Annotated in this window: 56 protein-coding genes and 1 riboswitch (1 of these 57 only partly in view); of the genes, 38 read left to right on the top strand and 18 right to left on the bottom strand. The window is 70.2% G+C overall.

Translation table 11 applies throughout. The features are described 5' to 3' along the window. The 7 genes from UG56_RS21505 to UG56_RS21475 form a co-directional block, all read left to right on the top strand. On the top strand, window positions 1-631 hold the 3' portion of the coding sequence (locus UG56_RS21505; RefSeq protein ID WP_256206815.1) for an efflux RND transporter periplasmic adaptor subunit. Its footprint begins 638 nt before the window's first position; 631 of the gene's 1269 nt are visible here — the last part of the coding sequence; its start codon lies beyond the left edge, outside the window; its stop codon occupies window positions 629-631. Then, on the top strand, window positions 628-1338 hold the full coding sequence (locus UG56_RS21500) for an ABC transporter ATP-binding protein (protein WP_045548840.1): 711 nt from the start codon (window positions 628-630) through the stop codon (window positions 1336-1338). Before UG56_RS21505 ends, UG56_RS21500 begins: the two co-directional genes overlap by 4 nt. Window positions 1339-1417: 79 nt before the next feature. Then, window positions 1418-2647 carry an ABC transporter permease gene (locus UG56_RS21495; protein WP_045548839.1) on the top strand — a complete coding sequence of 410 codons (1230 nt, stop codon included), beginning with the start codon at window positions 1418-1420 and terminating at the stop codon, window positions 2645-2647. A gap of 31 nt (window positions 2648-2678) precedes the next feature. Continuing rightward, window positions 2679-3530, top strand: coding sequence for a hypothetical protein (locus UG56_RS21490; RefSeq protein WP_071327244.1), 852 nt, complete (start codon window positions 2679-2681; stop codon window positions 3528-3530). Next, entirely contained in the window at window positions 3527-5407 is a 1881-nt protein-coding gene (locus UG56_RS21485; RefSeq protein ID WP_071327240.1) for an efflux RND transporter periplasmic adaptor subunit, read from the top strand. The genes UG56_RS21490 and UG56_RS21485 overlap by 4 nt, the downstream gene beginning before the upstream one ends. 60 nt (window positions 5408-5467) lie before the next feature. Beyond that, a complete protein-coding gene (locus tag UG56_RS21480) occupies window positions 5468-6190 on the top strand; it encodes a response regulator transcription factor (RefSeq protein ID WP_045548836.1) in 723 nt (240 codons plus the stop codon). Beyond that, window positions 6187-7602 carry a sensor histidine kinase gene (locus UG56_RS21475; protein WP_045548835.1) on the top strand — a complete coding sequence of 472 codons (1416 nt, stop codon included), beginning with the start codon at window positions 6187-6189 and terminating at the stop codon, window positions 7600-7602. Before UG56_RS21480 ends, UG56_RS21475 begins: the two co-directional genes overlap by 4 nt. 125 nt (window positions 7603-7727) lie before the next feature. Here the strand turns inward: UG56_RS21475 and nadA are convergent, their stop codons facing one another. Continuing rightward, the gene (nadA, locus tag UG56_RS21470; RefSeq protein WP_045548834.1) at window positions 7728-8900 is read right to left on the bottom strand and encodes a quinolinate synthase NadA; all 1173 of its coding nucleotides are present in this window, start codon (window positions 8898-8900) and stop codon (window positions 7728-7730) included. Window positions 8901-8974: 74 nt separating this feature from the next. After that, window positions 8975-10024 (bottom strand): DUF695 domain-containing protein, encoded by a 1050-nt coding sequence (locus tag UG56_RS21465; RefSeq protein WP_071327239.1) that lies wholly within the window; start codon window positions 10022-10024, stop codon window positions 8975-8977. 94 nt (window positions 10025-10118) lie between these two features. Here UG56_RS21465 and UG56_RS21460 point away from each other — a divergent pair, with 94 nt between their 5' ends. Together UG56_RS21460 and erpA are read left to right on the top strand one after the other, a co-directional pair. Further along, the gene (locus UG56_RS21460; RefSeq protein ID WP_045548831.1) at window positions 10119-11204 is read left to right on the top strand and encodes a glycerate kinase family protein; all 1086 of its coding nucleotides are present in this window, start codon (window positions 10119-10121) and stop codon (window positions 11202-11204) included. 65 nt (window positions 11205-11269) lie between these two features. Next, window positions 11270-11623 (top strand): iron-sulfur cluster insertion protein ErpA, encoded by a 354-nt coding sequence (erpA, locus tag UG56_RS21455; protein WP_008363173.1) that lies wholly within the window; start codon window positions 11270-11272, stop codon window positions 11621-11623. A gap of 86 nt (window positions 11624-11709) precedes the next feature. On the opposite strand, the gene UG56_RS21450 is transcribed toward erpA, so the two are convergent. Continuing rightward, window positions 11710-13125, bottom strand: coding sequence for an MFS transporter (locus UG56_RS21450; RefSeq protein ID WP_045548830.1), 1416 nt, complete (start codon window positions 13123-13125; stop codon window positions 11710-11712). An 86-nt stretch (window positions 13126-13211) separates the two neighbouring features. On the opposite strand from UG56_RS21450, the gene UG56_RS21445 reads away from it, so the two are divergent. Next, window positions 13212-13826: a TetR/AcrR family transcriptional regulator gene (locus UG56_RS21445; protein ID WP_045548829.1), complete on the top strand. Its 615-nt coding sequence runs from the start codon at window positions 13212-13214 to the stop codon at window positions 13824-13826. A gap of 52 nt (window positions 13827-13878) precedes the next feature. On the opposite strand, the gene UG56_RS21440 is transcribed toward UG56_RS21445, so the two are convergent. Beyond that, window positions 13879-14094, bottom strand: a complete 216-nt coding sequence (locus UG56_RS21440; RefSeq protein WP_143055143.1) for a hypothetical protein — start codon at window positions 14092-14094, stop codon at window positions 13879-13881. A 119-nt stretch (window positions 14095-14213) separates the two neighbouring features. On the opposite strand from UG56_RS21440, the gene UG56_RS21435 reads away from it, so the two are divergent. Continuing rightward, complete coding sequence (locus UG56_RS21435) at window positions 14214-15197, top strand: carbohydrate kinase family protein (protein ID WP_045552114.1); 984 nt, start codon at window positions 14214-14216, stop codon at window positions 15195-15197. Window positions 15198-15282: 85 nt separating this feature from the next. Here UG56_RS21435 and UG56_RS21430 read toward each other — a convergent pair whose 3' ends face one another. Both UG56_RS21430 and UG56_RS21425 read right to left on the bottom strand, forming a co-directional pair. Next, the gene (locus tag UG56_RS21430; protein WP_045552113.1) at window positions 15283-15519 is read right to left on the bottom strand and encodes a sulfurtransferase TusA family protein; all 237 of its coding nucleotides are present in this window, start codon (window positions 15517-15519) and stop codon (window positions 15283-15285) included. A 79-nt stretch (window positions 15520-15598) separates the two neighbouring features. Then, on the bottom strand, window positions 15599-16708 hold the full coding sequence (locus tag UG56_RS21425) for a cysteine desulfurase family protein (protein WP_071327237.1): 1110 nt from the start codon (window positions 16706-16708) through the stop codon (window positions 15599-15601). A gap of 175 nt (window positions 16709-16883) precedes the next feature. On the opposite strand from UG56_RS21425, the gene ctaC reads away from it, so the two are divergent. The 10 genes from ctaC (at window position 16884) to UG56_RS21375 (ending at window position 26489) form a co-directional block, all read left to right on the top strand. Then, on the top strand, window positions 16884-17777 hold the full coding sequence (gene ctaC / locus UG56_RS21420) for an aa3-type cytochrome oxidase subunit II (RefSeq protein WP_052694165.1): 894 nt from the start codon (window positions 16884-16886) through the stop codon (window positions 17775-17777). Further along, entirely contained in the window at window positions 17774-19456 is a 1683-nt protein-coding gene (gene ctaD, locus UG56_RS21415; protein WP_045551527.1) for an aa3-type cytochrome oxidase subunit I, read from the top strand. The genes ctaC and ctaD overlap by 4 nt, the downstream gene beginning before the upstream one ends. 5 nt (window positions 19457-19461) lie before the next feature. Further along, complete coding sequence (locus tag UG56_RS21410; RefSeq protein ID WP_045551526.1) at window positions 19462-19878, top strand: cytochrome c oxidase subunit 4; 417 nt, start codon at window positions 19462-19464, stop codon at window positions 19876-19878. Between the two features lie 200 nt (window positions 19879-20078). Further along, window positions 20079-21236: a L,D-transpeptidase gene (locus UG56_RS21405; RefSeq protein WP_045551525.1), complete on the top strand. Its 1158-nt coding sequence runs from the start codon at window positions 20079-20081 to the stop codon at window positions 21234-21236. Between the two features lie 204 nt (window positions 21237-21440). Then, window positions 21441-22163, top strand: coding sequence for an HAD family hydrolase (locus UG56_RS21400; RefSeq protein ID WP_052694164.1), 723 nt, complete (start codon window positions 21441-21443; stop codon window positions 22161-22163). Further along, window positions 22157-23134, top strand: a complete 978-nt coding sequence (gene phnD, locus UG56_RS21395) for a phosphate/phosphite/phosphonate ABC transporter substrate-binding protein (protein ID WP_256206814.1) — start codon at window positions 22157-22159, stop codon at window positions 23132-23134. Before UG56_RS21400 ends, phnD begins: the two co-directional genes overlap by 7 nt. Beyond that, window positions 23131-23895, top strand: a complete 765-nt coding sequence (gene phnC, locus UG56_RS21390; RefSeq protein WP_045551523.1) for a phosphonate ABC transporter ATP-binding protein — start codon at window positions 23131-23133, stop codon at window positions 23893-23895. Before phnD ends, phnC begins: the two co-directional genes overlap by 4 nt. A 76-nt stretch (window positions 23896-23971) precedes the next feature. Beyond that, on the top strand, window positions 23972-24787 hold the full coding sequence (gene phnE, locus UG56_RS21385) for a phosphonate ABC transporter, permease protein PhnE (RefSeq protein WP_071327236.1): 816 nt from the start codon (window positions 23972-23974) through the stop codon (window positions 24785-24787). Beyond that, complete coding sequence (gene phnE / locus UG56_RS21380; RefSeq protein ID WP_045550562.1) at window positions 24784-25641, top strand: phosphonate ABC transporter, permease protein PhnE; 858 nt, start codon at window positions 24784-24786, stop codon at window positions 25639-25641. The genes phnE (UG56_RS21385) and phnE (UG56_RS21380) overlap by 4 nt, the downstream gene beginning before the upstream one ends. Continuing rightward, window positions 25638-26489 carry a MurR/RpiR family transcriptional regulator gene (locus UG56_RS21375; protein WP_045550563.1) on the top strand — a complete coding sequence of 284 codons (852 nt, stop codon included), beginning with the start codon at window positions 25638-25640 and terminating at the stop codon, window positions 26487-26489. Before phnE (UG56_RS21380) ends, UG56_RS21375 begins: the two co-directional genes overlap by 4 nt. A gap of 4 nt (window positions 26490-26493) precedes the next feature. On the opposite strand, the gene UG56_RS21370 is transcribed toward UG56_RS21375, so the two are convergent. From UG56_RS21370 to ctaE, 5 genes are all read right to left on the bottom strand, one after another. Next, window positions 26494-26844: a hypothetical protein gene (locus UG56_RS21370; protein ID WP_045550564.1), complete on the bottom strand. Its 351-nt coding sequence runs from the start codon at window positions 26842-26844 to the stop codon at window positions 26494-26496. 112 nt (window positions 26845-26956) lie between these two features. Next, window positions 26957-28684: a cytochrome bc1 complex cytochrome b subunit gene (qcrB, locus tag UG56_RS21365; RefSeq protein WP_045550565.1), complete on the bottom strand. Its 1728-nt coding sequence runs from the start codon at window positions 28682-28684 to the stop codon at window positions 26957-26959. Continuing rightward, window positions 28681-29844 carry a cytochrome bc1 complex Rieske iron-sulfur subunit gene (qcrA, locus tag UG56_RS21360; protein WP_052693942.1) on the bottom strand — a complete coding sequence of 388 codons (1164 nt, stop codon included), beginning with the start codon at window positions 29842-29844 and terminating at the stop codon, window positions 28681-28683. Before qcrA ends, qcrB begins: the two co-directional genes overlap by 4 nt. After that, window positions 29841-30722 carry a cytochrome bc1 complex diheme cytochrome c subunit gene (gene qcrC / locus UG56_RS21355; RefSeq protein ID WP_045550566.1) on the bottom strand — a complete coding sequence of 294 codons (882 nt, stop codon included), beginning with the start codon at window positions 30720-30722 and terminating at the stop codon, window positions 29841-29843. The genes qcrA and qcrC overlap by 4 nt, the downstream gene beginning before the upstream one ends. Before the next feature lie 13 nt (window positions 30723-30735). Continuing rightward, on the bottom strand, window positions 30736-31401 hold the full coding sequence (gene ctaE, locus UG56_RS21350) for an aa3-type cytochrome oxidase subunit III (protein ID WP_084101397.1): 666 nt from the start codon (window positions 31399-31401) through the stop codon (window positions 30736-30738). 150 nt (window positions 31402-31551) lie between these two features. Between ctaE and UG56_RS21345 the strand changes: the two genes are divergently transcribed. Further along, window positions 31552-31962, top strand: a complete 411-nt coding sequence (locus UG56_RS21345; protein ID WP_045550567.1) for an Rv3143 family two-component system response regulator — start codon at window positions 31552-31554, stop codon at window positions 31960-31962. Next, a complete protein-coding gene (trpD, locus tag UG56_RS21340; protein WP_045550568.1) occupies window positions 31959-32996 on the top strand; it encodes an anthranilate phosphoribosyltransferase in 1038 nt (345 codons plus the stop codon). Before UG56_RS21345 ends, trpD begins: the two co-directional genes overlap by 4 nt. Window positions 32997-33044: 48 nt before the next feature. Here trpD and UG56_RS21335 read toward each other — a convergent pair whose 3' ends face one another. Together UG56_RS21335 and UG56_RS21330 are read right to left on the bottom strand one after the other, a co-directional pair. Further along, window positions 33045-33323: an Lrp/AsnC family transcriptional regulator gene (locus UG56_RS21335; RefSeq protein WP_045550569.1), complete on the bottom strand. Its 279-nt coding sequence runs from the start codon at window positions 33321-33323 to the stop codon at window positions 33045-33047. Between the two features lie 23 nt (window positions 33324-33346). Further along, a complete protein-coding gene (locus tag UG56_RS21330) occupies window positions 33347-35065 on the bottom strand; it encodes a DEDD exonuclease domain-containing protein (protein ID WP_045550575.1) in 1719 nt (572 codons plus the stop codon). Window positions 35066-35150: 85 nt separating this feature from the next. Here UG56_RS21330 and UG56_RS21325 point away from each other — a divergent pair, with 85 nt between their 5' ends. Continuing rightward, entirely contained in the window at window positions 35151-37049 is a 1899-nt protein-coding gene (locus UG56_RS21325; protein WP_143055142.1) for a hypothetical protein, read from the top strand. Here the strand turns inward: UG56_RS21325 and UG56_RS21320 are convergent. Both UG56_RS21320 and UG56_RS21315 read right to left on the bottom strand, forming a co-directional pair. Further along, entirely contained in the window at window positions 37030-38940 is a 1911-nt protein-coding gene (locus tag UG56_RS21320) for an APC family permease (protein ID WP_143055141.1), read from the bottom strand. The genes UG56_RS21325 and UG56_RS21320 overlap by 20 nt on opposite strands. 82 nt (window positions 38941-39022) lie before the next feature. Next, entirely contained in the window at window positions 39023-40288 is a 1266-nt protein-coding gene (locus UG56_RS21315) for an NYN domain-containing protein (protein WP_071327235.1), read from the bottom strand. A gap of 123 nt (window positions 40289-40411) precedes the next feature. On the opposite strand from UG56_RS21315, the gene UG56_RS21310 reads away from it, so the two are divergent. The 4 genes from UG56_RS21310 (at window position 40412) to UG56_RS21295 (ending at window position 44353) form a co-directional block, all read left to right on the top strand. Beyond that, entirely contained in the window at window positions 40412-40594 is a 183-nt protein-coding gene (locus tag UG56_RS21310) for a hypothetical protein (RefSeq protein ID WP_084101403.1), read from the top strand. A 96-nt stretch (window positions 40595-40690) separates the two neighbouring features. Continuing rightward, window positions 40691-40869, top strand: a riboswitch (cyclic di-AMP (ydaO/yuaA leader). Window positions 40870-40884: 15 nt separating this feature from the next. After that, complete coding sequence (locus UG56_RS21305; RefSeq protein WP_045551109.1) at window positions 40885-41871, top strand: C40 family peptidase; 987 nt, start codon at window positions 40885-40887, stop codon at window positions 41869-41871. A 38-nt stretch (window positions 41872-41909) separates the two neighbouring features. Then, window positions 41910-43124, top strand: a complete 1215-nt coding sequence (locus tag UG56_RS21300; RefSeq protein ID WP_143055140.1) for a hypothetical protein — start codon at window positions 41910-41912, stop codon at window positions 43122-43124. Further along, on the top strand, window positions 43121-44353 hold the full coding sequence (locus UG56_RS21295; RefSeq protein WP_045551108.1) for a M48 family metalloprotease: 1233 nt from the start codon (window positions 43121-43123) through the stop codon (window positions 44351-44353). Before UG56_RS21300 ends, UG56_RS21295 begins: the two co-directional genes overlap by 4 nt. A gap of 119 nt (window positions 44354-44472) precedes the next feature. Here the strand turns inward: UG56_RS21295 and UG56_RS21290 are convergent, their stop codons facing one another. Continuing rightward, window positions 44473-46266 carry an AMP-dependent synthetase/ligase gene (locus UG56_RS21290; protein ID WP_045551107.1) on the bottom strand — a complete coding sequence of 598 codons (1794 nt, stop codon included), beginning with the start codon at window positions 46264-46266 and terminating at the stop codon, window positions 44473-44475. 132 nt (window positions 46267-46398) lie between these two features. Here UG56_RS21290 and UG56_RS21285 point away from each other — a divergent pair, with 132 nt between their 5' ends. Genes UG56_RS21285 through UG56_RS21265 form a run of 5 tightly spaced genes read left to right on the top strand, consistent with a single transcriptional unit; the run spans window position 46399 to window position 50422 of the window. Beyond that, on the top strand, window positions 46399-46833 hold the full coding sequence (locus UG56_RS21285) for an SRPBCC family protein (protein ID WP_045551106.1): 435 nt from the start codon (window positions 46399-46401) through the stop codon (window positions 46831-46833). Between the two features lie 11 nt (window positions 46834-46844). Beyond that, window positions 46845-48056, top strand: a complete 1212-nt coding sequence (locus tag UG56_RS21280) for an ArsA family ATPase (RefSeq protein ID WP_045551105.1) — start codon at window positions 46845-46847, stop codon at window positions 48054-48056. Between the two features lie 2 nt (window positions 48057-48058). Then, window positions 48059-48478, top strand: a complete 420-nt coding sequence (locus UG56_RS21275) for a hypothetical protein (RefSeq protein WP_143055139.1) — start codon at window positions 48059-48061, stop codon at window positions 48476-48478. 3 nt (window positions 48479-48481) lie between these two features. Beyond that, a complete protein-coding gene (locus UG56_RS21270) occupies window positions 48482-49435 on the top strand; it encodes an ROK family glucokinase (protein WP_045551103.1) in 954 nt (317 codons plus the stop codon). A 24-nt stretch (window positions 49436-49459) separates the two neighbouring features. Further along, window positions 49460-50422 carry an ROK family protein gene (locus UG56_RS21265; RefSeq protein WP_143055138.1) on the top strand — a complete coding sequence of 321 codons (963 nt, stop codon included), beginning with the start codon at window positions 49460-49462 and terminating at the stop codon, window positions 50420-50422. On the opposite strand, the gene UG56_RS21260 is transcribed toward UG56_RS21265, so the two are convergent. Then, window positions 50419-50907, bottom strand: coding sequence for a hypothetical protein (locus tag UG56_RS21260; RefSeq protein WP_052694055.1), 489 nt, complete (start codon window positions 50905-50907; stop codon window positions 50419-50421). The genes UG56_RS21265 and UG56_RS21260 overlap by 4 nt on opposite strands. Window positions 50908-51005: 98 nt before the next feature. Here UG56_RS21260 and UG56_RS21255 point away from each other — a divergent pair, with 98 nt between their 5' ends. The 4 genes from UG56_RS21255 to UG56_RS21240 are packed head-to-tail and all read left to right on the top strand — an operon-like array spanning window position 51006 to window position 53986. Further along, on the top strand, window positions 51006-51743 hold the full coding sequence (locus tag UG56_RS21255) for a lysophospholipid acyltransferase family protein (RefSeq protein ID WP_045551027.1): 738 nt from the start codon (window positions 51006-51008) through the stop codon (window positions 51741-51743). After that, window positions 51740-52225: a flavin reductase family protein gene (locus UG56_RS21250; protein ID WP_045551028.1), complete on the top strand. Its 486-nt coding sequence runs from the start codon at window positions 51740-51742 to the stop codon at window positions 52223-52225. Before UG56_RS21255 ends, UG56_RS21250 begins: the two co-directional genes overlap by 4 nt. Beyond that, entirely contained in the window at window positions 52222-53067 is an 846-nt protein-coding gene (locus tag UG56_RS21245) for an arylamine N-acetyltransferase family protein (protein WP_052694057.1), read from the top strand. Before UG56_RS21250 ends, UG56_RS21245 begins: the two co-directional genes overlap by 4 nt. Window positions 53068-53092: 25 nt before the next feature. Next, window positions 53093-53986, top strand: coding sequence for a hypothetical protein (locus tag UG56_RS21240; protein WP_256206808.1), 894 nt, complete (start codon window positions 53093-53095; stop codon window positions 53984-53986). On the opposite strand, the gene UG56_RS21235 is transcribed toward UG56_RS21240, so the two are convergent. Then, window positions 53983-54531: a GNAT family N-acetyltransferase gene (locus UG56_RS21235; RefSeq protein ID WP_177191526.1), complete on the bottom strand. Its 549-nt coding sequence runs from the start codon at window positions 54529-54531 to the stop codon at window positions 53983-53985. The two genes, UG56_RS21240 and UG56_RS21235, sit on opposite strands and share 4 nt — an antisense overlap. A gap of 195 nt (window positions 54532-54726) precedes the next feature. Here UG56_RS21235 and UG56_RS21230 point away from each other — a divergent pair, with 195 nt between their 5' ends. Continuing rightward, window positions 54727-56052, top strand: coding sequence for an endo-1,4-beta-xylanase (locus UG56_RS21230; RefSeq protein ID WP_045551038.1), 1326 nt, complete (start codon window positions 54727-54729; stop codon window positions 56050-56052). Window positions 56053-56196 lie beyond the last annotated feature (144 nt).

Here is a 56196-nt window from a genome sequence, read left to right as displayed (position 1 = left end):
GGGCACCGACACGGGCTCCTCCGACGCCGGCACGGTCTCGATCGTCTCGGCGGGCAGCTACGTTGTCGAGGCGACCGTCAGCGCCGACGACGCGGCCTCGCTGAAGAAGGGCCTGCAGGCCACCGTCACCGTCAACGGCGTCGACGAGAAGGTCTTCGGCACCGTCGCGACCGTCGGCAAGGTCGCCGAGACCAGCTCCTCGGGCGCAGCGGTCTTCCCGGTGAGCATCACCGTCACGGGCAAGCGCGACGATCTCTACCCGGGCACCTCGGCCACCGCCGAGATCACGGTGAAGCAGCGCGAGGACGTCCTCACCGTGGCCAGCGCCGCGATCACGACCGACGGCGACCAGGCGTACGTGCAGAAGGTCGTCGACGGCGAGACGGTCAAGACCGAGGTGACGATCGGCGAGGTCTACGGCGCAACGACCGAGATCACCGAGGGGCTCGACGAGGGCGACACCGTCGAGATCGAGGGTTTCACCCGTCCCAGCGGCTCGGGATCCGGGGGCCGGGAGGGCGGCCAGGAGGGCGGCTTCGAAGGCTTCGGCGACGGCGGAGAGATCAGGCAGATGCCCGGGGGCGGCCAGTTCCCCGGCGGGATGCCGGGTCAGACGGGTGGCGGTCAGTGAGCACGAGCGCCCCGGTCGTCTCCCTGAACGGCGTGCGGAAGACGTACCGCTCCGGATCGATCGAGTTCGAGGCCCTGCGCGGCGTCGACATGGAGATCGCCGCAGGGGAGTACGTCGCGGTGGTCGGCCCCTCCGGCTCCGGCAAGTCGACCCTGATGAACATCCTCGGCTGCCTCGACGTGCCGACCGAGGGCAGCTACCACCTCGGCGGCGAGGACGTCTCGACGATGTCGGAGGCATCCCTCGCCCACGTACGCAACCGGCGGATCGGCTTCGTCTTCCAGCAGTTCAACCTGCTGCCGAGCCTGCCCGCCTGGCGCAACGTCGAGCTCCCGCTGGTGTACGCCGGTGCGCCCCGGTCACAGCGCCGCGAGCGCGCCGCCCGGGCGCTGGAGCGGGTCGGGCTGGGCGATCGGCTCGAGAACCGCCCCGGTGAGCTCTCCGGCGGACAGCAGCAGCGGGTGGCGGTGGCCCGGGCGCTGGTCACCGAGCCGGACATCATCCTGGCGGACGAGCCGACCGGAAACCTCGACTCGGCCTCGTCCGAGGCGGTGCTCGCGCTGCTCGACGAGCTGCACGCGAGCGGGCGGACCATCGTGCTGATCACCCACGAGCACGAGGTCGCCGCCCGCGCCGGCCGCAACCTGACCATCCGCGACGGCCTGATCACGGCCGACGAACCGGTGCTTGCCGGAGGTGGGCGATGAGCGAGCGTGAGCGAGCGAACAATGGAATCTTCATCGGGCCGGGTCCGTATCCTGGCGCTTGCGCTACGGAGGCGGCCCGATGAGCTGGGCAGAGACCCTCGCGACGGCGTGGGACGCGGTGCGCTCGCACCGGCTGCGGTCGCTGCTGACCATGCTCGGCATCGTCATCGGCATCGCCTCGGTGATCCTCACCGTCGGCCTCGGCCAGGGTGCGCAGGACCAGGTCAAGAGCCAGATCAGCGCGCTGGGGAGCAACCTGCTGATCGTCTCGCCGGGCTCGTCGACGGACTCCTCGGGCGTACGCGGCGGCTTCGGGTCGGCCTCCACGCTGACGCTCTCCGACGCCGAGGCGCTCGGGGACGACGAGGCCGCTCCGGACGTGGAGGCGGTCGCCCCGGTGACCACCTCGAACGCCCAGCTCGACACCGCCTCGACCAACTGGACGACCTCGCTGGTCGGCGCCACGACCACGTGGCCCGACGTGCGCAAGCGCGAGATCGCGAGCGGCCGGTTCTTCACCTCCGAGGAGGTCGCCTCGGGAGCGAAGGTGGTCGTGCTCGGTGCCGACACCGCCGCCGAGCTCTTCACCGGTCCGGCCAGCCCGGTCGGCGAGACGGTCTCGGTCGGGGGCACCGCACTGACGGTGATCGGGGTGCTGGAGTCGACCGGGGCGAGCTCGTCGGGCTCCACCGAGGACGACACCGCGGTCACCCCGATGAGCACCGCCAAGGCGCTCACCGGCTCGACGAGCGGCTCGGTCTCGACGGTCTACGTCGAGGCGGTCTCCGACGAGGCACTCTCTGCCGCCTACCAGGAGATCAACGCGCTGCTGCTCAACCTGCACGGCGTGAAAGCGGACGAGGCCGACTTCTCGATCTCCTCGCAGGACTCGCTGGTCGAGACCGCCAACGCCACGAACAAGACCCTGACGGTGCTGCTCGGCGGCATCGCGGCCATCTCGCTGCTCGTGGGCGGCATCGGCGTCATGAACATCATGCTCGTCTCCGTCACCGAGCGGATCCGCGAGATCGGCCTGCGCAAGGCGCTCGGCGCCACTCCGTCGGTGATCCGTCGCCAGTTCCTGGCCGAGGCATCGCTGCTCGGTCTGGCCGGTGGCGTCGTCGGCATCGTCATCGCCGCCGTCGGTGCCTGGGGACTGCCCGGCCTGATCGACCAGCCCGTGTCCCTGTCCCTGGTGGCGACGCTCGCCGCGCTGGTGACCTCGCTGGCGCTCGGCGTCGGCTTCGGGGTCTACCCCGCGAGCCGGGCCGCTCGCCTGACCCCGATCGACGCGCTCCGCAGCGAGTGACATGACCATCTCGACGTACGAAGGAATCTCGATGACCAACACGTTCACGCTCCGCGCGCGGCGATCGCGCACGCTGCCGTTCGCTGTTCTGGCCGCGGCCGGCGCCATCGCCCTGACCGGTTGCGGTGCCGACAGCGACGCGGCCACCGGCCAGATGGGGCAGGGGTACGTCCAGGGGCAGGGTCCGGGGACGGGCGGCGGCATGCCCGGTGCCTCCGGCGAGATCGCCGCCGTCGACGGCAGCACCCTGCAGGTCCAGGGCAGCGACGCCCAGACGGCGGTCACCTACACGGACACGACCAGCATCAGCCAGGAGGTCGGCGCGGCGCTGGCGGACGTCACCGTCGGGAGCTGCGTCATGGTCACGGCCGCCGACGGCTCCGAGTCGAGCGAGACCGCCGTGGACGCGGGCACCGTCAGGATCAGCGAGAAGGCCGACGGCTCCTGCGCGGGCGGAGGCTTCGCTGGTGGGCAGCGGCCCGAGGGGGCACCCAGTGACATGCCGACGGACATGCCGACGGCCATGCCCTCGGACATGCCCTCGGGCGGCCCTGGTGGCATGGGCGGCACCTCGGGCGAGGTGACCGCGGTCAGCGACTCGGGATTCACCGTGGCGGCGACCTCGCGCGGCTCCGAGGAGACGACCTCGGTGAGCGTCACGGTCGGCTCGGACACCACCTACACGACCACCGAGACCGCGACGAAGAGTGCGCTGGTCGTCGGCAGGTGCGTGACCGCCACCGGCGAGGCCGACGAGGCCGGCGCGGTCACGGCCGACCGGCTCACCGTCTCCGACCCGGTCGACGGCGAGTGCACAGCCGGCTTCGGTCGCCGCGGCATGATGCCCGGCGGCGCACCGAGCCAGGACGGAGCCTCGTCATGAGGCGCGTCTCCCGCACCTGGGTCAAGGCGGCCTCCGGCGCCGCCGCACTCATCGTGGTCGCGGGCGGTGGCTACACCGCGTACGCCGCGACCGCCTCGCCCTCGGCCGGCTACCGTGCCGCCGCGGTCACCACCGGCGACGTGGAGCAGACCCTCTCGCTGACCGGCACCGTCGCGCCCAACGGCCGCGCCGACCTCGCCTTCGCCACCGACGGGACGGTCGAGACCGTCGTCGCCGAGGGCGAGACCGTGAAGAAGGGCCAGGTGGTGGCCCGGCTGGACCGTACGTCGCTCGAGAAGTCCCTCACCTCCGCCAAGGCGGCTCTGACCGCTGCCCGTGCGCAGCTGCAGAGCGACAAGGAGGCCCAGGTCTCCGGTGTCGCCTCGACGTCGGCGGGTACGTCCTCGGAGACCGGCGCCTCGCCGAGCTCGGCAGGGTCCTCCGGTGAGGACGTCGCCGCGGTCTGGACCGGGTCGACGCCGTCGTCGTCCGCGCTCACCGCCTCGGCGGACACGACCGCGGAGCTCGTCGCCCAGATCAAGAAGCTGCAGAACGCGGTCGTCTCGGCACAGAAGGCGCTCGACGCCGCCGAGGCCGAGCTCGGCAGCGCGCAGACGGATCTCACCTCGGCGCTGGAGAAGCTGACCGTCCTGGTCGCCGCCGGCGGCATGCTGGACGAGAGCGGTGAGCTCGCCGGCGCGCTGAAGGCGGCTCAGGAGTCCTGCGCCGACGACACCTCGACCTCCTGCGACGAGGATCTCGAGACCGCGCTCGGCGCCCAGGACTCGGCCGGTGCCACCGTCACCGAGGCCACCGCATTGCTCGGCTCGGCCGAGTCGGCCGTCGCCGACGCCAAGGCCGCTGTGAAGACGGCGAAGGCCGATCTGAAGGACTACAGCGAGCAGCTCGACCGGGCCCTCGCGCGCGCGGGGTCCTCCGGCGGTCAGGACCAGCCCGGAGGAAACGACGGGCCGCAAGGCTCCGGCCAGCCCTCCGGCGGCGCCGACGGGTCCACGGGTGGCTCCGGCCAGCTGCCGGGCACCGGCACCTCCCCGGGCGAGCAGAGCGGCGGCGTCCCGAGCGACGACGGGCAGAGCGGAACGGGTGGGTCCGGTGGATCCGGCGGTGCCGGTGCGTCCGGTGGCGAGAGCGTGACCGCCGCGACCCTCGCCGACGACCAGGCCGAGATCGACCAGGCGAAGGCCGACGTCGCCGAGGCGAAGGCGGCGCTGCAGGGTGCGGTCCTGAAGGCGCCGGCGGCCGGCACGGTCGCGTCGGTGGACGTGAAGAACGGCGACCGGATCTCCGCCGGAACCGAGGCGGTGACCCTCATCGCCAAGGGCCTGACCAGCGTCGAGCTCACCGTCAGCGCCACCCAGGTCGAGCAGCTCGAGGTGGGCCAGATCGCCGAGGTCACCCCGGCCGGCGCCGAAAAGGCACTTCCGGGCAAGGTCACCCTCGTCGGCCAGGTGCCGGACACCTCCTCGGGGAGCAGCACCTTCCCCGTCACGGTCACGCTCGACGAGACCGGCCTGGACCTCCTGGCCGGGACCACGGCCACGGTCGAGGTCGTCGTCGGCTCGGCCGAGGACGTCGTGACGATCCCGGCCTCGGCCCTCGACAGCGGCTCGGTGACGGTCGTCGACGGCGACACGACCGAGCGCAGGCAGGTCACCACCGGTCTGGTCGGTGCGACCCGGATCGAGATCACCGACGGCCTCGAGGAGGGTGACCAGGTCGTCCTGGCCGACCTGTCACAGGAGCTGCCCAGCGGTGACACGTCCGGGCAGGAGGGCCCTGGCCCGGGCAACGATGTGCAGCGGTTCGTCGGTCCCGGGGGCCAGATGCCCGGTATGCCGGTCGGTGGTCAGGGATGACATCGACACGCCACAGCGAGCTCACAGGTGCCTCACAGCAAGCGACCGCATGATGGAGCCATGAGTGGAGCACAGGACCTCACCCGCGCCGACGGGTCGCCGCTGCGGGTGCTCGTCGTCGACGACGAGGTGAACATCGCCGAGCTGATCGCGATGGCCCTGCGGTTCGAGGGCTGGGAGATCACCATGGCCCACTCCGGTTCCAAGGCCGTGGCCGCCGCGAAGGAGACCGCTCCCGACGCGATCGTGCTCGACTGGATGCTGCCCGACTTCGACGGGCTCGAGGTCCTGCGCCGCGTACGGTCCACCAACCCGGCCGTACCCGTCCTCTTCCTCACCGCCAAGGATGCGGTCGAGGACCGGGTGGCCGGGCTGACCGCGGGCGGTGACGACTACGTGACCAAGCCGTTCTCGCTGGAGGAGCTCGTGGCCCGGCTGCGCGGGCTGATGCGACGGGCCGGCGCGACCCGGGTCGAGGAGCACTCGGTGATCCGCGTCGGGGACCTGACGATGGACGAGGACTCGCGGGAAGTGCACCGTGCGGGGGAGGAGGTCGCCCTCACCGCGACCGAGTTCGAGCTGCTCCGCTTCCTGATGCGCAACCCGCGCCGGGTGCTGTCCAAGGCCCAGATCCTCGACCGGGTCTGGTCCTACGACTTCGGCGGCCAGGCCAACGTCGTCGAGCTCTACATCTCCTACCTGCGCAAGAAGATCGACGCCGGCCGCGAGCCGATGATCCACACCATGCGCGGCGCGGGCTATGTGCTGAAGGCTGCTGAGTGAGCAAGCTGAAACGGCTGGTCGCGCCGCTGATCTCACGCCTGGTCATCACCGCGGTCGCCCTGGTGCTGGTGGTCTCGTTGCTGATCGCCACAGTCGCCACGATCGCGCTGCGGCAGACGTTGATGGACCGACTCGACCGGGACGTACGCGACATGGCGCGCGGCGTCGCCGGCCCGGGCCCAGGCGTCCGGTTGAACATGGCCCCGGACTCGATCATCGCCGAGTTCCCCGAGAACGGTCAGCCTCGGGGCAACATCGGCGACTTCGATCCCGACGAGATGCAGGAGCTCAGCGCCGCCGACCTGGATGTGCTGCACCAGGTGACTGTCGACGCCCGCGCCCACGACGTCGAGCTGACCGACCGGGGCACCTACCGGGTGATCGCCCAAGCCCTGGTGAACCCGAACACCGGCCAGTCGGTGGTCGTCGTCACCGGACACTCGACCGGGCAGGTCGACAACACGATCGACAGTCTGGTCTTCTGGGAGACCCTGCTGATCCTGCTGGGCGTCGTGGGCGCCGGGGGCGCCGGCTACCTCGTCGTACGCCGCCAGCTCAGCCCCCTGCGCGAGGTCGCCGCCACCGCCCACACGGTGGCCGCGCTGCCGCTGTCCTCCGGCGAGGTCTCGGTGACCGAGCGGGTTCCCGAGCGGCTCACCGACGAGGACACCGAGGTCGGTCAGGTCGGCGCGGCGCTCAACTCGCTGCTCGACCACGTCGAGACCTCGCTGGCCGAGCGTCACCGCAGCGAGCAGCAGGTACGCCAGTTCGTCGCCGACGCCTCCCACGAGCTGCGCACCCCGCTGACCACGATCCGCGGCTACACGGAGCTGGCCCAGCAGCGTCCCGAAGCGGTCCCGACGGCGCTCGGCAAGGTCGAGGAGGAGTCGCTGCGGATGACCGCGCTGGTCGAGGACCTGCTCCTGCTCGCGCGCCTCGACCAGGGCCGTCCGCTCGCCCGCGACTCCGTCGACCTGACCCGGCTGCTCCTGGAGGCCGTCGACGACGCCCGCGTCATCGACCCCTCACACACCTGGCGGCTCGAGCTTCCGGCCGACGCCGACTCCGGTGACGCCGAGGTGATCGTCACCGGCGACGCTCAGCGCCTCCACCAGGTGATCAGCAACCTGCTCACCAACGAGCGCCGGCACACGCCCGCCGGCACCACGGTCACGGTCCGCGTACGTCCTGACGGGTTCGACGTCCACGACGACGGCCCCGGCTTTCCCGCTGCCCTCGTCCCGCGCGCGTTCGAGCGCTTCACCCGTGCCGACGAGGCCCGTCAGCGCGACGGCGGTGCCGGCCTCGGCCTCGCCCTGGTCCACGCCATCGTCACCTCGCACGGCGGCACGGTGAGGCTCACCAGCAAGCCCGGAGACACCACGATCGCCGTACGTCTCCCGACCGGCTGACGACAGCCGAGGCGTCAGCCCGGTCGGGCGAGGCGTCGGCCCGGTCGGGCGAGGCGTCACGCACGTCGGCCGAGCGGGCACGCATATGCCCACTCGGCCGACGTAGCCGACGCCTCGGCCAGAAGTCAGTCGTCCTGGGTCTTGCCCGGCAGGTCGAGCATGCGCTGGAGGGCGAGCTTGGCGTAGTGCTCGGTGTCGGCGTCGACCTCGATGCGGTTGACGACCTGTCCCTCGACCAGGGACTCGAGGGCCCAGACGAAGTGGGGGAGGTCGATCCGGTTCATCGTGGAGCAGTAGCAGACGGTGCGGTCGAGGAAGACGATCCGCTTGTCCGGGTGGGCCGCGGCGAGGCGCTTGACCAGGTTGAGCTCGGTGCCGACCGCCCAGGCCGACCCGGGAGGAGCGGCCTCGATGGTCGAGATGATGAACTCGGTCGAGCCGACCAGGTCAGCCTTGAGGACGACCTCGTGCTGGCACTCGGGGTGGACGAGGATCTGTACGCCCGGGATCTCGGCGCGCAGGTCGTCGATGGTGTCGGGGGAGAAGCGGCCGTGGACCGAGCAGTGGCCCTTCCACAGGATCATCTTCGCCGCCCGCAGCTCCTCGGGGGTTACGCCGCCGCCCGGCTTGAGCGGGTCCCAGACCACGCAGTCGTCGAGCGACATGCCGAGCTTGAGGACCGCGGTGTTGCGGCCGAGGTGCTGGTCGGGGAAGAAGAGCACCTTGGCGTCGGACTTCTGCTCGAAGGCCCACTCCAGCACCGCCTGAGCGTTGGACGAGGTGCACACGACGCCGTCGTGGCGACCGCAGAACGCCTTGATGTCGGCCGAGGAGTTCATGTAGGTGACCGGCACGACCTGCTCGGCCACACCCGCCTCTGAGAGCGCCTCCCAGGCCTTCTCGACCTGGCCCAGGCGCGCCATGTCGGCCATCGAGCAGCCGGCGGCGAGGTCGGGGAGGATGACCGCCTGCGACGGAGAGGTCAGGATGTCGGCCGACTCGGCCATGAAGTGGACGCCGCAGAAGACGATGTACTCCGCGTCGGGCCGGGCGGCCGCGTCGCGCGCGAGCTTGAAGGAGTCACCGGTCACGTCGGCGAACTGGATGACCTCGTCGCGCTGGTAGTGGTGTCCGAGGACGAACACCTTGTCGCCGAGCTTCTCCTTGGCGGCGAGCGCGCGCTTGACCAGGTCGGGGTCGGAGGCGGCCGGCAGGTCGCCGGGGCACTCGACGCCACGCTCGGAGTTCAGGTCGGTGCCACGCCCCAGGGGGAGCAGCGGGAGGTCGACAGTCGTCATGATGACGATAATACATGTCGGGGGTTCGACAACCCGGTGGCGTAGGTCACATGGTGGTACTCGCCGCTGTGGGCTCAGGCGCGCAGCGGCCGGACGGCGTCCCAGGCCGGGTCGGTGTCGACGCGGGTGACGACGTCGCCGTGGGCCCAGCCGCCGACCGTCTCCTCGAGCCGCTGCGGCGCCGAGGTGGTCGGATCGACGTAGGCGTGGAGGAGGCGTACGCCGTTGGCGGTCTCGTGGGCCACGACCCGGCCGTCGGGGCCGAGGGTGGAGGAGAGCCGGTCCTCGAGCTGGCCGAGCTCGCGCAGCGCGTCGGCCGAGGGGAGACCGCGTTCGGCGAAGCCGATGTAGGGCACCATCACCCCGACGTGGTGGGTCAGGTTGGGCGCGGTGACCGGGTGCAGCGGCACGACCGCGCTCGCGATCACCGGACCCTGCGGGCTCTCCCCGTGGAGCAGCACCCAGGCCGGGTTGCCGTCGGGGTCGACGTACTCCTTGCGGAGGTTCCTCACCGCGGCGCGCAGGCCGTCGAGGCCGAAGCCGTCGCGGGGACGGGTGAGGGTGGTCTCGACCTCGCCGATCCACAGCTCCGTGCCGGACTCGCCCAGCGTGGTGTCGAGGGCATGGAAGGCGATCTGCAGCCGGGCGTCCTCGGCGAGGTCGGGGAACGCCGGATGGAAGAGTGTGAGGTCGAAGTGGGCACCGTTCTGCCGGGCGCCGACCAGCATGTCGGCCAGCCGGATGGCGGCACCGCCGGGGGTGGTGAGCACCGCCTCGACCGGGTCGTCGACCGGTGGGCGCTGGTCGCTGAACTCCCAGGGCGAGACGCCGTCCGGCTCGGGGGCGGCCAGCAGCCACCGGCGGGCCAGCGCGCGATGGTCCGGGTTGCCGCCCGCCGAGACGACCAGCAGCCGTCCGCCCAAGGGTCCCGGGCCGACCTCCCAGCTCAGGCCCGCCTCCATCGCGTCCACCCGCCGCGCCAGCAGGGCGACCAGCGCGTCCTGGTCGTCGGCGTCGAGCGCGGCACCGCAGGCCAGCGCGCCCTTCTGGGCCCACCAGGTCCAGAAGGCGCTGATCCGCCTGGTCTCTGAGTCACTGGCCCGGCGTCGCCCGAAGATCCGCACGAAACGACCTTAACGCGACGCATGCGTGATGGTTACGACTCGAAACGACCGTGCGGGACGCCCGCCGGCTTCGGTGCGCGGGTAGGTTTCGGCCATGCGAGTGCTGATCGCCCCCGACAAGTACGCAGGCACGCTCACCGCCTCCCAGGCGGCGGCCGCGATCGCGGAGGGCTGGCGGCGTACGGCACCTGGCGACGAGCTCTCGCTGGCGCCGATGGCCGACGGCGGCCCGGGCTTCCTCGAGCTCCTCCACGAGGTCCTCGGCGGCGACCTGCGCGAGGTCGAGGTCAGGGGTCCGCACGGCGAGCCCGTGACCGCTCAGGTCCTGGTCGAGGGCGCCACCGCCTATGTCGAGTCGGCGCAGGCCGCGGGACTGCACCTGACCGGCGGGAAGGGAGCCGAGCAGGCGACCTCGTACGGCGTGGGGCAGCTGCTCCTCGCGGCCCGTGACGCCGGCGCGACCGAGGTCGTCGTCGGTCTCGGCGGCTCGGGCACCAGCGACGGGGGAGCGGGCCTGCTCGCTGCGCTGGGGGCGACCGCCGACAGGCCGCTCGACGCCGGTGTGGCCGGGCTCGAGGGCATCTCCGAGGTCACGCTCCCCGAGCCGCTCGGCCTCGAGATCGTGATCGCCAGCGATGTGGACAACCCGCTGACCGGGCTCTTCGGTGCGATCAAGGTCTACGGCGCGCAGAAGGGGCTGGCCGAGGAGACCATGCCCCGCTGGGACGGCGCGCTCCAGGACCTGGCAGCCGCGACCTCCCGCAAGATTGCGACCGAGAAGGGCGCCGGCGCGGCCGGTGGGATGGGGTTCGCGCTGCTGCTCCTCGGGGCCACGCGCCGGTCCGGGTTCGACGTCGTCGCCGACCTGCTCGGGCTCCCGGAGCTGGCCGCCCGGGCCGACCTGGTGATCACCGGTGAAGGCTCCTTCGACCCGCAGAGCGCTGCCGGGAAGGTGCCCGCCGGGGTGGCGAGACTGGCCGAGCAGGCGCTGCGGCCCTGCATCGTGCTCGCCGGGAAGGTCAGCATGAGCGGTCGCGAGATGCGCACCCTCGGCATCGACGCCGCCTACTCGCTCGTCGACAGCGTCGGCGAGGAGCAGGCACTGGGCCAGGCGTACGACTCCCTGGTCCAGGTCGCCGCCAGGGTGGCCAGGACGTGGTCCGCGGACCACCGGGAATAACCGAGGATGTGCGACGATTGAGCCTTAAGACACAACCCGCACCCACGCACAGGGAGCCCAGCTACATGACCGAGCAGACGACCGAACGCCGCGCCGACTCCATCAACCTGAGCGACGTTGCCGCCGCGAAGGTGAAGAGCCTCCTGGAGCAGGAAGGCCGCGACGACCTGAGCCTGCGCATCTCCGTGCAGCCCGGTGGCTGCTCCGGCCTGCGCTACCAGCTCTTCTTCGACGAGCGCACCCTCGATGGTGACGTCGTCACCGACTTCGACGGCGTCTCCGTCGTCGTCGACCGGATGAGCGTTCCTTACCTCAACGGCGCGATGATCGACTTCGTGGACAGCATCGAGAAGCAGGGGTTCACCATCGACAACCCCAACGCCACCGGCTCCTGCGCCTGTGGTGACTCGTTCCACTGAGTCCGCATCACCACTGAGCATCGACGCGAGCGCCCCGTCCGGTTCGGACGGGGCGCTCGTGCGTTCGACGACGTTCAGGACGACGTTCAGGTGGTGACCGGCGCCGGCCGGCGGCCCGCGAACGCCGGCGTCGTCAGCGCCAGCAGCAGGAGCACGAGCCCGAAGGCCGTGGAGGCGAGCATCGCGGCTTCCATCGCCGGCTCGGTGCCGGCCGCGGCGCGACTGGTGAACACGGCGGTGAGCGTCGCGACGCCGATCGCGCCGCCGAGCTGCTGCATCGACTGGAACAGCCCCGCGGCGGCACCCGAGTCCTCGCCGCCTGCTGCCGCCATGATCGCGGCGCTGGCCGGGGTGAAGAAGAACGGCGCGGTGAAGCCGAAGACGAAGCACGGCACCAGGACGCCGACCCACAGCGGTGCATCGGCGGCCAGCAGTGCGAACGCGACCAGCCCGGCCAGCCCGAGGACGATGCCGAGGGTGATCGTCCCGCGGTCCCCGATGTGGGCCACCAGCGCCGGTACGAGGCGGGCGCCGAGGATCACCGACGCTCCCCACGGCAGGTAGGCCAGCCCTGCCTCGAGCGCGTCGAAGTGACGTACGTCCTGCAGGAAGAGCACCGAGAAGGTGAAGAACCCGATCATCATCGCCGGGACCAAGAGCATGCCCGCATACGGGACGGCGCGGCGGGTGCCGGCGAGCAGGCGCAGCGGCACGACCGGGTGGGTTGCGCGCGACTCCACGGCCACCAGTGCGATGAGCGCGAGCAGAGCGACCGCCAGAGAGCCGAGCACGACCGGGTCGCCCCAGCCCTCCTGGCCCGCTCGGGTGAGCCCATGCACCAGGGAGACCATCGTGACCGCAGAGGTGATCGCGCCGGGGATGTCCAGACGTCCGGGCATCCGGTCGGCCTCCCGGACGAAGGCGACGGTCCCCGCGATGACGGCGACCCCGACGGGCACGTTGATCAGCATCACCCAGCGCCAGTCCAGAAGCACGGTCAGTACGCCGCCGGCGACCAGGCCCAGACAGCTGCCGAGGCTGGAGCCGATGATGAACCACGACATCCCGCGCAGTCGCTGCGGGCCTTCCTGGGTGTTCGCCACCAGCAGCACCATGATCGCCGGCCCGGCCAGCGCCGCCCCTATGCCCTGCACGGCCCGTGCCGTGATCAGCAGCTCGCCGGAGGGGGCGAGCCCGCCGGCCGCCGAGGCGACCACGAAGATCGCCGTACCGACCAGCAGCACGCGGCGGGGGCCGAACATCATCCCGAGCCGCCCGCTGACCAGCAGGAAGCCCGCGAAGGCCAGGGCGTAGGCGGAGACGACCCAGGAGAGGCCGACCGCGCCAAGCCCGAACTCGTCGCGGATGTAGGGCAGTGCGACGGTGACGATCACGCCGTCGACCATCAGCATCAGCTGGCAGGTCACCACCGCGGCCACCGCCCAACCTCCGCCGCGGGCACCGGCCCCGCTGTCGATCCGTGCCTCGTGGAGCTCTGTCATGTCTGCGTACCTCGCTATCATCGGAACCAGGGAGACTCCCCGGTTCAAATGTGGGGACAGTCCCCGGTTATTGTCAAGGGGTAGAGATGACTGCGACCGAGATCACCGACACCGAGATCACCGACTGGGAGAGCAGGCGGCCGAAGCGGGCCGACGCGCGCCGCAACTACGACGCCGTCGTGGAGGCGGCGCGTGCGGCCTTCGCGCGCGACGGCGTCGACACCTCGATCGACGAGATCGCGCGTTCCGCGGGCGTCGGGAACGCGACGCTCTACCGGCACTTCCCGACCCGGGACGAGCTCATCGCGGTGGCGCTCGCGGAGAACATGGCGGCCGTGCACAAGCGGGGCGCCGAGCTGGCCGAGACCGAGGAGCCCCTGGTCGCTCTACGGGAGTGGCTGCTGGCGACGATCGCGCAGATCGGCACCTACGGCGGGCTCCCGGACAGCGTGCTCGACGCGGCCGGCCGGGAGGGGTCGCTGCTCGGCGTGACCTGTACCCATATGCAGGAGACGACCCAGGCACTGCTCGCCCGGGCACAGGAGGCCGGCGAGATCAGGGCGGACGTACGCATGGACGAGCTCTTCGACCTCGCCGCCGGGATCGCTTGGGTGATCAGCCGGGACAGCGCCGCCGACACCACCCGCGCCGGCCGGCTCCTCGACCTTGCGCTGGTCGGGCTGATCGCGCGGCAGACATGACGAGAGCCCCTGTGCGTGACAGGGGCTCTCATTCTTCAGGGGCGGAACCCCGTCAGGTCAGGGCGAGGTCGTCGGCGACGTGGCCGCAGGTCTCGAGCAGGGCGGCGTCGCGCGGCTCGCGGGACTGCATCCGCACGGCCGGGGCCGGGCGGGCGTCCTTGTGGTCGCGCGGCGCGGGCAGGTGCAGCGCGCTGTCGGCGGCGGCACAGTCGGCGCGGAGCTGCGCGGGGCTGTCGAGGTCGTCGTACGGAACGCGCATATCTGTCATGCAAATGACGGTAAGCACTACCAACCGGTAGTTGAAGGCCGACTCAGCGGTAACATTTCATCTTCTGGCAACGGTCGAGCCTTAACGTCGCCCGAGGTCTCGCCGGTAGGGTTCCGCGCATGTCCGGTTCACTCCTGATCGCAGGCTCCATCGCCACCGACCACCTGATGAGCTTCGGTGGCAAGTTCGCCGACTCGCTGGTCGCCGACCAGCTCGACAAGCTCTCGGTGAGCTTCCTGGTCAACGACCTCGAGATCCGTCGCGGTGGCGTCGGCGCCAACATCTCCTTCGGCCTGGCCAACCTCGGCCTCGCGCCGGTGCTCGTGGGCGCGGTCGGTGAGGACTTCGCCGACTACCGCTCCTGGCTCGAGCGCCACGGCGTCAACTGCGACCACCTGCGCGTCTCCGAGACGCTGCACACCGCGCGGTTCGTCTGCACCACCGACACCGCGATGGCCCAGTTCGCCAGCTTCTACCCCGGGGCGATGGCCGAGGCCCGCGAGATCGAGCTCGGCCCGATCGCGGAGAAGGTCGGTGAGCCGTCGTTCGTGCTGATCGCGCCCGACGACCCCGACGCGATGAGGCGCCACACCGAGGAGGCCCGCCAGCGCGGCTACACCTTCATCTCCGACCCGAGCCAGCAGCTCGCCTTCGGCGACGGTGAGCTGATCCGCGACCTCGTCGACGGCGCCGCCTACCTGTTCACCAACGAGTACGAGTCCCACGTCCTCGAGCAGAAGACCGGTTGGTCGGCCGAGGAGGTCCTGGCCCGCGTCGGCACCCAGGTCACCACCCTCGGCAAGGACGGCGTACGCATCCAGCGCAAGGGCGAGGACCCGATCGTGCTGCCCGCCGCGAAGAACGTCGACGCCGTCGAGCCCACCGGCGTCGGCGACGCGTTCCGTGCCGGCTTCCTGGCCGCGCTGGCCTGGGACTGCGAGCTGGAGCAGGCCGCCGAGGTCGGCTGCGTCCTGGCCGCCTACTGCGTCGAGACCGTCGGCCCGCAGGAGTACTCCTTCACCGCCGAGGAGTTCGTCTCCCGCGTCCGCGAGTCCTACGGCGACACCGCGGCCGACCAGATCGCCTCGCACATCAAGGCCTGAACTTCTCTGGCAATTCCTGCACTTCTCTGGCATTGCACTGCCTGAGAAGTGCAGGGATACCCGGTTAACCGGGTATCCCTACTGCTCAGCTCAGACGGCGTATCCGATAGACGGGTACGCCGTCTTCTGCTTCCACCTCGCCGACGAACTCCTGCCCGCGCATGCGGGCCCAGGCGGGTACGTCGTGGTGGGCGGCGACGTCGTCGGCCGCGACGGCGATGACCTCGCCGACCTCGACGTCGCCGAGGTGGCGGCCGAGCTCGATGATCGGCCGCGGGCAGGCCTGGCCGCGGCAGTCGAGGGTGACGACGGGGCCGGTCACACGACCACGCCCGTAGCGCAAGCGCCAGAATACGGGCGCGGTCGTGTGATGCTTCGATGATTCGCTCGCCTGCGCTCGTTCATAGCCCAGCCTCGGCGCGCAGGTCCTTGACGATCCCAGGCAGTGCGTCGAGCACGCGCTCCACATCCTCTCGCGTCGTGTCGCGGGTCAGCGATAGCCGAACGTTACCGTGTGTCAGCGCTCCCATGGCAGCAAGTACCCGAGACGGTTCGCGGGTGTCCGAGGTGCAGGCCGAGCCGCTGGCCACACCGGCGCCGAGACGGTCCAGCGCGGTCACCAGCGCCTCGCCGTCGACGTACAGCGCCGAGAACGTCACCAGGTGGGGGAGCCGGTCCTCGGCGGGCCCCGCGACGTCCACGTCGGGGATCTCCGCGCGGACCCGTTCCCGCACCAGCGAGATCAGCTCGTGCTGGCGGGCGTTGACCTCCTCGCGCTCGGCGACCACGGCCTGGAGCGCCGCCGCGGCGGCCAGTGCGCCGGGGATGTTCGTGAACCCCTGATCCGTACGCGACCACTCCTCGCCCGGGAACGGCCACCGCCAGCGGGCCGACCTGCGCACGACCAGCACGCCCACCCCGCCGGGGCCACCCCACTTGCGGGCCGAGCCGGCAATCGCGTCCCCGGCGGCGGGCAGGGGCAGCCGTCCCATCGAGGCGCCGGCGTCGACGAAGAGGGTGGCCGGGCCGACGGCAGAGGCGACCTCGTCGAGGGGCTGCAGCGTGCCCACCTCGTGGTTGGCCTGCTGCACCGCGACCACGTCGACGTCCCCGGCGGCGACGGCGGTGCGGACGGCGTCGACCTCGACCCGGGCCTCCGCATCGACGGCCAGCTCGGTGACGGGAGAGCGCTGCGACCAGCGCGCGGCGTCGAGGACCGCCTGGTGCTCGACCGCACTGTGAGCTATGCCACGGGATCCGAGCCCGAGGAGGCCCGTGTGCACGGCGGAGGTGCCCGAGGATGTGAAAAGGACCTCATCGCGACGGACGCCCAGCGCCTCGGCCACGACCTCGCGGGCGTTCTCGAGCAGCAACCCCGCGTTACGGGCCGGCCGATGGAGGCGGCGCGGGTCGGCGTACCCCTGATCGGCCGCGGCCAGAAGCACGTCCCGCGCGGCGGGATGGAGCGGTTCGGCCGAGGCGGCGTCGAGGTAGATGAAGCTGTCGGTCACAGGACCCAACGGTAGCCATACGCGACATGAGGAACCCCTGAAGATGAATCCCGAGCTGCTCGCGGTAGTCTGCCGACATCTGAGTGTTCGCATGAGAGAGAGGCTCGTAGTGGGTCTGCACTTGCCAGGGGCCGGATCGACTCCGTCCCACGCCCGCGCCCGACGTGGTGCGCTGGTGGCGACGCTGACGGCCGGCGCCCTCCTGCTGAGTGGCTGTTCGGACGAGGCGGCGCGTTTCGGCTTCCCCGAGCCACGTTCTGAGCAGGGGGAGCACAACCTCGCCCTGTGGCAGGGCGCATGGATCGCCGCGCTGATCACCGGTGTCCTGACGTGGGGGCTCATCTTCTGGGCGATCTGGCGCTACCGGCGCCGCAGCGACGCCGACGTCCCGGTCCAGACGCGTTACAACCTGCCGTTGGAGATCTTCTACACGATCGCCCCGGTGCTGATGGTGATCGTCTTCTTCGACCACACCGTCAAGGTCCAGAACGAGATGCTCGACAACGGCAGCCCGACCAACGTGATCGAGGTGACCGGCCAGCAGTGGCAGTGGACCTTCAACCACGGCATCGGTGAGCCCGACCTGAGCGCCGACGACAACCTGGTCGACGACAAGTTCGCCTACGACAGCTACGGCTACGTCGTCGGCACCGGCTCGCACATCCCGACGCTGGTCCTCCCGGAGAAGACCACGACGCGGTTCAACCTGCACTCGGCCGACGTCATCCACAACTTCGGTGTCCCGGAGTTCGGCATGAAGATGGACGTCGTCCCGGGCCGGGTGAACCACTACTCGATCACCACGAAGGAGGCCACGGCCACCTTCGACCCGAACGCGCAGGACCTCATCGAGGGCAAGACCTTCCGTGGCGCCTGCTACGAGCTCTGCGGCGTCTACCACGCCCGGATGATCTTCAAGGTCGCGATCCTCTCCGAGAGCGACTACAAGTCCTACGTCGACACGCTGGCGCAGAAGGGCTTCGAGGCCGAGCGCCCGCTTCTCGGCGGCGGTAAGTCCACCCGCCCCGCCGACGACATCGCCAGCCACAACGAGGAGGAGGGCGAGTGACTGCCACCGCTGCACCCCCGGTCGCCGGCGGCCGCAAGCCGCTCGGCAAGCAGCTCTACCAGCTGCTGACCACCACCGATCACAAGCTGATCGGCAAGATGTACCTGGTCACGTCGTTCTTCTGGTTCCTGATCGGCGGCCTGATGGCGCTGCTGATGCGCTCGGAGCTGGCGTTCCCGGGACAGCAGGTCGTCAACGACGAGCTGTTCAACCAGCTGTTCACGATGCACGGCACGATCATGCTGCTGCTCTTCGCGACGCCGCTGTTCTTCGGCTTCGGCAACGTGATCATGCCGCTGCAGATCGGCGCCCCTGACGTCGCCTTCCCGCGACTCAACATGTTCAGCTACTGGCTCTACCTCTTCGGTGGCCTGATCGCGGCCAGCGGTTTCTTCACCCCGGCGGGTGCGGCCGACTTCGGCTGGTTCGCCTACACGCCGCTGTCCAGTGCGCAGTACTCACCGGGCGTCGGTGGCGACCTGTGGATCATGGGCCTCTACATGAGCGGTCTGGGCACCATCCTCGGCGCGGTCAACTTCATCACCACGATCATCTGCATGCGTGCGCCGGGCATGACCATGTTCCGGATGTCGATCTTCACGTGGAACACCCTGATCACCTCGCTGCTCGTGCTGATCGCGTTCCCGATCCTCGCCGCCGCGCTGCTGATGCTGGAGGCCGACCGTCAGTTCGGCTCCCACGTCTTCGACGCCGCCCACGGCGGCCCGATCCTGTGGCAGCACCTGTTCTGGTTCTTCGGTCACCCCGAGGTCTACATCATCGCGCTGCCGTTCTTCGGCATCATCTCCGAGATCCTCCCGGTCTTCAGCCGCAAGCCGATCTTCGGCTACATCGGTCTGGTCGCCGCGACCCTCGGCATCGCGATCCTCTCGGTGGCGGTGTGGGCGCACCACATGTTCGTCACCGGCGCGGTCAACCTGCCGTTCTTCTCCGGCATGACCTTCCTGATCGCGGTGCCGACAGGCGTGAAGTTCTTCAACTGGATCGGCACGATGTGGGGCGGGTCGGTCAGCTTCGACACCCCGATGCTGTGGTCGATCGGCTTCCTGACGACCTTCCTCTTCGGCGGTCTGACCGGCATCATCCTGGCGAGCCCGCCGCTCGACTTCCAGGTCTCCGACTCCTACTTCGTGGTCGCCCACTTCCACTACGTGGTCTTCGGGACCGTCGTGTTCGCGATGTTCGCCGGCTTCTACTTCTGGTGGCCGAAGATGACCGGCCGGATGCTCGACGAGCGCCTCGGCAAGGTCCACTTCTGGCTGCTGTTCGTCGGCTTCCACGCGACCTTCCTGGTCCAGCACTGGCTCGGTGTCGAGGGCATGCAGCGACGCATCTCCGACTACCTGCCCAGCGACGGGTTCACCTTCCTCAACCAGTTCTCGACGGTGGGTGCGTTCCTGCTGAGCCTGTCGATGCTGCCGTTCTTCTACAACCTCTACGTCTCCCGCAACGCCCCCAAGGTCGAGGTGGATGACCCCTGGGGTTGGGGCCGCTCGCTGGAGTGGGCCACGGGCTGCCCGGCGCCGCGCCACAACTTCCTCTCCATCCCGAAGATCCGCTCGGAGTCCCCGGCCTTCGACCTCCACCATCCGGAGATCGCCGCGCTGGAGCACGATGAGGACGATCTCGTCTCCACCAGCTCCAACAAGGAAGGCTGAGCACGTTGAAGTCTGAAGCCTGGATCTTCGTGGTCTGCACCGCCTTCATGGTGCTGGTCACCCCGGCCTACTGGTTCGTCACCGCGGCCTCCGAGGAGGGTGGCGACTGGACCGGCACCTCCGCGCTGGTCATGTGCACCCTGCTGTTCGCGATGATCACCGTCTACCTCGGCTTCCACGCCATGCGGATGGACCCACGTCCCGAGGACCGCGAGGACGGCGACATCGCCGAGGGCGCGGGGGAGTACGGCTTCTTCCCGCCGTTCTCCTGGTGGCCGCTGTGGGCCGCGCTCACCTTCGGTCTGGTGGTCCTGGCGGTCGCGATGGCCGCGTGGTGGCTGTTCATCATCGCCGCCGTGCTGGGTCTGCTGGCTCTCGCCGGCTGGAACTTCGAGTACTACCGAGGCGAGTTCAAGCACTGAGCGAACCACGTATGCGGGGCCCGATCCGATCCGGATCGGGCCCCCGTTCCGTTCTTGCACGCCTCTTGGTGATGCCCGGTAGGGTTATCGCGCCCGTGTCCCGGTTCCGGGCGTCTGGGGTCCATGATCAGGTCTGGAGCAGTCTCACCGTGTCAACGCAGTCACCGTTTCACCGCCCGTCCGTCTTTGCCCGCCGCCGGGTGCTGTTGACCACCGCGGCCGCGGCCCTCGCGCCGGTGCTCGCCGCGTGCGGCGCGGACTCGGCCTCGAAGGAGCCCAAGAAGCCCGCCGAGCCGACGGTGCAGATCACGCCCAACATCGAGAACAACGCCACCGGCGTCGCGGTCGACAAGGTGGTCAAGGTCGAGGTGGCCAAGGGTCGTCTGGACGAGGTCATGCTGACCGGGGCGAAGGGCACCAAGGTGCGGGGCACGATCACCGAGGACGGGCTCCGCTGGAGCGCGGGCGAGGTGCTCGAGCCGACCGCCTCCTACACGCTCACGGTCACCGCCACCGGTGACGACGGTCTGCAGCAGAAGAGCGAGACCACGTTCTCCACCGAGGACCTCGGCCTGGACCGCCAGACCTTCCCGTCGATCGCACCGCTCGACGGCGAGACGGTCGGTGTCGGGATGCCGATCATCGTGACGTACGACCTGCCGGTGAAGAACAAGGCCGCCTTCGAGAAGAAGATGCTGGTCGAGTCGACCCCGAAGCAGGAGGGGTCGTGGTACTGGGTGAGCGACAAAGAGGCCCACTACCGTCCGCGGACCTACTGGCAGGCCAACTCCACGATCAACGTGAAGCTCAAGATCAACTCGGTCCCGGCCGGTGGCGGCATCTTCGGCCAGAAGGACCGCGAGATCACCTTCAAGACCGGTGACGCCCACATCTACCGGGCCAACGCCCAGACCCACCAGATGGACGTCTTCAAGAACGGGCAGAAGATCAAGACCATCCCGATCACGACCGGCAAGGAAGGGTTCGTCACCCGCAGCGGCGTGAAGGTGATCATCGAGAAGTTCAAGCGCAAGACCATGAACTCCGAGACCATCGGGATCAACGAGGGCGACCGGGAGTACTACAACATGGAGGGCGTGAAGTGGGCCATGCGGCTCACGTTCTCCGGTGAGTTCATCCACGGTGCGCCCTGGTCGGTCGCGCAGCAGGGCCACGCCAACGTCTCCCACGGCTGCACCGGCATGAGCGACGAGAACGCGAAGTTCCTCTACGACATGACCCGCCGCGGTGACGTGGTCGAGACCGTGGGTACCAACCGCCAGATGACCTTCAGCAACGGCTGGGGCGACTGGAACACCTCCTACGACGAATACCGGGCGGGGTCTGCCCTCGCCTGACCCGCGGCGCGCCGAAGCCGGCTTGGGCCTGTGAGACGGCCCGAGTCGATATCGTGCATTGCAGTAAATAGCGTGTGACATCAAGCGTTTGCTGCTTGCGTCCTGAAGCGTCTTTACCTACGTTCCAGTTATCACGTAATCGCGTTGCGCAGGGCTGACCCCGACGGCCCGCGCCCCTGGAAGGTGGATGCGTTGCCTCGGCCGGTGCTGGTACTGGACCTGGACGGCACGGTGTGTCTCGGAGACACCCCGGTGCTTCTCTACGCCGAGAGGGTGGCGGCCCTCACCGCCGTCCCTGAGGCCCTTCTGGAGACCGCTGAGGCCTTCCTGGGGCAGCGGCTGCCCGAGAGTGCCCCGAAGACCCTGACAGGCGCTCAGGACGGCTATGAGGCCGTCAAGATCCTGGGTCTGGCCGCCGGGGTGAGCGAGGAGCAGCTGAGCGCTGCGTACGTCCTGAGCAGGGCGGAGATGAGCGAGCGCCCAGGTGACATCCGCACACCCGAGGGGCTGGTCGACCTGCTCGCCGGGATCGACGCGCACCGGGTGATCCTGACCAACTCGCCCGGCAGCGGGCTGGACGCGATCCTGGAGCACCTCGGCCTGCGCGACGTGATCGACGAGGTGCGCACCGACGCGCTCAAGCCGACCCGGATGAAGGGCCACCTGGATGCCTTCCTCGACGCCGCCGGCGCCACCGACGCGCCCGAGTGGTTGATGTCGGTGGGCGACATCTGGCGCAATGACCTCGGTCCCGCCGTCGAGCGTGGTTGTGTTGCTGCGTACGTTGATGCCTTCGACCGCCGGCAAGGACCAGCTCATGTTCGTGCAGGATCACTCGTGGACCTGTACCCCGCAGTCTCGGACTGGTCGAGTGACCCGTCATCCTTCATCGCAGCTCACCCCCTCAAGGAGTCTGTCCAATGTTGAGAACCCCCAGGAACCGGGTGCTGGCGGTCGGTGCCGCCGCAACGCTGGCCCTCGCGCTCGCCGCCTGCGGCAGCGGTGAGGACAGTGCCGCGCCTGCCGAGGATCCCGACGAGATCGTGCTGTCGCTGGTGCCCTCCGGCGACGTCGACTCGATCACCGAGAGCGCGAAGGGCCTGGAGTCGTTCCTCAGCGACAAGATCGGGATCCCCGTACGCGCCGAGGTGACCGAGAGCTACGCCGCTGCGATCGTGGCGATGAAGTCCGACCAGGCCCAGGTCGCGATGCTCGGCCCGATCGGCATGGTCCAGGCCGAGGACCAGGCCGGTGCGGTGCCGGTCCTGCAGTCGGTGCGCTACGGCTCGGGGACCTATCACACCCAGTGGTTCACCAACGACCCCGACACCTACTGCACCGACGAGGTCAAGGTGGTCGAGGGCTTCAAGTACTGCAACGGCACCGATGCCGCCAAGACCGGCCCCGCCGGTGAGGAGGCGATCGCCAAGATCAAGCCCGGCACCTCGATCGCCTTCGTCGACCAGGGCTCCGCCTCGGGCTACTACTACCCGGCCACCCAGTGGAGCCAGGTCACCGGCGGCGACGCGCTGGTCGACCTCGACGCGCAGTTCGCCGGCGACCACGACGCCGCGATCCTGGCGGTGGCGCGCGGCGACTACCCGATCGGGGTGAGCTACGACGACGCCCGCGAGGAGGTCGCGGCCGACGAGCCGAAGGTCGCCTCCGACGTGGTCGTGTTCGCCTACTCCACCGAGATCCCCAACGACGGCATCGTCGTCGCGGGCAACCTCTCCAAGGAGCTGCGTACGAAGGTGACCGACGCGTTCACCGCGATGGCGAAGGACCCCAAGGGGCTCAAGACGCTGGAGGCGGTCTACGAGATCGAGGGCCTCGAGAAGGTCGACACGGCTGCGTTGAAGAAGGCGAAGTCCGTGGAGGAGAACTTCGGCGAATGAGCATCGTCTTCGACGACGTCTCGGTGGTCTACCCGAACGGCACCCGCGGCCTGGACAAGGTCTCGCTGACCATCCCGGCCGGGGAGTTCGTCGTGGTCGTCGGACTCTCGGGGGCGGGGAAGTCGACGCTCATCCGCACGATCAACGGCCTGGTGCCGGTCACCGCGGGGACGCTGTCGGTGGGCGGGACCGACGTCGCCTCGGCGCGCGGGCGCCGGCTGCGGCGGCTGCGCGCCGAGATCGGGATGATCTTCCAGGGTTTCAACCTGGTCTCCCGTCGCTCGGTGATGGGCAACGTCCTGACCGGCCGGCTGCACGCCCAGTCGTGGCTGCAGTCGGCGCTCGGGCTGCACCCGAAGGCCGACAAGGAGATCGCCTTCGAGGCGCTCGAGCGGGTCGGGATCGTCGAGAAGGCCTGGGTACGCGCCTCCGAGCTCTCCGGCGGCCAGCAGCAGCGGGTCGCGATCGCCCGGGCGCTGGCGCAGCAGCCGTCGGTCATCCTCGCCGACGAGCCGGTCGCCTCCCTCGACCCGCCCACGGCCAACCTGGTCATGCGTGACCTGCAACGAATCAACCGCGATCTCGGTATCACCACCGTGGTCAACCTGCACTTCCTCGATCTGGCTCGGCGCTACGCCGACCGGATCATCGGCATGCGCGCGGGCCAGATCGTCTTCGACGGCCCCGCGGCCGAGGCCGACGACGCCGTCTTCGAGAAGATCTACGGTCGCTCGCTGACCGCCGAGGACGTCTCCGCATGAGCGAGCGCAAGCGAGCGACCATAGGCCTCAGGCCGCCGCTTCCGTATCCTGGCGCTTGCGCTACGGAGGCGGCGGCATGACGCAGGCGACCCTCGAGCGCCGGGATGGGCCGGCGCGGCCGGCCCAGCCGCCGCCGAGCCCGCTGCTCGTCGGCGGCGTCCTCGGCGCGGTCGCCGTCACCATCGTTGCGGGCTGGGCGATCGACTTCTCGCTCGCGCCGGTCGTCGAGCAGTGGCCCCAGCTGGTGATGATCCTCGAGGAGGTGGTGCACCCCGAGTGGGCGGAGATCACCGACCCGTCCTCGCGGCTGTGGACCGCGCTGAAGGAGACCGCGGCCATCGCGGTCATCGCGACCTTCGTCGGATCTCTGATCGCCCTCGGTGTGGCCCTGCTGGGCTCCAAGGTCAGCGCGCCTCCGGCGGTCTACCGGGTCACCAAGCCGGTGATGGCGGTGATCCGGTCGCTGCCCGACATGGCCTACGCGCTGGTCTTCGTCGCCGTGGTCACCGGCCCGCTCCCCGGGATCCTGGCGCTGACCATCTTCAACATCGGCATCGTCGCCAAGCTGACCGCGGAGAGCATCGACGCCGTCGATCCCGGCCCCCTGGAGGCGCTCGACGCCGCCGGGGCCACGCGCTGGCAGCGAGCCCGCGTCGCGATCGTTCCTGCCGTGCTGCCCCACTACGCCTCGTACGTCCTCTATGTCTTCGAGCTCAACATCCGCGCCTCGGTGGTGCTGGGCGCGGTCGGGGCCGGCGGCATCGGGCAGCTGATCATGCTCTACTTCAACCGTGCGGACTATCCGCGGCTGGCGGCGGTCGTGATCGTCATCTTCGTGGTCGTCATCGCCATCGACCTGCTCTCCCAGGTGCTGCGCCGGAGGCTGGTATGAGACCGAAGCCGCCGCCGAAGTGGCCCTACACCGTGGCCGGCCTGGTGCTGATCGGCATCGTGCTGATCGCCGGCTGGTCGCTGGACGACGCCAGGTGGGAGCGGCTGCCCCAGTTCCCCGGGGAGATCCTGCAGTACGCCGGCCAGATGCTCGACGGGGTCTTCACCTGGCCGGGGGCACATCCCGAGGGCCAGGCCGACCCGGAGCTCACCTACGGCGACTGGTGGCTGCAGTCGCTGAGGCTGATGGGGGAGTCGGTGGCGCTCGCCTGGATCGGCACCTGCGTCGGGGCGCTGTTCTCGTTCCCGCTGGCCTTCCTGGCCGCCTCCAACACCTCGCCGCTGGCCGTGCGGGTCCCGGTGCGGCTCTTCTTCAACGCCATCCGCGCCGTCCCGGAGATCCTGCTCGCGGTGATCGTGATGCTGCCGCTGTTCGGGCTCAACCCGATGGCGGGGGCGATGGCGATCGGCATCCACTCGATCGGCTCGCTCGGCAAGCTGACGCTGGAGAACATCGAGGCGGTCGACCCGCGCCCCGTCGAGGCGGTCACCGCGGCGGGCGCGTCCTGGTGGCAGCGGATCCGCGCAGCGGTCATCCCGCAGATGCTTCCGGAGACCGTGGCGTTCTGGCTCTACCGTTTCGAGGTGAACATCAGGGCAAGCGCGATCCTCGGCGTGGTGAGCGCCGGTGGAATTGGTGCGTTACTAAACCGTGTCCTTCGGGGCCGGGAGTGGGAGTGGGGTGGAATCATGCTAGTTGTGATCATCATCGTGACGATCCTGGTGGACCAGCTCTCAGCTGCGCTGCGTCACCGGATCCTGCACGGCGCCGAAGCCACCGCGGTGGCGGCATGACGAGTGCGCCGGTTCTTCCCGCCATCAGGGCCGCGATGCCGCGGCTCAACCCTTCCGAGCGCGCGGTCGCCGAGGTCGTGCTGACCCGCTCGGAGTGGGCCATCGAGGCGACCACCGCCGAGATCGCCGCCGAGGCCTCCGTCTCGACCGCGACCGTGGTCAGAGCCGCGCAGAGACTCGGGTTCCGCGGCTTCCCGCACCTCAAGGTGCTCCTGGCGCGCGACCTGGGCACGGCCAAGACCGAGACGACCGAGGGAGGCAGCCCGCTGACGGTGGTGCGCTCCTTCTTCGCCGACATCGCCGACTCCGCCTCCGACATGGTCGGGCTCCTCTCCGAGGAGCAGGTCACCCGGGCGGTGGAGCTGCTCGCCGAGGCCCGTTCGATCCTCGTCGCCGGCACCGGGGTCTCCTCGCCGGTCGCCCAGGACATCGCGATGAGACTGGGCTCCCAGGGCCTGAGCACCGTCGCGCCCAGCGATCACCTCGACCAGCTCATCCGGGCCCGTCTGCTCCAGCCGGGCGACGTCTGTGTGGTCGTCAGCGGCACCGGCGCCACCGCGCCCACCATCCAGGTCGCCCAGGCCGCCGTCGCCGGGGGAGCGGCCGTGATCGCGCTGACCTCCTTCACCGGCACCCAGCTGACCAAGCTCGCCGAGGTCGAGCTGGTCACCCCGCAGGGCGGTCGCGCCGGGTTCCGCCAGGAGCTCGACTCGATCATCCGGATCCCGCAGCTCATCCTCGGCAACGCGCTGGTCGCCGCGGTCGCGTCCCGGGACCCCGAGGCCGCGGCCAACGTACGCGCCCGGGTGCTCGAGGTCGTCGGCGGCGAGCTCGACCCGCAGGGCTGATCCTCTAGAGGTACGTCGCGAGCAGCTCCGCCTCGGCGCGGAGCTGCTCCGCTTTTTCGGCCGCGCCGTGGGCGTCCAGGTCGGTCGCAGCGGCCAGGCGCTCGGTCTGCTCGCCGGTGATGATGTCGCGGACGTCGTCGTCGCTCAGGTCGCGCCGTGCGGCCTCGGTGGCCCCGACGCCGACCGCGGCTCCGGCGATCGGTCCCTCGGCGCTCAGAGCCGCCTCTGTCACCGGTAGCGCCTCGGCGTTGGCGATGGCCGCCAGCGTCGAGCGGAGCACGGCCGTGGCCGTGGTGTCGCGGGCCTTGCGGGCGGTGAGGAGGTCTGCTCGGAGGCGAGCCTGGAGGCCGGTCATGTGCGGGACCCTAGGGTCTCCGTCCGGCCGCGGGCAACGGGGTTTCGGGCCCCACAACGCACGTGGCGCCGTCCCCCGGAGGGAACGGCGCCACGTGGCGTACCAGCCGTGATCAGTGGCTGAGGGGCTCCTCGATCGCCGAGTGGCGGTGATCGTCGAAGTCGTGACCGTCGACCTGGTGACCCTCGTGGGCGGCCAGCGCGTGGGCCTCGTGCTCGGCGTGGTGGTGTGCCTCGCTGAGCTCCTCGGGGGTCGGCTTGTCCACGTCGTGGTCGTAGTAGAAGGCACGGAGCTTCGCGCGGAGCGACAGCTTGCCGTTCTTCTTCAGCTCCGGCTCCTCGCCGGCCCGGCCGCGGTCGCGGACGGTCATGGCGAAGGCCTCGTCCTCGGGAAGCGGAAGGTGCTTCTCGTGGTAGGCGCCCTCCGGCGTACGGATGACCGTGCCGGTCTCGTAGCCGTGCAGCAGCTTCTCGTTGTCGTGACGCTGCAGCGAGATGCACCAACGACGCGTGATGATGAACGCCACGATCGGACCCAGGAACACGAACGCCCGCAGGAAGTAGGTGATCTGGTTGATCGAGAGGTGGAACTTGATCGCGATGATGTCGTTGCCGCCGGCGGCCCAGAAGCCCGCGTAGAACGTCATCAGAGCGACGAACGTGGCGGTGCGGGTCGGAGCGTTGCGCGGGCGCTGGAGCAGGTGGTGCTCGCGCTTGTCGCCGGTGATCCAGGACTCGATGAACGGGAGCATCAGCACGACCATCCAGGCCGCCATCGGCAGCACGATGACCGGGAAGAAGATGTTCCACGACCAGGTCGAGCCCCAGAAGTGCGACTCCCAGCCCGGCATGATGCGCAGCGCGCCGTCGGGCCAGCCCATGTACCAGTCAGGCTGCGAGCCCGCGGTGACCTTGGTCGGGTCGTACGGACCGAACTTCCACACCGGGTTGAGCGAGAAGAAGGCGCCGAGCAGGGCGGTCACACCGAAGGTGATGAAGAAGAAGCCGGTCATCTTGGAGATGTAGTTCGGCACCATCGGGTAGCCGACGACGTTCTTCTCGGTGCGGCCGGGTCCAGGCCACTGGGTGTGCTTGTGGTAGATCAGCAGGATCAGGTGGGCACCGATCAGCGCCAGCAGCAGCGCCGGGATCAACAGCACGTGGATCGTGAACAGGCGCGGGATGATGTCGTCGCCCGGGAACTCGCCTCCGAAGAGGAAGAACGAGATGTAGGTCCCCACGATCGGGATCGCCATCATGAACCCGTCCGCGGCCCGGATGCCGGTGCCGGAGAGCAGGTCGTCGGGGAGCGAGTAGCCGGTGAAGCCCTCGAGCGTGCCGAGCAGCAGCAGCGTCGCGCCGATGACCCAGTTGATCTCACGCGGCTTGCGGTGCGCGCCGGTGAAGAAGACGCGCATCATGTGGATCATCATCGAGGCGATGAACAGCATCGCGGCCCAGTGGTGGACCTGACGCAGCAGCAGACCGCCGCGTACGTCGAAGGAGATGTCCAGCGTCGAGGCCATCGCCTCGGACATGTCGATGCCGCGCAGCGGGGCGTAGGAGCCCTGGTAGGTGATCTCGGCCATCGAGGGCTTGAACCACAGGGTCAGGAAGACACCCGTGACCAGCAGGACCACGAAGCTCCACAGCGCGATCTCACCCAGCATGAACGACCAGTGGTCGGGGAAGATCTTGCGGGAGAGGAACTTGCTCAGACCGCCGAGGCCGAGGCGCTCGTCCGCCCAGTTGGCGGCTGCGCCGGCCTTGGTCGGCTTGCTCGCCGGGGCAGCGGCGTTGGTGCCGTTGCTGGCGGCAACCTTGGACGTGTCGGTGCTCACTGTCCGCCCTCCTTGTAGCCGTACTGCTCAGCATCGGCGGCGTGGTCCTTGGACCAGTCGTCGAAGATCTCGTCGATGTCGTAGGTGTTGCGCTCCCAGAAGCTGACGCCCACAGGCTCAGGGTAGTCCGAGAGGGCAACGAGGAAGCCGTCCGAGTCGACGCCCAGGGGCAGCTGCGGCAGGTGACGACCGGCCGGACCGAAGATGACCTTGCCGTGGTCGGCGAGGTCGAAGGTCGACTGGTGGCACGGGCACAGCAGGTGGTGCGTGGTGCGCTCGTTCAGCGAGATCGGGCAACCGACGTGGGTGCAGATCTTGGAGTAGGCCACGATGCCGTTGACCGACCAGTTGCGGGTCACGTCGTTGACGATGTCGTTGGGGTCCATCCGCAGCAGGATCGTGGCCGCCTTCGACTTGGCGATCTGCAGCGGCGCGCCGTGGAGGCTGCCGTCGAAGATCGTCGAGGGCTCGGCGTTGACCAGGTCACCGATCTCCAGGTCGCCCGGGCGGATCGGGGTGCCGACCACGTCGCGGACGACGCGGACGCCGGCGTCCCAGACGGTGTGCTCGAGGCCGGCGCCGGCGTAGGGCTGCTCCTCGGTGATCTGGGCGTTGGTCTTGCCCAGGTCCTTGAGCATGACGATCGCGGGCAGGCCGAGCAGGGCGGCCGAGCCGATCATCGCGTTGCGGATGAATGGGCGGCGGGCCATGCCGGACTCCTGGAGCGCGGCCTTGAGCTCGGCGACGGCGACCTCGCGGGTGGCGGGGGAGGAGGCTGCCGGGTGCCGGTCCTCGGAGTGCTCGATGTCGACGACCAGCTTGCGAGCCCACTGGATGACGCCGATGCCGAGGAAGAGGAGGGCGAAGCCGAGGCTCGCTCCCAGCGCCAGGTTGGAGGCGCCGTAGCCGGCCCAGACGTCGCCGTCGTAGCCCGGCTTGATGGTGAAGTAGGCGACGACGAACAGCACCGAGCAGAGCGCGGAGAGACCGAAGAAGATGCTCACCTGGCGCTCGGCGCGCTTCTCCGCCTTCGGGTCGACGTCAGTAGGACGCCAGTGATGCTCGTGCATACCCGGGTCGGGCAGCAGCGCGTCGGTGTGCGCGTTGAGCTCGGGGTGCGAGTCGTCGTGCTTCTCGATCTCGCTGAGGTCGCTGCTCACTTGGCAGATCCCTTCTTGGTCTGGTTGGTGCGCGTGGTGTGCGCGGCGATCCAAAAGGCGAAGGCCACCAGAACGCCGAGTCCGACGATCCAGGCGACGAGGCCCTCGGTCACGGGGCCGAGCGCACCGTTGTTGAAGCCGCCGTAGTCAGGCTGCTCCTTCATCGACTCGACGTAGGAGATGACCGCCTTCTTCTCCTCCGGGCTGATGTTGCCGTCGGAGAAGGTGTCCATGGACTGCGGGCCGGTCAACATCGCCTCGTAGATGTGCTTCGGGTCGGTGTTGAGGATGCTCGGAGCCTTGCCGCCGCGCGGCATCGCGCCGCCGGCACCGGTGAAGTTGTGGCAGGCGGTGCAGTTGGTCAGGAAGATCTGGCCACCGAGGGTGACCGCCTCCTCCTTCTCCTTCTCGGAGCCGTAGGTCTCCGGGTCGTACTGCTCCTTGTCCGGGATCGACGGACCCGGGCCGAGGCTGGCGACGTACGCGGCCATCGCGTCGATCTCGTCCTGGCTGAAGCTGGGGTCCTTGACCTCGACCTGGGCGCCGGGCTGGGCCATCGGCATCCGGCCGGTGCCGACCTGGAAGTCGACGGAGGCGGCACCGACACCGATCAGGGAGGGGCCGTAGAGCTTCCCGTTCTGGGTGGTGATGCCCTCACCGTTGGAGCCGTGGCAGGTCGAGCAGTTGATCATGAAGAGCTCTTTGCCCTCGGCGACGAGAGCAGCGTTGTCCTTCTCCTGCTCGGCCTGGGAGGCCGGGGCAAGGGCGGCGTAGGCGCCGCCGGTGCTCAACAGGGCGACCAGGAGCACGGCGGCACCGGCCAACGGGCGGCGGCGGTGCCGCGACAGTCGACCGACGGAGCGGTTCAGTAGACGCACATTCAGTCCTTGGTCACTTGAGGAGGTAGATGGTCGCGAACAGGCCGATCCACACCACGTCGACGAAGTGCCAGTAGTAGGACACGACGATCGCGGAGACGGCCTGCTCGTGGGTGAAGCGCTTGGCGACGTACGTCCGGCCGAGCACGAACAGGAAGGCGATCAGGCCACCGGTGACGTGCAGACCGTGGAAGCCCGTCGTCAGGTAGAAGACCGAGCCGTAGGGGTCGTCGGGACCGGTGAAGCCGCGGTTGAGCGCGATGCCCTCCTGCACCAGGGCCGCGTACTCGGTCGCCTGGCCCGCGATGAAGACCGCGCCCATGAGGTAGGTGAGGATGAACCACTCACGCAGACCCCACAGACGGACCGCGAGCAGCGAGCCCTTACGCCCGACCTGACCTCGCTCGGCGGCGAAGACGCCGAACTGGCAGGTGAACGACGACAGCACGAGGATCGTGGTGTTGACCGCCGCGAACGGGATGTTGAGCGCCTCGGTGTTGGCATGCCACGTCTCGGGGCTGACCGAGCGGATCGTGAAGTAGGCCGCGAACAGCGCCGCGAAGAACATCAGCTCGCTTGCGAGCCAGATGATCGTCCCCACGCTGACCATGCTCGGACGGTCGTGATGCCCGTGCAGGCGGGCTGTTGGAAGAGTCGATACTGTCGCCACGCCCGCCATTATGTCCTGCCCCTTTCCCAGAGTCTTCTTGGGACCCTGTGTGTCGTGTTTCGGGCCGGTACCGCACCGGTCCCACACCCTTGAGACACCGCTCAGGTTCGGGGTGTGACATCTCGCCGCAGGCAGTGGTGTTGGCGCTAGCATCGGGGTGTGACCGACACCACCTCGAATTCTCTGAAGATCCTCGTCTACAGCGACGACGTCGACGTACGCAAGCAGGTGATCCTCGCTCTCGGACGCCGTCCGCACCCCTCCCTCCCGGAGGTGGAGTACGTCGAGGTGGCCACCGAGCCGGCGGTGCGCGCCCAGCTCGACGCCGGTGGCCTGGCGCTGGCCGTGCTCGACGGCGAGGCCGCTCCGGCCGGCGGGCTCGGGATCGCCAAGGCGGTCAAGGACGAGGTGCCGGACGCTCCGCCGATCGTGGTCCTCATCGGTCGTCCCCAGGACGCATGGCTCGCCACCTGGTCGCGTGCGGAAGCGACCGTTGCGCACCCGCTCGACCCGTTCGAGCTGGCCCGGACGGTCGTGGGACTGCTGCGGCCCGTTAACGTTGGCGCATGACGTCCGCCCCCCATTCCTGGCCTGAGGTCCTCACCACGCTGGTCGCGGGACAGTCCCTGTCCGCGCACCAGGCGGCGTGGGCGATGGGGGAGATCCTCTCCGGAGAGGCGACGACCGCCCAGATCGCCGCCTTCGCGGTGGCGCTGCGTGCCAAGGGCGAGACCGTCGACGAGCTCGCCGGCGTCGCCGACGGGATGCTGGCCAAGGCCAACCCGATCTTCGTACCCGGCCGGGTGCTCGACATCGTCGGCACCGGTGGGGACCGGTCCTTCTCGGTCAACATCTCCACGATGTCCGCGATCGTCGCGGCCGGCGCCGGAGCCAAGATCGTCAAGCACGGCAACCGGTCCGCCTCCTCCAAGTCGGGGTCGGCCGACGTGCTCGAGGCGCTCGGCATCCGGCTCGACCTCGACGTCTCGCGGGTCGGCGAGGTGGCCGAGGAGGCCGGCATCACCTTCCTGTTCGCCGCGGCCTTCCACCCCGCGATGCGCTACGCCGCCGCCGCGCGGCGCGAGATCGGCATCGCCACCGTCTTCAACCTGCTCGGCCCGCTGACCAACCCGGCGCGCCCCGCCTCCTCCGCGATCGGCTGCGCCGACGCTGCCGCCGCGCCGGTCATGGCCGGTGTCTTCGCCCGCCGTGGCACCGACGCCTGGGTCTTCCGCGGCGACGACGGCCTCGACGAGCTCACCACCACCACGACCTCACACATCTGGATGGTCTCGCAGGGCGTGGTGACCGAGGCGACCGTCGAGCCCCTCGACCACGGCATCGCCCGGGCCACCGCCGAGGACCTGCGCGGCGACGACGCCACCTACAACGCATCCGTGGTCCGTCGCCTGCTCGCCGGCGAGAAGGGCGCCGTACGCGACGCCGTGCTGCTCAACGCCGGTGCTGCTCTCGCGGTCCATGACGCCGGGTCCGGCTCCGTCGACGAGCGGCTTTCGGGTGGCATCGCCCGGGCTGCTGACGCGATCGACTCCGGGGCTGCTCAGGCTGTGCTCGACCGGTGGGTCGAAGCCACCTCGCGCTGAGGTAGATGATTACGCGCCGACTCGGCTACACGGGACGGGCTGCGCCCGTTAGTCCAGCCCGATGGAGAACGCAGCTTCCAGGTCGACCTGAGAATAGGTGCGGAAGGCGATGTGGGTCTCGGTCTCGAGCACGCCGGGGACCTTGTTGACCTTGTCGGCGACGACCGCGGCCACCTCCTCGTGGGCGTGGACGCGGACCAGGGCGATCAGGTCGATCTGGCCGGTGACGGAGTAGACCTCGCTGACGCCGTCGATGGCGGCGACGGCCTCGGCCACCTCGGGGATCTGGGAGACCTCGGCATTGATGAAGACGATCGCTGTGATCACGCAGGTCACGTTAGCCGATCGCCCTAGAGCATGGCTGCCCGCCGGCCCGCACCGCCGATCGGGCAGGTCCATTCGCCCTCGATGTGGGCGAGGCGCACGCCCGGGGACTCCAGCCAGCGCAGCACCAGCTCGGTCTCCTCGGCGCTCGCGGCCGGGACTGGGCCGGGCGCGTCCAGGACGGTCTCGGCGCTGAGCTGGAGGTCGGCGACGTAGGCGTGCGCGTTGGCCTCGCGGGGGATCACGCCGGCGCCGGCGAGGCGTCCGTGACGGACCACGTGGACCGCCCAGCGGCCGTCGTCCTCACGCCGGATCGCGGTGAGGTCGGGCAGCCGGGTCAGGCCGCTGAGCCGCTGCGTGCGCGCGGCGGCGCGCAGGTAGGACGTGAGCCGGTCGCGATGCACGGCCGCCTCCTCGAACCGTTCCTGCTCGGCCAGGCCGGTGAGCCGCTCGGTGACCGCCTCGACCACCTCGTCGGGCCGGTGGAGCAGGGACTCGCGGACGCGGGCGACCAGGGTCGCGTACGTCTCGGAGGCGACGCTCTGGTCGCACGGGCTCAGGCAGCGGTGGAGCTCGGCGAGGACGCACGGGGTCCTGGCCGGCAGGATCGGGAGCCGGTCGGCGCACTGCCGGATCGGGAAGGTGTCGTGCAGCGCCTGGAGGGCCTTCTCGGCGACCTTCCTGGAGCCGAACGGGCCGAGGTAGTCCGCGCCGTCGTCGAGCACCTGCTTGACCAGCGAGAGCCTGGGCCAGGGCTCCTGGGTGAGCTTGACGAAGTGCATCTTCTCGGGGCGACGCGAGCGGCGGTTGTAGGGCGGCTTGTGCTCGGCGATGAGCCGCAGCTCGCGCACGCCCGCCTCCAGGGCCGTCGCGCACTCGATGCCCTGGACGGTCGTGGCCAGCCCGACCATCTCGCCCATCCGGGAGCGGGTCTCGGAGGCGGTGAAGTAGGTGCGGACCCGGGTGCGGAGGTCCTTGGAGGTGCCGATGTAGAGCACCCGGCCCTTGTCGTCCTTGAACAGGTAGACGCCGGGGGCGTGCGGCAGGTCCTCGGCCAGATGGCGCTTCTTGCGCTGGGCGGTGGTGACCTTGGCCGAGAAGACGGCCAGGTCCTCGAGCGTCTGCACCCCGACGTTGCCGAGGCGCTCCATCATCCCGTGGAGCACGTCGACGGTGGCGCGGGCGTCCTGGAGCGCGCGGTGGTTGGGCGTGGTGGGGGAGCCGAAGACCCGGGCGAGCGAGCCGAGCTTGTGGTTGGGCGCCTCGTCGCGGGTGACCACCCGGCGGGCGATCTTCACCGTGTCGAGCACCTCGAACCGCGGCCACGGCCGCTCCTGCTTCGCTGCGAAGTGCTTGAGGAAACCCACGTCGAAGGGGGCGTTGTGGGCGACCAGCACGCAGCCCTCGGCGAACTCGAGGAACGCCGGCAGCACCGACTCGATGGTGGGCGAGGAGGCGACCATCGAGTTGGTGATCCCGGTGAGCACGGCGATCGAGGCTGGGATGCCGGTGTGCGGGTTGACGAGGGTCTGGAACTCGCCCAGGACCTCGCCGCCCCGCACCTTCACCGCGCCGATCTCGGTGATCATGCCGCCGTTGTCGGGGCTGTTGCCGGTGGTCTCCAGGTCGACCACGCAGAACGTCAGGTCACGCAGCGGCCTGCCGAGCTCGTCGAAGCCCCGCTGCGCCTCCCAGCCGCCGGTGGCCTGCTCGCGCTGGCGGCGGGCGACGGCCCGGGCACGCATCTCCTTGCGCGCCTCGCGCACCGCCGCCGTACTGCCCATGCGAACACATTAGCGAGTGCCACCGACAGTGCTTCGCCACTAGGGTGTGGCGCACCTGACAGGGGAGGTGTGGGTCATCGCTGCGAGAAACGGCGGCACTGAGGGGTCCGCGGGAGGGAACGAGGACCGCCCGTGGGCGCGCTGGTTCGCTCGCTCGGGCTCGCTGCAGGTCGAGCCGGCCGAGGCCGGCGAGCAGGCCAGGACGCTGCTGAGCGAGGAGGGACAGGCCGCGGCGCTGCGGTTCAACGAGCGCGTCCTCGACACGCTGACCGGCGATCTGGCCGGCCTGGTCGAGTACGTCACGGTGCTCGACGGCGCCAAGGCCGACGAGGTCCTCAACACCCAGAAGCTGATCGACCACGCCTTCGCCCGGGTCTCCGGCCAGGGCGTCGACCGGTTCGTGGCCTGGCTCGCGGAGCTGCGCACGCAAGGGCATCCGGCGATCGCGGTGCAGGCGCTGCATGCGTACGGAAGGCTGGCGGACGGCGACCTGGCCGCCGTGGCGACCTCGCTGGAGTCCGCCGCGGACCGGGTGATCCTGATCGCGGCGGCCGCGCTGCACCGGCCGCCCGAGGACGCCGCCCGGCTCGCGATCGAGACCGAGCACGACGCCTCCATCGCCTACGCCGTCATCCACGACGTGCTCCGGCAGCGGACCGTGCCCGACATCGCCCGCTTCCTCCGGGCGCTGCAGCTGCTCGGGGCGACCGAGCTGGTCAACGACACCGTCAAGCAGTTCGCGGCGACATCGAGCGGCCGCTCCAACCTCGACAAGGCCCTGCTGTACGTCGCGCTGAACGCCAGCCCCCGGCTGCGTGAGATCGCGCTGGACCTGCTCTGGCGCACCCTCGGCGCGATCGGCGACCTCGGCCGGGCGCCGGGTCCGGCCCAGCAGCAGGACCTCGTCGCGGCGTTCTGGGAGCTGTCCCCGGGCGGCCGTGTGCTGGAGGACTGGTTCAGGCTCCGCCTCGACGGCAGCGAGAACGCCGAGGAGGCGCGCGAGCAGGTGGTGCTCCTGCTGCGCGGGAGCCGCGGACCCGGCCGCGACAGCCTGCTGGCCGCCCTGGCCGGCGACGCCACCCCCATGAACCTGAAGCGCATCTGCGAGACCCTCATGGAGGAGGGCGACGAGGCGCAGGCCGCGATGATCGTCCGGGCGCTCGCGCACAGCGGCCACATCGAGCGGCTCGGCGACTTCCTCGACCGGTGGTCGTGGGCGCAGCCGTCCGCGGAGACCACCCGGAAGCTGCTCCACTGGGTGCTCACCCCGGAGGGCGCGGACCGGGAGCCGATGGGCTCCGCCGTCGTGGAGGGCATCGCCGCCTATCTCGCCGACGGCCACGGCAAGACGCTGGGCGAGGATCTCCGGCGGCAGGCCGCCACCCTGGTCAGGCTCCGCCCCGCGCAGGAGATCGTGGGGCTGCTCGAGCACGTCCCGTCGCGGGTCGGCCGGCGCGGTCGCTCGGCCGTCGCCGCCGACGTCGGCTGGAGGCTGGCCGCGGACCTGCTCGTCTACCCGGCTCCGACCGAGGAGGCGTACGTGGCCTGGTACGCCGAGTGCCTCGCCGCGCTCGAGGCCGCCGGCTTCACCGACGCCGTGCGTACGTCCTGGCACCATCTGGCCGACGAGGCGATCGACCGCCGTGGCGCCGGGCCGACGATCGCCGAGACCGCCCACCAGCTCCGTCGCAACGAGCTCGCGGACACGGCCGACCGGCTGCTGATCCGCTACCTCGACCAGGCGCAGAGCGTCACTCCCGGCGACATCGTCGGCATCACCACGCGGCTGCGGCTGCACCGCTACCCGGAGGCGAGTCGTGCCCGGGTCCTGCAGCGCTCGGTGGGGCGGTGGCAGGACCGCGCCCGGGTCGATGCCGTCGTCGAGACCCTGATCGCCGCGGGCCAGGACGAGGAGGCCGAGTGGGTCAGGGCCGGGTCGTCGTGAGCCGGGTCTGCCTGAGGTAGCGGCGGCCGGCGCCGACGAGGAGGACGAACGCGCCCGAGGCGACGATCATCACCAGGGCACGCAGGCTCCACACGCTCCAGACGGAGTCGTCGTCGATCCGGTGGCGGACGGCGCTCAGCAGCGTCAGCGCCACCAGATAGAGCGCGAGCACGACGAACGGCCGGTTCGCCGGGTCGCGGGTGACGAGCCGGGCGCCGTGGTTCCTCGCGTCGTACCAGCCCAGGCCGGGGACCCGGAGATGATGGAGCCAGGGGAGCATCAGGAGCACGAGCGATCCCCAGCCGATGACCGCCACGCCCTTCCACACCCGGTCCCACGCGGACTCGTTGACGACCAGCGCGATCGCGACGAAGGCCGCGTACGCCGCGACGGGGAGGAGCCGCTGGAGACCCGTCCCGAGCAGGTCGGAGCGTACGGCCAGGACGACGCAGGTGACCGCGTAGAGGATCAGGATCGGGATCGTGTTGAGCACGGCCAGGGTCTGCCAGTCGCCGCCCACCGCCACCAGGACGACCAGCGCGAGCACCAGGTTCACGAGCAGGATCAGCCAGAAGGAGTCGCCGGTGCGGCCGGGGAGGCGGGAGGCCCGCGGCTCGTGCAGGCCGCTGGGGACGTACCTCTCCGCGCTGAGCGCGTAGACCTCGCGGCTGAGGGCGTAGGCGAACACGATGCCCGAGCCGATCGGCGCGATGATCGCGGCCAGGCGGACCAGCACGACCAGCCAGTCCAGCGGCGCCCCGCCCAGCGTGGCCGCATCGGTCAGGCGCGCGTAGGAGGTGCCGTGCTCGGCGCCGGAGGCGGCCATGTGCTCGGCGTAGACCAGCTGGAGGGCGGAGTAGAGCAGGAACGAGCCGACGACCGTGCCGTAGACCGCCCAGCGCACCCGCCGGGCCGCCTCGCGCCGGCCGCCCCGGACCTCGCCGGTCACGTCCAGCGGCGCCTGGAAGCCGATGTAGGCGTAGATCACGCCGCTGGTGATCAGCGCGCTCAGCACGCCGGTCGAGGTGGGTCCGGCGGTCGCTCCCGAGCCGGTGAGCGGAGCCGGCGTCGCGAAGGCCAGGCACACCACGAAGACCACGGGGATGGCGATCTTGAGCAGGGTCAGCGCCGCGTTCGTACGCAGGACGAGCCGTCGCGGCAGCAGGACGAAGGCGATGATCGCGGCGGTCACCGCGACCGCCAGCGCGGAGCCGGCCCGGGTGAGCCCGCCCTCGCCGGCCAGTGCGGGGACGACCTCGGCCAGCCCGTTGACCGCCGCCGCTGCCTGGGCGGCTGGGTTGATGGCGTACGAGATCCACAGCGAGGCCGCGAGGACGATCACCACCAGCGGCCCGAAGGCGTCGTGCGGGTGGAACAGCAGCCCGCCGGTGCGCTGGGAGATGAGCCCGAACTCGACCATCACGACCGCGATGGTGAGCATGAGTACGCCGCCGGCGGCCCAGCCGAGCAGTGCGGCCTCGCCCAGGCTCTCATGCAGGCCCGGCACCGCGAGCAGCCAGCCGGAGCCGATGACACCACCCGCGGCCAGACCGACGACTTCGACCAGGCTGAGCTTGTCGCCGTCGTCGGCCGGTCGCTCCTCCTTGGCGGGCACGCCGGTGGCAGGGCTCTCGACCGGCGTGACGGGTTCGGTGGGCTCCCCGGGTCCAGCAGGGGCGACAGGAGCCGGAACCTGAGCGCGTCGCATCGCCTCGAACGCGACCGCGGTCATCAGGCCCCCGACGGCGGCGACCCAGAAGCTCGGCTCGTGCAGCAGCTCGCGAAAGCTCGGCGACTTGAGGGCGTTGAGCTGGACGCTGCCGTAGATGGACATCACGAATCCGGCGGCGCACAGGAACATCCTGGCGATCGCGTTGAGGGTGTGCCGCACGCGCTGGTCTCCCACTCCCGGTGATTCGGACGTCCGGAGAACCTATCGAATCAGGCAGGTACGCCGCAGGAAGCCGACCGGATCAGCCCAGCAGGGGCGAGAGCGAGGAGAGCGGGACGGTGCGGGCGCCGGCGCGGCGTACGTCCTTGACCACCTCGGCGTCGTCGGTGGCCACCAGGATGACGCGGCCGGCCGGCTCGGCGTCGACCAGGTCGCGGATGACGTCGTCGGCGATGACGCCCTCGGGGGAGAAGAGGACCTTGACCCCGCGCGGAGGCACCGCGGTGGGACGTACGGAGGCGGAGTGGGCGTCGAAGACGACGGTCGTCTCGGCGCCGGTGCGGGCCGCGATGGGCGCGATCGCCCGCAGCAGCCGCAGCCGCTGGGCATCGAGCGCCGAGTCGGGCCACAGGGCCTTGGAGACGTTGTAGCCGTCCACGATCAGCCGGACCCGCGGCATCGCCAGGAACTGCTCGAGGTGGGCGCTGCTGGTGACGCCGGCACCGGCGGCCGCGTCCGCGGAGGCGAGCTCGGCCTCGACCCGCTCGCCCGGGGTGCCGGTGACCGGCGGCAGGGCGAGCTCGCGCCGCAGCCCTCCGGCCGCGTCGAGCAGCGTGTCGAGCAGGAACCGGGCGCGCAGCGAGGCGTCCTCACGGTCCGTCTTGGACGTACGCCGCTCGGCGGCCGCCTCGCGCTCGAGCTTGTCGATCTGGCTGCGGAGCTGGCGCAGCTGGCGGTCGCGGGAGGCCAGCTCCTCCTCGGCCCGCGCGAGCGCCGCACGGGTCTCGCGCAGGGCCTCGTCCAGGCCCGTGCCGGCCTCGCGTGCCGCGGCCCGGGCCTCACCGAGCTTGCGGCGCAGGGCGGTGTTGTCGGCCTTGAGGTCGTCGAGGCGGGCCTTGCGGTCGGCGCGCACCTCACGGATCTCGTCCTCGGCCGCGGCGAGCTTGCCGCGCAGCCGGGCCACCTCGGCGTCGACCGCCGGCACCGCGGCGGCGTCCAGCCGGTCCAGGGCCTCCTTGAGCGAGACCTCCCAGCCGTCGGGGCGGACGAGCCAGACGACCGCGGCCGCTTCGGCCGGGTCCTCGGGCAGCACGATGTCGTCGGGGGCCTCCTCGGAGACGTAGGCCGGGCGCAGCTGGCTGCCGACCTTCTCCCGCACCTCCTCGTCGTTCTCGAGCACCGAGGCGATCATCGCGCCGCCGGCCTTGGCGCGCCGGGCGGGCGCGAAGTCGGCGATCCGCTTGAGCGCGGGCGGGAGGCGCACCACGTCGGGAAGCACCCCGGCCGTGAGCGCGACGATGCGCCCCCGGACCGTGTCGGGGAGCGTCGCGTACGCAAAGACCTCCATGTGCCAAGTGTAGGGACCCGGTCCGCGATCGCCGCCTCGAATACCGTGCTGCGATGGTGATGACACGCCGCACGCAACCGTACGAAAGCAAAAATGTCGGTGCTCGGTGAGACCGTCACTCACATGACGACGAGAATCGACTGTGACACCTGCCTCGTGCGTGGTCTGGCGTGCCACGACTGCGTGGTCACCGTGCTGCTGGGGCCGCCCCCGGAGCTGACCATCGAGGACGAGGAGCGCCGCGCGCTCGACGTGCTGGCCGAAGGCGGCCTGGTCCCGCCCCTTCGGATGGTGGAAGGGATGTAGCCGAACTTTTGGGCGTGGGTGGTTGGCAGGTGGGGGATCCCGTCGGCTAATGTGCGCAGGAACTTGGCACTCGTGCCAGTGGGTCAACCGGCCCACGCGGGTGCCGCGCTTAGTCCAGGTCCGCTTCGGGGCGGGCCAGGAGCCGGGGAACCACACCGATCATCTGGGGTGTATCCGCCGCGAGAGCGATCCGGGAGACCGGGTCGAGGAGCGGTGGTAGGGCAGGTCGTGCCTGAACCCGTCAGCTCACCCGGTAGGCGTCAACGACTACACAAGGAGACCATCCGCTCGTGACACGCGACCGGAAGCGACTCGTTGCCGGGGCCGCCGGCATCGCCGCCATCGGAATCGCCGGGATCATCCCCGCTGCGACGCCCGCCCAGGCAGAACCAGACATCGACGACGTTCGTGAGAAGGTCGACAAGCTCTACACGCAGGCCGAGGCGGCCAACGAGGACTACAGCAACGCCAAGCTGCGGCTGCAGGACCTCAAGGACCAGCTGGAGGACCTCAACTCCGACGAGAAGCGTCAGAGCAAGGAGCTCGACAAGATCCGCGCCGAGCTGCGTGACTCCGTGCTGCGGCAGTTCGAGGGCTCCGACGTCTCCGCCGTCGGCCAGGTGATCACCTCCGACGACCCGCAGGAGTTCCTCGCCGGTCTGGCCACCGTCTCGTCCTACAACGCGCTGCAGGCCGATCTGCTGGCTCGCTACAACACCGAGGCCGAGGCCCTCCAGGTGCGTCGCGAGGCCACCGAGGACGCCAAGGCCCAGGTGGCCAAGATCAAGTCGACCATGCAGCAGAAGAAGAGCGAGATCGACAAGAAGTACGAGGCGGCCCAGGCCGAGCTCGACCAGCTCGAGGCCGACCAGCTCGAGGAGTTCCAGTCCGGCGACACGAGCATCCCGGGCAACCTGCCGGCTCCGTCGGGCCGTGCCAAGATCGCCGTCGACTACGCCCTCGACCAGGTCGGTGACTCCTACGTCTACGGCGCCACCGGCACCGAGTCGTGGGACTGCTCCGGCCTCACCATGGTCGCCTGGGGCCAGGCCGGCGTCTCGCTGCCGCACTCCTCCTCGGCGCAGTACAGCAGCGGCCCCTCGGTGCCGCGCGACCAGCTCGCCCCCGGCGACCTGGTCTTCTACTACAGCCCGATCAGCCACGTCGGTATGTACATCGGCAACGGCATGATCGTGCACGCCTCCAACCCGAGCACCGGTGTGAAGGTCTCCCCGATGGACGAGATGCCCTACACGGGCGCCGTCCGCCCGGGCTGAGCTTGACCGAGCACCCCGAAGAGGCCGATCGTTCGCAGGTGCGAACGGTCGGCTCTCTTCTTTCCCGCATCCAGGCCCACCCCGCCCTGATCGGGGCCGGCCTGGTGCTGGTGATGCTGCTCGCCGGGTTCGTCGGCTGGCGGCTGACCGGCGGAGGCGAGTACGTCGCGCCGACCCCGTCCGCGGCGCCGGTCGTGCGCGCCGACACCGAAGGCGCCCGGGCCTCGCTGGAGCAGCTGGTCGACGGCGTACGCGAGGGGGCGGAGCCCGACGGCGAGGATGCCGTCTCGGTGGCCGTGCGCAACGCGCACGCGATCGGCGTCGAGGACGTGCGCGCCAGGTACCTCGCCGAGGCGGGCAACGTGGACCCCGACGGCTCCTGGACGGCCGACGTCGAGATGTCGTGGCGCACCCCCGGCGACCCGGCGCTGACCGAGGAGCTGAAGGTCGCCTTCGACGGCGAGGGCGCGATCACCGGCTTCTCCGCCGGTCAGGGCACCCGGATGCCGCTGTGGCTCAGCGGTCCGGTCGAGGTGCGTCGCACGGACTCGACCCTCGTGATCGTGCAGGCCTCCGCGGAGGTGGCCGACCGCTACGCCGAGCTGGCCTCCACCGCCGTCGCCGGGGTCCGCAAGGTGATCGACTGGAACGACCCGCGCCTGGTCCTCGAGGTGCCCGCGGCCGGCCTCGACGCGGCGCTCGGCGCCCAGCCGGGGACCTACACCGCCGTCGCCGCGGTGACCGCGACCGTGGACGGGTCCACCAAGCCCGGGACGCCGCTGCACGTGTGGGTCAACCAGGGCGTCATCGGCGATCTGGACGCCCCCGGAGCGCAGATCGTCATCACCCACGAGGCCACCCACGCGGCCACCGACGCCGCGACCAACACCCACCGGCCGATGTGGCTGGTCGAGGGCTTCGCCGACTACGTCGCGCTCCGTGACACCAAGCTCCCGCTCTCCGAGACCGCCGGCCAGATCCTCGCCCAGGTCCGCGAGAACGGCGCCCCCGACCACCTGCCGGGCAAGGCCGAGTTCAACACCCGCTCGGAGCACTTCGGCTCGGAGTACGAAGCCGCCTGGCTGGCGTGCGAGGTGCTCGCCGACGCCGGCGGCGAGCAGGCCCTGGTCGACCTCTACGAGGAGACCGGACGCGGCATCGGTCTGGAGAAGGCGCTGCAGGCCAGCTTCGGCTTCGGGGAGGACGAGCTGACCGCCCGCTGGCGGAGCCGTCTGTCACACTCGGCGTCGTGAACGTGACACGACGTACGTCCTGGGTTGTTCTCGTCGTCGGAGCGGTCGCGTTCGTGGTGCTCGCCTGGTGGTTGATCCCGTGGCATCCCTATCCGGGCGGCCCGCTCCACCTGCCCGACGCACGTGACGTGTTCACCGCCGAGGAGCTGAAGCGGATGCTGGCCTACTCCGGCACCGCCCGCTGGATCAGCCGCTCCTCGCTCGTCGTCTCGCTGGCGGTCGCCTGCGTGCTCGGGTTCACCCCGCTCGGGCGGCGTCTGGTGGCGCGGCTGCGGGGGCCGTGGCTGGTCCGCGTGGTGCTCGCGGTCGCCGCGGTCACGTTCGTCGGCTGGGTCGCGACGCTGCCGTTCGGGGTGGCCCTCCACCGTCTGCAGCTGCGCTACGGGCTCTCCCGGCAGGCGTGGGCGTCCTGGGTCGGCGACTCGCTGCTCAACCAGGCCGTCGGCATCCTGACCACCTCGCTGGCGCTGCTCGCCCTCTTCGCCTGCATCCGCCTCGGCCGGCGCTGGTGGCCGGCCCTCGCCGCCGGCCTGGTCGCGGCCCTGGTGGTGGTCGGCTCGTTCGTCTATCCGGTCGCCATCGAGCCGCTGTTCAACGACTTCGAGCCGCTGCCCCACGGTCAGCTGCGCAGCGAGGTGATGGCGATCGCCGACCGGGAGGGCGTCCGGCTCGACGACGTGCTGGTGGTCGACGCCTCCCGCCGGACCACCTCCCTCAACGCGTACGTCACCGGCTTCGGCTCCACCCGCCGGGTCGTCCTCTACGACAACCTCGTCGACTCCCAGCGGGGCGCGGTCGCGCACGGGGCGGTGCTCTCCGTCGTCGCCCACGAGCTCGCCCACGCCAAGCACGACGACGTCCTGGTCGGCACGGTCATCGGTGCCGCCGGCGCGGTCGCGGGCGTCGGCCTGCTGGGCCTGGTGCTCTCCTACCGCCGCCAGGACCGGTACGCCACCCCCGAAGCGATCCCGATGCTGCTCGCCGTCTTCGCGCTGGCGAGCGTGCTGGCGATGCCCGTCGAGAACGGGCTCAGCCGGCAGGTCGAGACTCGCGCCGACGTCGACGCGCTGCGCGCCACCGGCGACCTGGAGTCGTTCACGCGGCTGCAGCACTCCCTCGGCGTACGCTCGCTCTCCGATCCGTCCCCGCAGGCCTGGTCGCAGTGGTGGTTCGGGTCGCACCCGACGACGCTGCAGCGGATCGCGATTGCGCATCGGGTGCTGGACTGACAGAAACGCCGAGTCGGCGCATCCGACCCCTCTTGCTCGCTTCGCTTCGCAAGGCACGGGGTCAGATGCGCCGACTCGGCGCCACGAAATATGCGCGACTCGGCGCCACGGGAACAGCTTTACTTTGCGTAGAGCGCGTCGACCTCGTGCGAGAACTCGCGCATGACCACGTTGCGCTTGAGCTTGAGGCTGGGGGTGAGCTGGCCACCCTCCTCGGTCCAGGAGTCGGGGATGATCACGAACTTGCGGATCGACTCGGCCTTCGAGACCGCCTTGTTGGCGTCGTCGACGGCGCTCTGGATCGCGGCGCGCAGGTCCTCGTCGTCGACGAGGTCGTCGATGTTGCTCGACTTGCCGTTGGCCTCGGCCCAGGTGGGCAGGGCCTCGGGGTCGATGGTGACGATCGCGCCGATGAACGGCTGGCCGTCGCCGACGACGATGCACTGGTCGACGAGCACGTGGGCGCGGAGGCGGTCCTCGAGAACCGCGGGGGCGACGTTCTTGCCGCCGGCGGTGACCAGGATCTCCTTCTTGCGGCCGGTGATCTTGACGAAGCCCTCGTCGTCGACCTCGCCGAGGTCGCCGGAGTGGAACCAGCCGTCCTCGGTCTTGGCCTCGGCGGTGGCGGTCGGGTTCTGCCAGTACTCCTTGAGCACCTGGCCGCCCTTGAAGAGCAGCTCGCCGTCGTCGGCGACCCGCACCGAGGTGCCGGGCAGCGGCCGGCCGACGGTGCCGATCTTGAACGCCTCGGGCAGGTTGACGGTGAGCGCGGCGGTGGTCTCGGTGAGGCCGTAGCCCTCCAGGACGGTGACGCCGATGCCGCGGTAGAAGTGGCCGAGGCGGTCGCCGAGCGGGGCGCCGCCGGAGACGGCGTAGGAGCAGTTGCCGCCGAGGGCGGCCAGCAGCTTGCCGTAGACGAGCTTGGAGAAGAGCTTGTGCTTCGCGGCGAGCAGGAGCGGCGCCTTGCCGGTCTCGGTGGCCCGCGAGTATTCGATCGCGACCTCGGTGGCCATGTCGAAGATGCGGCCCTTGCCGTCGGCGACGGCCTTCTGCGAGGCGGTGTTGTAGACCTTCTCGAACACCCGCGGAACCGCGAGCACGAAGGTCGGCTGGAAGGTGCCGAGGTCGGCGACGAGGTTCTTGATGTCGGGGGTGTGGCCCAGGCGGGTGCGCGACTTGATGCAGCCGATCTGGATGATCCGCGCGAAGACGTGCGCGAGCGGCAGGAACAGCAGGGTGCTGCGGCCCTGGATGCTGAACAGGGCGTCGAGCGAGTCCACCACGACGCCCAGCTCGAACATGAAGTTGCCGTGGGTGAGCACGCAGCCCTTCGGGCGGCCGGTGGTGCCGGAGGTGTAGATCAGCGTCGCGGCGTCCTCGGGCGTGACCGCGCTGCGGCGCTCCTCGAGCTGCTCGTCGGTGATGTCGGTGCCGAGCTTGACCAGCAGGTCGACAGCGTTGTCGTTGATCGACCACACGTTGTTGAGGGCGGTGCAGCCCGCACGGACCTCGCTGATCCGGCTCATGTGACCGGCGTCCTCGGCGATGATCGCCACCGCTGCGGAGTCCTGGAGGATCCACTCGATCTGCTCGGCCGAGGAGGTCTCGTAGATCGGCACCGTCGTCGCGCCGGCGAACCAGATCGCGTAGTCGATCAGCGTCCACTCGTAGCGCGTCTTGGAGAGCAGCGCGACCCGGTCCCCAGCGCCGACGCCCGCCGCGATCAGACCCTTGGCGACGGCCGAGACCTCACCGAGGAACTCCGCCGACGTGACGTCGACCCAGGAGCCGTCGGCGCCCGGCCGGCTGAGGACGGCGACGTCCGGTGCCTCGGCGGCGTTGCGCACGACATCGTCGCTCAGGCTGCCGGTGGGGGGAACAACGTACGTCGCGGGCGTGGAGAACTCGCGCACAAGGGCCTCCGCATACTGATGGTAGGTGGGTACGAACCGGAGGTTACCCCCGTCACAGCCCGACCATTTCACCGGGATGCTATCCGGTACGCTCCATGGCACCTAGCAAGTCAGGGAGTGAGGACACCACCGATGGCCGATCAGACCACCTCGACGATCGTGATCGAGGCCGCGCCCTCGGCAGTGATGGCGGTGATCGCAGACTTCAAGTCCTATCCGGCCTGGGCCAAGGGCATGCAGGAGGTCAGCGTCGTCGAGACCGGCGTCGACGGGAGGGCCGAGCAGGTCCGGTTCGTGCTGGACGTCGCGCCGATCAAGGACGAATACACCCTGGCCTACGACTGGGACGACGACCGTCAGGTCACCTGGTCGCTGGTCAAGGGCAACCTGCTGCGCTCGATGGACGGTGCCTATGTGCTGCGCGACCTCGGTGGTCGCACCGAGGTCACCTACCGGCTCGCCCTCGACCTGAGCATCCCGCTGATCGGCATGCTCAAGCGCAAGGGCGAGAAGGTCCTGATCGACACCGCGCTGCGAGGCCTCAAGCAGAGGGTCGAGAAGAAGTAGGACATGCCTTCGTGAGAATCCTCCTCTTCACCGGCAAGGGCGGCGTCGGCAAGTCCACCGTCTCGGCCGGCACCGCGGCGATGTCCGCGGCCCGGGGCCTGCGCACCCTGGTCCTCTCCACCGACGCCGCCCACTCCCTGGGCGACGCCTTCGGGGTGGAGGGTGCGCTCGGCTCGGAGCCCGTCGAGGTCGCCCCCCACCTCTACGTCCAGCACGTCGACGCGCAGCGTCGCTTCGAGCAGTCCTGGGCGGAGGTGCAGGGCTATCTGCTGAGCGTCCTGGACACGATCGGGGTCGACCGGATCGCGGCCGAGGAGCTGACCGTCATCCCCGGTGCCGAGGAGGTCTTCGCCCTCCTGGAGCTGCGCCGGATGGCGGTCTCGGGGGAGTGGGACACGATCGTGGTCGACTGCGCCCCGACCGCCGAGACGCTGCGGCTGCTCGCCCTCCCCGAGGCCCTGGGCTGGTATCTGGAGCGCATCCTCCCTGTCCAGCGCAAGATGGTGAAGGCGCTCAAGCCGGTGCTGACCAAGGCCGCCGGGGTACCGATGCCCGGCGACTCCGTCTTCGACGCCCTGGTCCGGCTCCACGACGAGCTCGCCGAAGTCAGGGAGCTGCTCTCGGGCCCCGAGGCGTCCGTACGCATCGTGCTGACCCCCGAGCGGGTCGTGCTCGCCGAGGCACGACGGTCCTGGACGACGCTCTCCCTCTACGGCTACCGCGTCGACGGTGTCGTCGCCAACCGGATCTTCCCGGCCGGCGGCTCCGACGACTGGCGGGCCGGCTGGGTCAAGGCCCAGGACGACGTGCTCGGCGACGTCGGCGCCTCCTTCGAGGGGCTGCCCGTCTGGCGCTCGTTCTACCGGCCCACCGAGCCGGTCGGGGTCGAGGACCTGCGCGAGGTCGCCGAGGCGGCGTACGCCTGGTCCGGCAGCATCGACCCGCTGGCCGTCCCCGATACGCCGGCGCCTTTCCGCACCGAGGCCGATGGCGACACCACCGTCGTCCGTCTGGCGCTGCCCGGGCTGGCCCAGTGGGTCGAGCGCGACCAGGTCCAGCTGGGCCGCAACGGCGACGAGCTGGCGATCACCGTGGGTGCCTATCGGCGCCTGCTGACCCTGCCCGCTGCACTCGCCCGGATGCGCGTCAGCGGGGCGCGTGTCGAGGGCGGGGAGCTACGAGTAACGTTTTCTCGGCAGACGACGAACATCGAGAGCGAGTGATCGTGAGCGAGCGCCACGAGTGGGCCGATGAGCCGCTGGGCTCGACCGCCGAGGAGCTCGGCCGGCTGATGGAGGCCATCGGCGAGTGGGCCAAGGACTCCCGGATCGGCCATTTCGCCGAGGGGCTCGGAGAGCATCTCGATACGGGGGCACCGGAGTGCACCTACTGCCCGCTGTGCCGTACCGTTCATGTCCTCCGGGAGTCGAGCCCGGAGGTCAAGGTGCATCTGGCCAGCGCTGCCGCATCATTGGTGCAGGCCGCGGCCACGGTGCTCAATGCGGCGGCCACGAGTCCGGGTGCTGGCCCTAGTGAAGGCGAGGAAGCTCACAGTGATGGCGTGCGGGCTGAGGAAGATGCGACCCGGGAATGGGCGCAGCGCTCGGAGAGGGTCGAGCGGATCGATCTCGACGGCTGGAGCTGAGGCATGACGACGACGAAGAAGCTCTCCTGCGGCGTCGACGTCGGGGGCACCAAGATCCTCGGCGGCGTCGTCGACCACGACGGCAACATCATCGAGGACCACCGCGTCGAGTCGCCGGCGAAGAGCCCGGAGGCCATCGAGGCGGCCATCGTCGAGGTGGTCCAGGAGCTCAAGACCAAGCACCCGATCGAGTGCGTCGGCATCGGCGCCGCGGGCTACATCGACAAGGGTCGTTCGACGGTCCTGTTCGCCCCCAACATCGCCTGGCGCGACGTACCGCTCAAGGAGCGCCTGGAGAAGGTCCTCGAGCTGCCGGTCGTGATCGAGAACGACGCCAACGCGGCCGCGTGGGGCGAGTTCGAGTACGGCGCGGGTGCCGAGGTCGACAACATGATGCTGGTGACCGTCGGCACCGGTGTCGGCGGCGGCCTGGTGCTCGAGGGCGACCTCTACCGCGGTGCCTTCGGCGTCGGCGCCGAGATCGGCCACATGCGGGTCGTGCCCAACGGCCACCTGTGCGGCTGCGGCAACCGCGGCTGCTGGGAGCAGTACGCCTCGGGCTCGGCCCTGGTGCGCAACGTCCGTGCCGCCGCGCGCGGTGGCTCCCTGCTGGCCCGCGAGGTCCTGGACCGCGCCGAGGGTGACCTCGACAAGATCAAGGGCCCGCTGATCACCGAGGCGGCCCGCGACGGGGACGCCTTCGCGATCGAGGCACTGACCGACCTCGGCATCTGGCTCGGCGAGGGGATCGCCTCGATCGCTGCCGTCCTGGACCCGGCCGTCGTCGCGATCGGCGGGGGCGTGGCCGAGGCCGACGACCTGCTGCTCGGGCCCGCTCGGCGTGCCTTCCTGGCTCAGCTGACCGGCCGGGGACACCGGCCGATGCTCGACATCCGCAAGGCGACGCTGGGCAACGAGGCCGGCCTGATCGGTGCGGCCGACCTGGCCCGCAGGTGAGCTCGAGCCGATGAGCCAGATCCAGTGAGTCTGCACATCGGTGTCGACATCGGCGGCACCAAGGTGCTCGCGGCGGAGGTCTCGCCGACCGGTGAGGTGCTCCGTACGGCTCACCGCAGCACGCCCGGGCGCCGGGTCGAGCTCGAGCTGGTGGAGGACGCGCTGACCGAGGCAGTCACCGAGGTGGCCTCCGGCCGGCCCGTCGCCGGTGTCGGGCTGGCGGCCGCCGGGTTCGTCGACGCGGCGGGGGAGCGGGTCATGTTCGCTCCCCATCTGCCCTGGCGCGGCGAGCCGACCCTGACCCGGCTCTCCTCACGCTGGGGCACCCGGGTGGCGCTCGACAACGACGCCAACTGCGCCGCCCTGGCCGAGCTGGAGCTCGGTGCGGCCCGGGGCGTCGACTCGGCGCTGCTCATCACCCTCGGCACCGGCATCGGCGGCGCGGTGATCCTCGACGGCCGGGTCGTCCGGGGCCGCAACGGCATGGCCGGCGAGTTCGGCCACATGCAGGTCGTGCCCGGCGGGCTGCCGTGCGAGTGCGGCCTCACCGGCTGCTGGGAGCAGTACTCCTCCGGCAACGCGCTGGTCGCCTTCGTGCGCGCCCGCGTGGAGACCGAGGAGTACGCCGGCTGCGCGCTCGACGAGCTGGCCGCGGGTGACCCGCTCAAGATCACCGGCCCGGCGGTCACCGCCGCCGCGGCTCGCGGCGATGCGCTCGCGCTGGCTGCGTACGAATCCGTGGGGTCGTGGCTCGGCGTCGGGATGGCCGGCCTGGTGGCCGCTTTCGACCCCGAGCTGTTGGTCGTGGGTGGGGGAGTCTCCACCGCGGGCGACCTGCTGCTGACGCCTGCCCGGACGGCCCTCGAGGCCTCGCTCGTCGGTCGGCTCCATCGTGAGGTGCCGCCTATCGTGGAGGCCGCCTTCGGTGCGGAGGCCGGCGTCGTGGGGGCGAGCATCCTGGCGCGCCGGCTGACCGGCGAGAGCTAGACCCGGGCGCCGTCGTCCCAGGGCTCGCGGGGCTCGGACGGCATCGTCATCAGCAGGTAGACGAAGCCACCGAGGAACGCGGCGACCAGGCCGCCGATGACCCAGCTGCTGAAGTGGCGGTCGGTGATCTGGGTGACCACGATCAGGACCAGCACGGCGACCGGGGCACCGAGCACGCCGATCCAGGCGAGGAGGCGGGCCGGGGTCGGCTTCGGCAGCGGCGGCGGAGGCGGCGGGACATAGCCCTCGTCGTCATCGCGCCACATGTCCTCGTAGGGATCCGATTCCTCGACCGGCTCGACGATGTCGATCTTCTTCTCGAAGAGGCCACGGGAGACGGGCTCGTCCTCGAGGGCGGGGCGGTCGCCGTAGTTCTCCACGATCTCGCGCCATGCCTCTTCGTCCGACGGCCGGCCCTCCGAAGGCACGGAGGCGTCGTCGGAGGCCCCGGTCGTGTCCTCAGGCAGGTCGTCTCGATCACTCACTCTTCCAGCCTAGCCGGATCTCATGACAGGGTGCGGGAGTAGAAGTACCTGTCTCGTTATAGGCTCACGGGTCGAAGGCAAATAGGGAAGGCGATGGGGTGTCGACGAAGCTCTTCTACTCGTTCTTGAAGTGGGTCGCGGTCGGTCCTCTGCTCCGGGCGGTTTTCCGTCCGACCTGGGAGGGTGTCGAGAACATCCCGCGCAAGGGCCCGGCGATCCTGGCCGGCAACCACCTCTCCTACGCCGACTGGCTGTTCATGCCGCTGGGCTCACCGCGGATGGTGCGCTTCGTGGCGAAGGCGGAGTACTTCACCGGCACGGGTGTGAAGGGTTTCCTGCAGCGGGCGTTCTTCAGCGGCACCGGCAACGTCCCGATCGACCGGTCGGGGGCGACCGCGGCCGAGGGTGCCCTGATCGCCGCGAAGCGGGTGCTCGGCGACGGCGAGCTCTTCGGGATCTATCCCGAGGGCACCCGTTCGCACGACGGCAAGCTCTACCGTGGCCGCACCGGCATCGCTCGGTTGGCCCTGGACACCGGCGCTCCGGTGATCCCGGTCGCCGTGATCGGCACCGACGTGATCGCGCCTCCGGGCAAGAAGCTCGGCAAGATCGTCCGGCCGCGCATCATCTTCGGCAAGCCGCTGGACTTCTCGCGCTACGAGGGCATGGCCAACGACCGCTACATCCTGCGCGCGATCACCGACGAGATCGTCTACGAGATCCTGAAGCTGTCCGGCCAGGAGTACGTCGACATGTACGCCACCGATGCCAAGAAGCTGGCCAACGGTGAGAAGCCGGCGAAGAAGCCTTCGCGGCCTACCAAGGACGTAGCCTGACGATCCACTCGTCCCACCCGTTCCCGACGCCGGAGGATCCGGTACGCCGGTGGCGTGGTCGTCTGGGTGGGCGGGTGTCGCTGTGGACCTCCGGCTCCGCCGGGCTGACGGTCTCTTCGCTGATGATGGCCAACGGCTCGCCCGGAGCCGTGCTCGGCCTGCTCGACCCCGACTCGGACCTCCGCGACGAGCTCGAGGAGACCGGCGTCGGCGTGGTGTCGCTGCTGCACTGGCGTCACCGCGACCTGGCCGAGGCGTTCGGAGGCACCGCGCCGGCTCCCGGAGGCGCGTTCCGCACGGGTTCGTGGGAGACGACCGAGTTCGGCCGGCGGCTCGCCGACGCGCCGACCTGGGCGGGCGTACGCCTGGTCTCGATGCAGGAAATCGGCTGGTCCGTCCTGGCGACCTGCGAGATCGTGTCGCTCGAGGTCGGTGACGACACCGACCCGCTGGTCCACCGGCACGGAAGGTATGAGCGATGATCGAGGGCTATCTGCGACGGCTCGGCCTCGAGGGGCGGCCGGAGGCGACGTACGAGACGCTCGTCGATCTTCATCACCGTCATCTCGACACGCTGCCCTACGAGAACCTCTCGATCATGCTCGCGGCCATCGGAGCCACCCGGGCGCCCGACGCCGTCGACCCCGTGGAGACGCTCGAGCGGGTGGCGGCCGGCGGCAACGCCGGCTACTGCTTCCACAACAACGGTGTCTTCTCGCTGGCGCTCGCCGAGCTGGGCTTCGACGTCGTACGCCGCACCGGCCAGATGCTCGAGGCGACCGGTCCGTCCGGCACGCTGGACCATCTGGCGCTGGAGATCCGCGGCCTGGCGACCGCTGCCAATCCTGGGGGACGGTGGGTGGTGGATGTCGGCTACGGCGACGGGTTCCGCGACCCGTTGCCGCTGGTCGAAGGCCACTTCCGGCAGTCGGGGTTCGTCTACCGGCTGGCCCGCGTGGGGGAGTCGGGGTGGACGTTCCACCACGATCCGCACGGCTCGTTCAACGGCTCGTTCGTGCGTGGGAGCGTGACGCAGGAGGAGGTCGAGGCCTCGCATCTGCGGCTCTCCACCCCGCCCGACGGCGACTTCACGCGCAAGCTCGTCGTGCAGCGACGAGACGCGTCCGGTGCCGAGACGGTCCGCTCCATCCGGCACCTGCGCACCGGCGAGGGGGCCTTCGAGCGCGAGCTGCGTGACTTCGAGCAGTGGCGTACGGCTCTGGGTCGGCTCGGGCTGTCGTTCCGGGGCGTCGAGGAGGATGCGCTGCGCGAGCTCCACAAGCGACAGGCCGCCGAGTACGACGACTGGTTGCTGACGCGCTAGCCGCCGACGTGCTGAGATGGCGGACATGAGCGACGACGCACCTGCCCCTGAGCTGCTCGACATCGCGGCCGAGCTCTACGGGCTCCCGCTGTCGGACTTCACGCCCGAGCGTGACGCGCGGGCCAAGGCACTCAAGGGCACCGCGCTGGCGGCTCCCGTCAAGGCGCTCAAGAAGCCCTCGACCGCCGCGTGGGTGGTCAACCTGCTGGTGCGCTACGAGACCGAGCAGGTGGAGCAGGTGATCTCGGTGGGTGCGCTGCTCCGGGAGGCGCAGACCGGCATGGACGCCGCCCAGCTGCGTGAGCTCACCAAGCAGCGCCGCCAGCTGACCGCGGCGGTGACGACCCGGGCGCGTGGTCTCGCCCGCGAGCACGGTCTGCGGGTGACCGAGGCGGTGGCCACCCAGGTGGAGTCGACGTTGACCGCTGCGATGGTCGACGAGTCCGCCGCCCGGGCCGTACGCAGCGGCCTGCTGGTCTCCCCGCTGTCCGCGACCGGCATCGACGCCGTGGACGCGGCCGGCGCGGTCGCGTTGCCGGACGCGCTGGGCTTCGAGGTCCCCGAGGTCGTCCCGCCGCCCCGAGAGCCGTTGCGTGCGGTCCCGGACCTGCCCGACACGGCGGCGCTCGACGAGGCCCGCGAGGCGCTCGAGGAGGCGCAGGCCGCGCTCTCCGGTGCCGAGGCTCAGCGCGACAAGGCCCTCGCCGCCTTCAAGGACATCGAGGCGAGGTCGCTGCAGGTGAAGTCCGAGATCGAAGAGGTACGCCGCCGGCTGGCCGATCTGGAGGCGGCCGCCGCCGACGTCGACGACGAGCTCACCGAGGCGGAGGAGGAGCGTGACTCCGCCGAGGCGGCGGTCTCGGAGGCCGCTGCCGCGCGGGACGCCGCGGCAGCCGAGGTCGAGCGCCTCGAGGGCTAGGCGCCTTCGATCGTTGACCTGATGTCCTTCCGCATCCGGACCAGCGGGACCGGTGCGCCGCCGCGGTCGTCGGTGATCCGCTCGACCGGCTCGAAGCCGTACGCCCGGTAGAGCGGCTCGCCGGCCAGCGTGCCCATCAGCTCGAGAGTGGTGAAGCCCTCGGCCGCGGCTGCTCGCTCGCACAGCTCCAGGATCAGCCTGCCGACGCCGCGACGGGCGAAGGCCGGGGCGGTGTACATCGCTCGCACCCTGGCCGGGTCTTTCGCCGGGTCCAGCAGCGTCGGCTGGCGGCCGGGGGTGTGGTCGCCGCCGTAGAGGGTCGCCCGCCGGCTCCAGCCGCCGCAGCCGGCGATCTCGTCGTCCTCTTCGACCACGAAGTAGGTGCCGTCCTCGATCAGCTGGGTGTCGATGCCCATCACGGTCCGGCTCGAGGCGATCTCGGCTTCGGTCAGGAATCCCTTCTGGAGCTCCGCGATCGAGGCGTTCATGATCGCGGTCAGGGCCGGGACGTCTGCTGGGGTGGCGATGCGGTGGGTGAAGGACACGCAGGCGAGCCTGGCATGTCGGTGCCTGCGGGGCGTACGGGTTTTGTGCCGACAGGATTCCTGTGTGAGGAATGTCACGCGAATCGGCTTCAATCTATTGACGCTATAAAACGATGTCGATAACGTTTTCGATCGAGTTCGCGCGAGCTCTGAGGTACCACCGACCACCGTTCAATCGAGAGAACAGGATCGATGATGACCCGAGTTCGAGTTAGACCCGTGCGTGCCCGGCTGGCCAGAGGAGCCGCCGTCGCCGCGACGCTGATCGCCAGTGGCATCGCTGTCGTCTCCGTGGCTGTCCCGGCCCAGGCAGACGGCTCCACCCTGCAGGCCGCCGCTGCCGAGTCCGGCCGCTACTTCGGCACGGCCATCGCGGCCGGCCGGATGTCGGACACGCAGTACACGACCATCGCGAACCGCGAGTTCAACATGATCACCGCCGAGAACGAGATGAAGATGGACGCGACCGAGCCGTCGCAGAACCAGTTCAACTTCTCCTCGGGTGACCAGATCGCCAACTGGGCGATCCAGAACGGCAAGCGGGTGCGTGGGCACGCACTTGCCTGGCACTCCCAGCAGCCGGGCTGGATGCAGAACATGGAGGGCAGCGCCCTGCGCAACGCGATGCTCAACCACATCGCCGGCGTCGCGGGCCACTACAAGGGCAAGATCTACGCCTGGGACGTGGTGAACGAGGCCTTCGAGGACGGCTCCTCCGGAGCCCGGCGCAACTCCAACCTCCAGCGGACCGGCAACGACTGGATCGAGGCCGCCTTCCGCGCCGCCCGCTCCGCCGACCCCAACGCGAAGCTCTGCTACAACGACTACAACACCGACAACTGGAGCCATGCCAAGACGCAGGCCGTCTACAACATGGTCCGCGACTTCAAGTCGCGCGGCGTACCCATCGACTGCGTCGGTTTCCAGGCCCACTTCAACTCCGGCAACCCCGTGCCGAGCAACTACCACGTCACGCTGCAGAACTTCGCCGACCTGGGTGTCGACGTACAGATCACGGAGCTCGACATCGCCGGCTCCGGCACCTCGCAGGCCGAGCAGTTCCGCGGTGTCACCCAGGCCTGCATGGCCGTGACCCGCTGCACCGGCATCACCGTCTGGGGCGTACGCGACACCGACTCCTGGCGTGCCTCGGACACACCGCTGCTCTTCGACGGGTCCGGCAACAAGAAGCTCGCCTACGGCTACGTCCTCGACCAGCTCAACACCGCCGACGGCGGGACCACCACGCCGCCGGCGGGGAGCTGTTCGGTGACCGTCACCCGGACCGAGTCCTGGGCTGACCGGTTCAACACGGTCTTCACCGTCACTGGTACCAACAACTGGGTCGTCCGGATCAGCACCGGGTCGGGCCAGAGTCTGCAGAACTCGTGGAACGCCACTGTCTCCGGGACCTCGGGGACGCTCACTGCCACGCCCAACGGCAACGGGAACCAGTTCGGGATCACGCTCTACTCGGGTGGGAACACTGCCTTGCCTACTGCTAGCTGTACTGCGGTCTGATCCGGGCGGAGTTTGGGGCCTCGGTCACGGGTTCGTGGCCGGGGCCCTGCTGGGCTGGACGGCCTCTGCTGGTCACCGCTGGTCGAGCTTGTCGAGACCACCCTTGAGGAAACCTCGGTTGGCGACTGCGTTTTCGGTTCAAGG

Source organism: Nocardioides luteus, assembly GCF_000960475.2.
GTDB classification, from domain to species: domain Bacteria; phylum Actinomycetota; class Actinomycetes; order Propionibacteriales; family Nocardioidaceae; genus Nocardioides; species Nocardioides luteus_A.
This window is presented reverse-complemented; position numbering and strand designations above follow the sequence as displayed.

What these genes read in the sequence shown, in the direction of transcription:
- UG56_RS21245 (WP_052694057.1), top strand. Translation starts at nt 52,222, where the DNA reads ATGATCGAGGGCTATCTGCGACGGCTCGGCCTCGAGGGGCGGCCGGAG.
- phnD (WP_256206814.1), top strand. Translation starts at nt 22,157, where the DNA reads ATGTTGAGAACCCCCAGGAACCGGGTGCTGGCGGTCGGTGCCGCCGCA.
- UG56_RS21230 (WP_045551038.1), top strand. Translation starts at nt 54,727, where the DNA reads ATGACCCGAGTTCGAGTTAGACCCGTGCGTGCCCGGCTGGCCAGAGGA.
- ctaE (WP_084101397.1), bottom strand. Translation starts at nt 31,401, where the DNA reads ATGGCGGGCGTGGCGACAGTATCGACTCTTCCAACAGCCCGCCTGCAC.
- UG56_RS21450 (WP_045548830.1), bottom strand. Translation starts at nt 13,125, where the DNA reads ATGACAGAGCTCCACGAGGCACGGATCGACAGCGGGGCCGGTGCCCGC.
- UG56_RS21375 (WP_045550563.1), top strand. Translation starts at nt 25,638, where the DNA reads ATGACGAGTGCGCCGGTTCTTCCCGCCATCAGGGCCGCGATGCCGCGG.
- UG56_RS21445 (WP_045548829.1), top strand. Translation starts at nt 13,212, where the DNA reads ATGACTGCGACCGAGATCACCGACACCGAGATCACCGACTGGGAGAGC.
- UG56_RS21435 (WP_045552114.1), top strand. Translation starts at nt 14,214, where the DNA reads ATGTCCGGTTCACTCCTGATCGCAGGCTCCATCGCCACCGACCACCTG.
- UG56_RS21310 (WP_084101403.1), top strand. Translation starts at nt 40,412, where the DNA reads ATGACGACGAGAATCGACTGTGACACCTGCCTCGTGCGTGGTCTGGCG.
- UG56_RS21460 (WP_045548831.1), top strand. Translation starts at nt 10,119, where the DNA reads ATGCGAGTGCTGATCGCCCCCGACAAGTACGCAGGCACGCTCACCGCC.
- nadA (WP_045548834.1), bottom strand. Translation starts at nt 8,900, where the DNA reads ATGACGACTGTCGACCTCCCGCTGCTCCCCCTGGGGCGTGGCACCGAC.
- UG56_RS21240 (WP_256206808.1), top strand. Translation starts at nt 53,093, where the DNA reads ATGAGCGACGACGCACCTGCCCCTGAGCTGCTCGACATCGCGGCCGAG.
- UG56_RS21490 (WP_071327244.1), top strand. Translation starts at nt 2,679, where the DNA reads ATGACCAACACGTTCACGCTCCGCGCGCGGCGATCGCGCACGCTGCCG.
- phnE (WP_071327236.1), top strand. Translation starts at nt 23,972, where the DNA reads ATGACGCAGGCGACCCTCGAGCGCCGGGATGGGCCGGCGCGGCCGGCC.
- UG56_RS21480 (WP_045548836.1), top strand. Translation starts at nt 5,468, where the DNA reads ATGAGTGGAGCACAGGACCTCACCCGCGCCGACGGGTCGCCGCTGCGG.
- UG56_RS21440 (WP_143055143.1), bottom strand. Translation starts at nt 14,094, where the DNA reads ATGACAGATATGCGCGTTCCGTACGACGACCTCGACAGCCCCGCGCAG.
- phnE (WP_045550562.1), top strand. Translation starts at nt 24,784, where the DNA reads ATGAGACCGAAGCCGCCGCCGAAGTGGCCCTACACCGTGGCCGGCCTG.
- phnC (WP_045551523.1), top strand. Translation starts at nt 23,131, where the DNA reads ATGAGCATCGTCTTCGACGACGTCTCGGTGGTCTACCCGAACGGCACC.
- UG56_RS21330 (WP_045550575.1), bottom strand. Translation starts at nt 35,065, where the DNA reads ATGCGTGCCCGGGCCGTCGCCCGCCGCCAGCGCGAGCAGGCCACCGGC.
- UG56_RS21285 (WP_045551106.1), top strand. Translation starts at nt 46,399, where the DNA reads ATGGCCGATCAGACCACCTCGACGATCGTGATCGAGGCCGCGCCCTCG.
- UG56_RS21495 (WP_045548839.1), top strand. Translation starts at nt 1,418, where the DNA reads ATGAGCTGGGCAGAGACCCTCGCGACGGCGTGGGACGCGGTGCGCTCG.
- erpA (WP_008363173.1), top strand. Translation starts at nt 11,270, where the DNA reads ATGACCGAGCAGACGACCGAACGCCGCGCCGACTCCATCAACCTGAGC.
- UG56_RS21485 (WP_071327240.1), top strand. Translation starts at nt 3,527, where the DNA reads ATGAGGCGCGTCTCCCGCACCTGGGTCAAGGCGGCCTCCGGCGCCGCC.
- UG56_RS21315 (WP_071327235.1), bottom strand. Translation starts at nt 40,288, where the DNA reads ATGGAGGTCTTTGCGTACGCGACGCTCCCCGACACGGTCCGGGGGCGC.
- trpD (WP_045550568.1), top strand. Translation starts at nt 31,959, where the DNA reads ATGACGTCCGCCCCCCATTCCTGGCCTGAGGTCCTCACCACGCTGGTC.
- UG56_RS21370 (WP_045550564.1), bottom strand. Translation starts at nt 26,844, where the DNA reads ATGACCGGCCTCCAGGCTCGCCTCCGAGCAGACCTCCTCACCGCCCGC.
- UG56_RS21270 (WP_045551103.1), top strand. Translation starts at nt 48,482, where the DNA reads ATGACGACGACGAAGAAGCTCTCCTGCGGCGTCGACGTCGGGGGCACC.